Raw genomic sequence first — 57,671 nt, forward strand, 5'->3', positions numbered from 1 at the left:
AATCAACTCAATTCCAAGTAACTGTTTTTCAACAAGTTTCTATCTGCATCACCGCCGATGGATGTGCATTATAGACTATTAAATTCCCTTGGCAAGGGGTATTTCAGCCTTTTTCTTTTGAGTGCCGCTTTTTTCTACTATTTTGTGAAAAAAGTGAGGTATATGCTTTTTTTTAGGCATTTCAGTCAACGTTAGATGAGATATTAAACTTTTTTTACTTTATCAACTTCATGTAGAATAGATTATTCGTGCAATAGTTTGGCATTAACTCACCATGTGGCAGTTCGCTAAGAAAGTATTTGTTTGCATACTTGTAGTGTTTGCTACGAGTGGGCCTTGTTATGCCAATTCAAAACATAACTTCTATGTGCTTACTTTATCTATTCTAAGCTACAGTAAGTGGGAGAATGTAAATACTCCTACTCTTTGTGTTATTGATAATCCCTCCATTACATCTACCTTTCAATCTTATATCCAGCAAATGTCTTATAATTATCGTGTTCAAACTGTAAACGCGAAAGATTTTGCACGGTCACATTGTCAGGCTGTTTATTTTTCTACTACTTCTCCACAGCAACAACAAAATCTTATTCAGAATTATCCTTATCGTTCTTTACTTTCTTTAAGCATCAATAATTCAGACTGTGAAATAGGAAGTATCTTTTGTTTATATAATCAAAATAATTACACTACCTTTAAAGTTAACTTAGATGCTTTAAGTCACTCCAAAGTTCATATTGATCCGAGAGTATTGCTCTTGGCTAAGAATGCGGAGTAAGGATTATGATATCTAAGTTGTATCAGTCCACTTCATTGCATGCTTTATTTAGAAAGTCTCAATTTACGATTTTTGCAATTACTTTCTTTATTTGTTCTTTTACCTTTGTATCGATTTCTGTTTTTACAATGGAAACCTATGCCAAGCAAAATTTACAATTGCTTAGCCACACTCTGCTAGAGCGTATTCAGCCAGCAGTTGTATTTAATGATAAAATTACGATAGAGCAAATTTTGAATGAATATACGAATGATCATTCAATCCGTACTATTCATATTTATGATTCAGAACATCATTTAATTGCACAAAGTTTTAAATTATCAAGTCAGACTTCAATTTTAGAGGGTTGGTTTGATCATTGGTTTTTAAATGACCCGGTTCATCTTACAATTTACCACCACGAACAAAATGTAGGTGAATTAACCCTTTTTGGTAGTTCAGAAAAAATATTGCAGTTCCTGAAAATGATTATGGTCGGACTCGCAATTGCGATGTTGTTTATTGTTTGCGCTTTGTGGTGGTCAGTAAACTTAACTTATCGTCAAATTATGCAGGCTATTTATCCACTTACTAATATTGCTCAAATTGTAAGTGATCAAAAAGCTTATAATCTTCGGTTCCCTTATAATCGAATTAAAGAATTTCAAGATTTAAATACTGTTTTTAATGAGTTACTTGAAGAAATTCAGATATGGGACAATCAATTACAAAAAGAAAATCGTAAATTGTCATTTCAGGCTCATCACGATCAGCTCACCTTATTACCTAATAGACATTATTTTTATCAAATTCTTTTAGATATGTTTGAAGATAAGGGATTTGATAACAAATCTGCTTTATTATTTATAGATAACAATAACTTCAAAGCGATTAACGACCAGTTTGGACATTTGGCTGGAGATGAAGTTTTGAAAGAAATGGCGAATCGCTTGCAAACCCGTTTACGTCATCAAGATTTTATTGCGCGTTTAGGTGGCGACGAATTTGCTGTCATTTTGCATTCCATTAGTCATGCTGATCATTTAATATCTATTGCTGAAAATTTACTCGAAAGCTGTAAAGAACCTTTGCATCTGAATGGTCAAACCATTTACTTCAGTTTTAGTGTGGGTATTGCTTTATCACAATTTGCATCTAGCCCCGAAGATTTCATTATGCAAGCAGATCAGGCAATGTATAAGGCTAAAAATTCGGATGAACGCTGGTTTATCTATAAACCTGAAAATTAAATTTAGGCTAATCTATGAATACAAGATCTTTAAAACTCTCCTTTATTGCATTGCTATGCATTACTCTTGCAGGGTGCCTGAGTTTTGGGCCATTAAAATATCGTCAGGTAAAATTGCTCAAAAAAGAAGGTTTTGTGCTTACAAATGAAGGATGGACTTTAGGTTTACCAGAACGTTTGTTGTTTGACTTTAATAATGCAGAGTTAAAACAGAGCCATGAAGCTGAGTTAGTGCGTCTAGCATCTCAATTGAATAAATATGATCTTAATAAATTGAAAATTGTTGGTCATACTGATGATGTTGGCGATGCTGCTTATAATCAAAAGCTGTCTGAAGAGCGCGCACAAAGTGTGGCAAACCTTTTCTTAGCTCGTGGGTTTAAGCAAGAAAATATCTATGTGATTGGTCGAGGTTCAACACAGCCCTATGTTCCAAATACAACCAATGAAAATCGTGCGATTAACCGACGTGTTGCCATTGTTGTTATTCCATAATTTTCAATTTATAAAAAAGCCAATCCTCTGTGATTGGCTTTTTTATTTTAAACTAACTCAATAATATCAATTGTTGGCGGCACTCTAAAACGTAAAGGGATGCCGACCATTCCTGTGCCAACTGTCACAAAAACATCGGCATGTTCGTGAGAGTAAAATCCACGTTTATGACCTAAAATTGACACTTTTTTCATAATATAGGTGGTAAGCCATGGAAGCTCAACCTGCCCTCCATGTGTATGCCCAGATAACATTAATGATCGATTCGGCAATTTAGGTACCATGTCTACCGTATCTGGATTATGGGAAAGAATTAACCAAGGCTTGTCTTGTGGTAAATCTGGCATCGAACGCATGTCGGTTTTTCCAGCCCAGAGATCACCAATACCAATCAAACGAAATTCTTCAAAATCAACTATTTTGCCTTCAATATCGACAACTTCATTATAAAACAAGGCATCTTTTAATAATTGTTGGATAGGTGGTCCTGGATATTGCTCATCATGGTTTCCAGGAACAGAGTAAACAGGTGCCTGAATTTCTTTTAAAACACTCAATTCTTGAATTAGTCTATTTTCCGGTTCATATGTCCAGTCACCCGCCACAACCACTAAATCAGGTTGCTGTTCATTTAATTTTTTAACTATTGTTTTTAGTTGGCGCTCATGCCCTGAAAATAAACCAATATGTAAATCAGCAATTAACGCTACTTTTACCGGTTTATTAAAACTTCGATCTGGATTTAACCGATATTGATGTGTATCGACACGCACTAGATGAGGTTCAATAAATCGGGCATAAATTAAAATGCCACTTAAGAAAAAGATGAAAATACCTTGATGAATTGAATAGTAACCAATCCAAGCAGCGTATAAATTAAAAAACCAGAGAGGAATAAGTAGATAAGAGAGATAAAATGCGAGTAAATGGACAAAAGCTTTAAATGGATGAATAGTCTCGGTTCGAGATTGATGAATCCAAGCTTCAGAAATCCCCCATAAAGCAAGTATTGAAAATATAAAGTAAAAACAAAAAATAATTGAATTTGGATTCCACATTACGACTCTCGACTTATCTTATATTGATTGCTAGTAATCAAATTCAATATTTATCTTTCAATATGCACGAATTATACTCTAGCTCACGTTATCGTATGTACTGATTATGGCACAATCCTTTCATTCCAAACAGCTTCAAACGAATCAACAAGCTAAAGGCTTTTTGATAAAAGCCTCTATAGTCCTATGTTCTAGTTTTGCTGTAGGTTTGACAGGATGTAGTACTCTGCCAAAACATGGTGTTGAGCCAGTACAATATGCAAAAGATATTGATACTTCTGAGACCTCACTTGCCAAACTGATTACTCCCTTACGTCAGCAAAACCCAAAACTAACGGGTTTTCACGTATTAAATGATCCGTTGGAGGCTCTAGCAGCCCGCCTAAGATTAATTGATAAAGCCGAAAAGACATTAGATTTACAATATTACATTTGGGACAATGACAAGGTTGGTGCTTTAGCGTTACACGCGATTATTCGGGCAGCTGATCGCGGGGTAAAAGTCCGACTTCTTATTGATGACAATAATGCAAAAAAAATAGAAGGGATTTTGCTTGCCCTTTCTCAGCATAAAAATATTGAAGTTAAGCTTTTTAACCCCTACCGTTTTCGTAAATATCGCGCGATGGATATGGTTCTTGATTTAAAACGTATCAATCGTCGTATGCACAATAAAAGTTTTATTGCCGACAATGAGGTTGCTCTTATTGGCGGACGAAACATGACAAATCAATATTACAATGTAAGTGATAGTTATCAATTCTCTGATGTCGATGTGATGTTGGTGGGTGCTGCTGTTGATGATATTGTGAATTCGTTTGATGACTACTGGAATCATGAATATGCATATTCAGTTCAAAGTATCGTAAGTCCAGAGCAACATCGTCTACGTTATGAAGGATTAAAAGAGCAACTCGAAGCTCACTACCAACAGGCGACAGTTCAAAACTTTCTAAACTTAACCGCAAAATCACATGCATTTGATGAATGGTTAAATCGCAATATTCAATTCGACTGGGTCAAAGCCGAAGTCGTAAAAGACTCGCCTGATAAAATCAAATCAAAGGCTAAAAAAGAAGAACACCTTAATTTCCAGTTAATTAACCATCTAGAAAAACCGGAAAGTAATGTTGATTTAATTTCTGCTTATTTTATTCCTGAAAAGCAAGGCGCCAAAATTTTAAGTACTCTTGCCAAAGAAGGTGTTGAGGTTCGAGTCTTAACCAACTCATTTAAAGCAAATGACGTTGCTGTCGTTCATGCCTTTTATGGAAAGTACCGTAAAGAACTGCTTAAAAACGGCGTACAACTTTATGAATTTTTACCGACACCAGATAAAAGAGATTTAAATAAAAATACAGATGAGCTAGCAACTAAAGCAAAAGTGAATATGAAAGGATTAAGCCGCTCAAGCTTGCATACTAAACTTATGGCTTTAGATGAGCAGGTTTTTATTGGTTCATTTAATTTTGATCCACGTTCAGCTTATTTGAATACTGAAATTGGCGTAATTTTGGATAGTCCATCATTGGCTAAAACCATTCACCACACGATGGATGAAAATTTAAACAAATTTGCTTATAAGCTAAAGCTCGACGCTAATAATCATATTTATTGGCAGCAAGAGACTTCACATGGTCCCTTAATTTATAAACAAGAACCCGAGATGAAATGGTGGCAAAAGGCAGGCATGAAGTTTCTTTCATGGCTGCCAATCGAAGGATTCATGTAATTAATTTTTTGGCTTAAGTACTTTTTGATGTAGTTGAGCCAATCCTTCTACCATTTTTTCTTGAACTTCATTTGTTAAACTTTTCACATCATGCCCTTCCACAGAAATTGGTGGCAAAGTTAACAAATGAGCTGTTACTTTCGGCATTTCAAGTACGCGTTGAATATGTTCTGCAAAAGACATCTCACCAATGAATGGAGCAACTGTATCTAATTGTCCATAACGGTTTACATAACAAATTAAACATACCTGTACTGGACGTTGAGCCTCAATAGCCGCCCCAAGTAAACGGCCATGTACTTTCTTAACAGAATGTCCATCGGTGGTAGTCGCTTCAGGGAAAAATAGTACAGGAATATTTTGTTTTAAAAATTCGGTAATTTGCTCACGGATTCTAACGGAGTCCCCAGACCCACGCTTAATAAATAAAGTTCCACCACCTTTAGCTAAATTCCCGAAAATGGGCCAATTTTCAATTTCAGCTTTAGCAAGGAAGAAAACACGAGCCCCTGAACCTAAAACAGCAACATCTAGCCAGGAAATATGATTACTTACCCATAGGGCAGGTTCTCTAGGAATTGTTCCATGTACTTCTACATCTAAGTTAAAAACCTGACATAAACGGCGGCAAAAATATTGGACATAGCGTGTATTAACCGGATTATTAGGATCTTTATAAAGGCCATGTCGATAAACTAAATAAAAACCTTCACTAATTGCAGCCGTGGCAGAAGTGACTTTTTTTCCGTATAAACCTATTTTTGATAATTTCTTTAACGTTGAATTAACTATACTTTGCGTTTGAGCCATAAAATTTCACTAACGATCAATCATTGTTATACCCATCTCGAGCATTCTATACGTTTCAGAATAAACTTGCATTGATGATAGAGAACTGGAAATAAAATAAATTCAGACATCTCTAACTACATTTAACTAATCTAAAGGATAAGAACAAACGCTTTCCCCTTTTGCTTAAGTTTCATCTAGAATAAAGTTTTCCCATTTTCAGGATTTATAGCCACGTGGAATATGTTGATCGGCATCAAGGCGGTGAACGCACAATTTTAGTGAGTGTTTCTGTACAATTATTAGATGATCTGGATGCCGAAGAGTTTGCTCTACTTGCACAGTCTGCTGGTGCAGATATCCTTGAACATATTAAGGTTCAGCGAAATAAACCCAATCCTAAATTTTTTATTGGTTCAGGAAAAGTCGAAGAAATTGCTGAGCGAGTTCAGGAACTAGAAGCAAGTCTGGTGATTTTTGACCATGCTTTATCACCCGCTCAAGAACGAAATTTAGAAAGAATATTAAAATGCCGAGTCATTGACCGTACTGGTTTAATTCTAGATATTTTTGCACTGCGTGCCCGTACGCATGAAGGTAAATTACAAGTCGAGCTTGCACAGTTAAAGCATTTATCTACGCGTCTTATTCGCGGTTGGTCAGCAGACTTTGAGCAACAAAAAGGTGGTATTGGCTTACGTGGTCCTGGTGAAACACAACTAGAAACAGACCGTCGCCTCATTCGTGTTCGGATTGCCCAATTAAAAGATAAATTAGAAAAAGTACATCAAACCCGTATTCAAGGACGTGCTGCAAGACAAAAGGCAGCCATTCCAACTGTGTCGCTAGTTGGTTATACCAATGCGGGCAAATCAACTCTATTTAATATTTTAGCGAAAAGTGATGTCTACGCAGCCGACCAACTATTTGCAACACTCGATCCGACATTACGCCGTTTGGAATGGGATGGTATCGGCACAGTCGTGTTAGCAGATACGGTAGGCTTTGTACGAAACTTACAACATGACTTAGTTGAATCATTCAAAGCAACACTTGAAGAAACACTTGAAGCCACCCTATTACTGCATGTGATAGATAGTAATAGCCATGACATGCTTGATCAAATTGAAGCAGTTGAAAGTGTATTAAAAGAAATTGGTGCAGATGCTCCAGTACTTCGGGTATACAACAAAATTGACCTGAGTGGTGAAGAAGCCAAAATCATTTATGCCGAGCCACATGTACCAGATCGAGTTTATGTTTCGGCTCATGCTGGCCTTGGTCTAGAATTACTTCAACAAGCAGTGCAAGAATGTTTAATGGGTCAAATTCAACATTTTTCACTGATTCTTAAACCTGCTTATGGCAAATTGCGCACCCAACTTTATGCTTTAAATGTGATTCAGTCTGAACACTATGATGATGCTGGCTTATTGCATATTGATGTACGTATTGCCCCACATAAATTAGAAAAGCTTATTCGCCAAGCAAAACTGCCCTTAGAGGAAATCTTGGGAGAACGTGCTAGTCAATTTAGCCGTCCCTTGGAGGAGTTTGAAATCAAGGGTCAGATCAGTTAAAACTTGATAAGTAAACTTTTAGAGATAAAAAATATGGATAAGATCAAAAGTATAGACTGGACAGCATGGGTAGCAACTTTACTACTCATTATTGGTTTTCGTGAAGGCTCTGTCATCGTCATGCGTGCTTTTGGTCATCCAGAATTAGGTAATTTAGTCGGCTTAATCAGCTTACTCACTATTTTGATTATCTGGAGAAAGTTCAAGAAAATCCCTCTCCGGATAGTCGATACAAATAATAAAATTATGAAAGAAAGTGGATTTGCTTTTTTACCCGTTTGTGCTGGCTCCTTAATTATGTTGGTGCATATGGGTAAAGAAATTCCACTATTCCTTTTTGTTTTAGTAGTCAGCACCCTTATACCTTTGTGGGTCTATGCAAAAATGGCAAAACGTTGGTTATAAGGAGAATAAAATGTTTACTATTTTCTATGGTTTTTTAATCACATTAATTGGTTATCTGTGTGCAAAACCTTTAAACCGACGTTTTCCGCAAGTTCCACTTTTAGTTTTCGGCATGTTCATTGTCATTGCCTTACTTTCAGTTTTACAAGTCCCTTATGAACAATATCGTCTTTATGTGAATGAGTTATTTAGCCATTTATTGGGATATGTCACCGTAGCCTTAGCCATTCCTTTAGCTGCAATGCGTTACGATGACCTTCCAATTAAATCGGTTATTGGGATTTTATGTTTTGCAAGTATAAGTGCCGTTGCCCTACCTATGAGCCTCGCTTATTTGTTACATATGTCGGAACCTACTATTCTTGCATTTGCAACCCGTGCAGTAACTACCCCAATTGCCCTAAATATCGCAACGTTATTGCATGCTCCTGAAACGCTGGTGACCCTTATTGTTATTTTATCTGGGGTTATTGGAGCGGCTTTTTCACCATTTTTACTCAAGCATATTCATGATGAAAGAGCATCAGGCTTAGCCTTAGGTTTAGCTGCGCATGCCATAGGAACAGCTCAAGCTTGGCAGCGCGGACCAGTTGCGGGTCGCTACGCTGCATTTGGTATGGCTTTGAATGGCGTATTTACTGCAATTTGGCTACCTACATTAATGCTGTCACTCGGAACACCATAATTAAGAAGCCTATTAAATAAACATTGAACGGTATATAAATTCGCAATAAGATGACCTTTCAATGTTAAAAGGATTTTTAATGATGGGGAAATTTTTTATTGGAGCTTTGCTCTTATTGGGGATCAATACTGCTACATTTGCAGCAGACATTACAGGTCTTTGGCAAACAATTGATGATAAGACTGGTGCGCCCAAAGCACAGGTAGAAATACGAAAAGAAGCAAATGGGACATATGCTGGAAAGATCGTTAAAGTTACACCACGCCCAGGTTATACACCTAAAGAGATTTGTGAGAGCTGCCCTGCACCATATACCAATAAACCAATTTTAGGTTCGGATATTGCAACTGGCTTAAAAAAGACAGATGAGCTTAATTATACAGGCGGGAAAATTCTAGATCCGAATACGGGCAAAGTTTATGGGCTTAAAGCAAAACTTAGTGCAACTGGTAAACGTCTCCATATGCGCGGATATCTTGGGGTTTCAGCATTAGGCCGTAATCAAATTTGGTTACGCGTAGAATAAAAGTTAAAAATAAAAAAAGCCGCTTATGCGGCTTTTTTTATTTTTACTCGGGTACAACCCTCATCTTGCGCTCATGAAAAGCATTGCTTTTCCTATATTCGCTCAGGATTATCGACAGCAAAGATTTCTTTATCTTCAAGGCGATAAGCCATTAATTGTCGTCCCCAAACACAGCCGCCATCAATATTCTGGATTTGCTCATTGATGCTTCTACCTTCTAGCGCAGCCCAATGACCAAAAATAATCTGATGAGTCTGAGAAGCTTTACTTGGAAATTCGAACCAAGGTAAATAGCCTTCTGGCATTGGCGCATCCAGAGCATCTTTAAAACTGAACTCTAAAGCTCCTTCTGCATTGGTTAAACGCATGCGTGTCAGATAATTGGTAATACAACGTAAACGTGCTGAACCTGTTAGATTGTCTTCCCACAAATCGGGTTTTGAACCATACATTTCTGCTAAAAAAGCATCCAATACAGATAAATCTTGATGTGAGAGTACTGCTTCAACCTCTTTTGCTAGCGTTGCAGTTTTTTGTGCATCCCAAATGCAAGGTATGCCCGCATGAGTAAGAATTGTGTGCTCGTTTGGGAATAAACATAAAGGTTGTTTACGCAACCAGTCGATTAATTCATCGCCATCAATTGCGTCAATAACATCCTGCGTACGATCTTTTTCTTTAATCTCTTTTAAACCACGTGCACCCGCAATTAAAGTCAGGTCATGATTTCCAAGTACAGTTGCAGCAGCGCCGCGGTCAGCAAGTTTTTTAACAAAACGTAAAGCCCCCACTGAGTTTTCGCCACGAGCGACCAAATCACCCGCAAACCATAAAAAATCTTGGTCTGGATCAAAACGTATTTCTTTAAGTAAGGCTTTCAGAGCTTCAAAACACCCTTGTACATCGCCAATCACATAATTAAAACGTTTAGTCATTTATCCCACCATTTGATCGGCTAAAGCAACAAATTGAGTCAATGTTAAAGTTTCCGGACGAGCCATCGGATCAACGCCTGCTTTTTCAAAGCCATCTTCAGCGATCATACCTTTAAGACTATTTCTTAGGGTTTTACGACGTTGGGTAAATACATGACCAACCAACCGAGCTAAAGCTTTTTCATCTTTTGCAATAATTGGCTTTTGTTCATAGGGAACAAGGCGGAAAACAGCACTCGTTACTTTAGGTGGTGGATTAAATGCGCCAGCTGGCACTTCAAATAAAAACGTTGGTTGGCAATAATACTGAATCATTACCGACAAGCGACCATATTCTTTTGTGTTTGGTTCAGCCGTAATACGGTCAACCACCTCTTTTTGGAGCATAAAGTGCATGTCTTTCACTTTACTGCCAAATTCCAAGAGATGAAAAAGTAATGGGGTTGAAATGTTATAAGGTAAATTACCAACCACACGTAATGGTCGACCATCTTTTACCAGTTCACTAAAATCATATTTTAATGCATCAGCTTCTATAATCGTTAAACGTTCAGGATGTGGAACGCGTTCTGGTAAGCCTGCTGCTAAATCACGATCTAGCTCAACAACTGTTAATGCATCACATTCCCCAATTAAAGGAGATGTTAATGCGGCCAAACCAGGTCCAATTTCGACAACATTTTCACCCGGACGCGGATTTACCGAGCGCACGATTTTGGCAATGACTCGCTGATCATGTAAGAAGTTTTGACCAAAACGTTTACGAGCTTTATGCCCTTCATCTTTCGGGTTTAGGGCATTAATTTGATACATAGAACATTTCCAACATGAAAAATTTAGCTCGCTGCCAAAGATAAAGCTAAATCGACAGCGACATTTAAACTTGAGCTTTTTGCCAAACCGGTACCGGCCAAAGACAATGCCGTGCCATGATCGACCGAAGTTCGGATGAATGGCAAACCCAATGTAATATTGATGGCCTCACCAAACCCTTGTGATTTTAACACAGGTAAACCTTGATCATGGTACATGGCAAGTACAGCGTCAGCATTTTTAAGATGTTCAGGGGTAAATAAGGTATCCGCAGGCAAGCTTAGACTCATTTTAATCCCTTGTGCCCGATAACTTTCGAGTACTGGATTAATCGTTTCTATTTCTTCACGTCCTAAATACCCATCTTCACCCGCGTGAGGATTTAATCCGCAAACAAGTACGCGCGGATCCATAATCTTAAATTTAGTTTTTAAATCATGTAATAAAATATCAATGACCTGATGCAAACGCTCTTTGGTAATTGCATCTGCAACATCTCTTAAGGGCAAATGTGTAGTAGCTAAAGCAACACGTAAGGTCTTGGTTGCAAGCATCATGACGACACGCTCTACACCTGCAAACTCTTGGTAGTATTCAGTGTGTCCACTAAACAAAATACCTGCATCGTTAATGACCGACTTTTGCACAGGAGCAGTGGCAACCCCAACACTTTTACCAGACATTGCATAATCAGCTGAACGGCGTAATTGTTCTAATACATAAGCTGCATTAGCTGAGTTTAATTGCCCATCAACAACCGCCGTTTCTAAAGGTACATGCTCTATATAAAGTTCACCTGAAGACGACGATTCAGCTTGTCCCGTATATTCTATAAACTGAATATTTATACCGAGTTTCTGGGCACGTTGTTCTAATAAATTCCAGTCACCCAAAATAACAAGTGGGCGTTCATCAACTCGCTTAGCCAAGCTCAAGCAAATATCTGGACCAATACCAGCCGGCTCACCGGAAGTGACATATAAAGGCAGCACAATCACCCCAGACACATAACGAAAATTTGTTTGATTTTAACATATCCCGCATTCATCAGTTTATGGATTAAATTATATGGCTTAAACTGGATTTTTCTTGTGACTTTGAACAAACTCGTTTAGAATGCTCGCTCCTTTTGTTTGGACAGATTCCATAGTCCAAACCAACTATAATAGGTAGTGGTTTAATGAAAACTCTCAGCGCTAAGCCAGCTGAAGTTCAACATGACTGGTATGTTGTTGATGCTTCTGGCAAAACTTTAGGTCGCCTTGCGACTGAAATCGCTCGTCGTTTACGCGGTAAGCACAAAACTTCTTATACTCCTCACGTTGACACTGGCGATTACATCGTTGTGATTAATGCTGAACAAGTTCAAGTGACTGGTAAAAAAGCACTTGATAAGAAATATTATCGCCATACTGGTTTCCCTGGTGGTATCCGTGAGACTAACTTCGAGAAGTTAATTGCTCACAAGCCTGAAGCTGTTCTTGAAAAAGCAGTTAAAGGCATGTTACCAAAAGGTCCTCTTGGTTATGCAATGATCAAAAAAATGAAAGTGTACGCTGGTACTGAGCATCCGCATGCTGCTCAACAGCCACAAGTTTTGGACATCTAAGGGATACAGCACATGGCTACTAATTATGGTACAGGTCGCCGTAAGACCGCAACTGCACGTGTTTTCTTGTCAGCTGGTACAGGCAAACTCGTTATTAACAACCGTACTTTAGAGCAATATTTCGGTCGTGAAACTGCTCGTATGGTTGTTCGTCAACCTTTAGAACTTTTAGAAGTTACTGAAAAGTTTGACCTTTACATCACTGTTAAAGGTGGTGGTATTGGTGGTCAAGCTGGCGCGATCCGTCACGGTATTACTCGTGCGCTTATCGCTGCTGACGAAACTTTAAAACCTGTTCTTCGTCAAGCTGGTTTCGTTACTCGTGATGCTCGTGAAGTTGAACGTAAGAAACTTGGTTTACGTAAAGCTCGTAAACGTCCTCAATTCTCTAAACGTTAATTCGTTTATCGAGTTGGACAAAAAGCCTTGGATTTTTCCAAGGCTTTTTTATTATGAAAATAGAACAATAAAATGCAAACTTATAAATATAAACAAACTATCTCTTTAGAACCGTGATTTCCTAGAGCATTTTTAGTATCCTAATCGATTCACTCAACCACGTCGTCTTGTGATATGTCGGTCGAAAACACCTCTATTCAGGGGATTACCCTTTACAGTCATGCTGATGATTTCCGTTCTCACTGGATTCGTTTCTTATTAGCAGAAAAGCAAATCAAATATCAATTGATCGTAACTGACCATGAAGACGAAGATTTAGCAAGTTTAAATCCTTATAACCAATTGCCGATGTTGGTCGAGCAAAACCTTAAATTATTTTCAGCGCCTATTATTGCTGAATATTTAGATGATCGTTATCGCCAAGGTAAGCTTTACGCAGATGCGCCAATGATGCGTGCAGAGCAGCGTCAATATATATGGAGACTTGAAAACGACTGGTTCAAATTAGCAGATCAGATGTTAAAGCATGCTGATTCTTTAAATGTCGAACAAAAGCAAAAAGCTCAAAAAGAATTACGTGAAACTTTAATTTCACTTACTCCCCTATTTCAGCATTTCCCCTATTTTATGTCTGAAAATTTCACCATCTTGGACTGTATGCTTGCCCCTATTTTCTTAAGGCTAAACAGCATGGGAATCGATTTACCGAAACAGCACTGCCGACCGATACTTTTGTATTGTAAACGTATCTTTGAGAGGCCTTCTTTTGCTAAATCAATGACGGCTCAAGAGAAAAACCGTTACAATGAACTATTAAATATGGAATAGTGTGATATGTCTGAGCAACCTATTGATTTAACCCCTACACGTCCTTATCTTGCTCGTGCAATCTATGAATGGATTTGCGATAACCAGCTTACTCCTTATCTATTAGTGGATGCGACACAGCCATATACCGATGTTCCACAGCAATTTGTTAAAGATGGGCAAATCGTTTTGAATATCGTGCCTCATGCTGTTCATCAACTTCTTATTGCTAATGAAGCCATTACTTTTTCTGCCCGTTTCGGGGGGGCATCGAAAGACATTTATGTACCTATTCAAGCAGTTTTAGGTATTTATGCACGCGAGAATGGACAAGGTTTATTCTTTGATCCTGAAGAATATGCCAATGTAGCGCCTGTAGAAAATACCGTAGAGCCAGAAGTACAAGAAGCTGACACAACATCGACCAAGAAAAAACCAACGTTAAGAATTTTAGATTAAATTTAGAGGAAGAAAGCATGGCATTTGATTTAGTCCAATACTTTGCTGAGCAGATAAAAATTCAAAAGCCTCAGCTTTTAAATCAATATCCAGTTAATGAAAAAAATAAACTGATTGATGAGGTGAATATTCTTACGCTTGGAAAACTGATTAGTTTATGGCGCCAAGATGACAATAAGATTTATCATGAAGTAAAATCGGCAGATCCACTTTATATTCAGGAAGTTGCTCGACATTTAACAACTTCTAAGCATAACCAGTCAACTTTAAAAAATTCAGAATTAGAACAGAGTATTTCTGAAATTTTAACTTTGCAATTGGCTGAACTTAACCAGCTCGATGAAACAGGTGGTTTTGGGCATAATGGCCTAAAAGAATTAATTTTAGGTCAAGTCGAACACTTATCAGGTCAGGCAGAAGATTGGGTTTGGTCAACAAACCACCTAAATGAATTAATTGGTTCTAAACCTATGGAACAAGAAGAGCTATCATTGGATACAACAATGAAGGAGTTCAACCAAATGGTTCACCAAGCCCAACCTCATCATGATGACATGCATATTGAAGAACAAGCTGCCGAGATGTCTGTACCAACATGGTCAAAAATTATTGCCCCTGTCGTTGCTTTAGCAATTTTGGGCTACCTCTATTGTATTTATACACAGCTCGTTTAGTTTGATCATTGTTATAAAAAAGGGGAATTTGTTATTCCCCTTTTTGATTAAAATTAGCATATTTTATGAATCAATATTGTATTAATATTCTATTACAATTATTTTATCTAAGTTTGAAAATATATAATGTAAACCGCAGCACAGTATTAAAAGTATAATGTAAAAGTAATCTTATAATATTTTTTATAATCTGACATTTTCCGTCACTTATTCCCCAAAACTAAAACTTCACACGTTACTTGGTTGATTGACTTCAATTTGTGCAGAAATATAATGAATTTCAACTACTTTTAGGAAAAAGTAGTAAATATAATTTTAGAATCCTGAGAGATAAAAACATGGCTAAACTTTCTTTAGATAGCTTAACTGAAATTGATGGTTTTATTGCTTCTGCACTTGTTGATTCAGAAAGCGGTTTATCACTTGCAACACAAGGTGGTGGGGAAATTGATTTAGAATTGGCTGCTGCAGGAAACACGGAAGTAATTCGCGCAAAGCGAAATATCGCCAATGCATTGAAATTGAATGATAATATTGAAGATATTTTAATTACTTTAGGTAAGGCTTACCACTTAATTCGACCTTTAGAAAGTAATAATAATTTGTTCCTTTACTTAGTGCTTGACCGCAGCAAATCTAATTTAGCTATGGCCCGTCATGAGTTAAAGTCATTTGAAAAAGAGCTAGACTTTAGCTGATTAATCTAAGATGTGCTTTTTATATTTATTATAAAAAGCACATTAAAACTTCTATCTTATTCAATAAAATTTAATGTGATACTATGGATAGGCATTGCATAAATATTGCAACTTCTGGTTTAAACTCAAAAGTTTCAGATGAATTAAAAATACTAATCAGAAATTTTATATCTAATCAATACGGTATTAATTGGGTTAACATTTCAAGTAATCATATTGATCTATTATTAATTAACGAAAATTTTTTTGACTCTGACAATATTCAAAACATTCTTCAAAAGAAAAAGTTTCCTTATTTAAAAATTAGTAAAACTCCTTCAAAAAATGGATATCAAGTTTATGAACATACTCTGTATCTACCCCTAGAAAAAGTAGAACCTTTGTTAGAGTGGCTACAAAAAAATCTATTATCATTTTTAAATCAAAGTAGTGTTGCGATAGTTCCAGATTTATCTACTGAGCTCCTCATTATTGATGAGCAATTTATAAGAAATTTACATAGTCCAGAAAATACTAAATTACATTTATTTGATGATAAAGGCACTCTAGCTATTATTGATAACAGAGCTCAAATTGCTTGGGTAGAACCTTCTCGTCAAAAAGCACATACCAATATGAGCTTTAACTTTGCTTTTGCTAAAACATCTGATTTTACTAAGGTTTCTCGTAAAAAAAGTTATTGCTTACAAGACTGGTTATGGAACCTAGTTTGGTGTTCAAAAGACTTTGAAAATTTAGCTTCAGTTGATGGTTACTTCAAAATCGATCATTGGCCACAGCCTTACCAAAAAGAATATAGAAAAGTGAGCCTACAACTCTCCGCATGTTTTATACAGGGTGCAAAAATTACCGATGTTGCTAAACAACTCAACTTATCAATCGACGATGTCTTACGCTTCATTACGGCTTGTGTAATGGCAAATAACGGAAGATTTGTTTCTGCGAATAAATGCTCTTACGCACCAAACCCTCATTTAGAAACTTCAAATATAGACAATCATTTTTTTAAAAATTTTATAGGGAAGATTAGACGCCGCTTTGGTCTTTAGGAAACATTATGATTATACAGCAATATAAAATTGTCTTTGCAGGCAGCATGGGGGCTGGAAAAACAGAAGCGATTAAATCGTTATCTGAGATTCCAATTCTGGAAACAGAAGCATTCAATACCGATGTACAAAGTCACCAGAAAACCCAGACCACTGTAGGTATTGATTATGGTGAAATTACTCTAGATGATGGAATCAAAATTGGACTCTATGGCACCCCAGGACAAAGCCGTTTTGATTTTATATGGTCGGTTATTTGTGAAGGTGCGATCGGTATTATTTTATTATTAGATCATAATAGTCCGAATTCAATTGACGAACTAAATGACTACTTAAAAACCTTTAAAAATTATAATGATAATATTGCGATTGGTATTACTCATATTGATGAAAATAAAGAATCCTCTCTTCAGCAATATCGTAATTGGATAAAAGCAAATGAACTGACTTATCCCTTATTCTTCATTGATGCACGAGAGCAAGAACATATTTTAATGATGGTTGAGTCATTAATTGCATCAATTGAAGTTAAGGTCGGGTCAGTACCACAGGGGAATAATCATGCTTAGTATTCCATCTCAAAAACGAACAGCACCAACGCAATTGCTACAACTCGCAAAAAGTGAAGCTCATACTATTTTGATGAATACACGCGGTGTAGATTTCGTGATGATTTGCTCTTCTGATGGTTTTGAATTAGCAACAGTGAGCCATAAAAACTACCACAACACCACTAAATTAGCGGCTGTCAGCAGTTCAATTTTGGCAATGGTGACTGCATTTTTAAAAGAAATTCAACTCACAGGCTGTAATAACATCACGCTAGACGCAGATAATGGCAAAGCCATTTTGACAGCTATTCCTGCTGTTCATCACCCGATGGTCATGGTCACCTTAAGTAATAAAGAGGTTCTTTTGGGACAACTGCTGTATAGCCTGAAAAAAGCGAGCCAGATCATTGCCGAGGCTGATGGAGAATAAATCATGATTCTCCACTAAAAAATACCGCTCATATAGAGCGGTATTTTTATTAAATTTGAATACTAAATAGCATTTGCCGTTTTTTTACTTGTTGCCCTTGCTGTCCTAAAATATCTTCGACTACACCATCGACATCAGATCTAATCTGTTGCTGGATCTTCATAGCTTCAAGTACCAGTAAGGTTTGCCCTTTCACGACTTGATCGCCTTTATTGACCAAGATATTGATCACAGCACCATCCATAGGTGCACGAATTTTACCATCTCCCGCAACATCAGCCGTTTCTGGAGCAGCGTAAGTCACATTGCGAATCGCAACATTGCCATTATCTCGATCTAAATACAGCTGATCGCCGTCTAAAACATATTGAACACGGCGGCGTATACCATCAACAACATAAGTCAGTTGCTCATCTGTTTTCTCAATGACTTCAATACAAACAGTTTGATCACAGAGCTGTACCGTAAATGTGTTATTTACAGATGAAAGCTGTAACTGGATTTGCTGATCGTCATATTTTAGTTTTAAGGGTAATGGAACACCAAGCCCGGTTTGCCATACCGCAGTACCTTTATTTTGGCTAAATAATGCCGCGGCAATAGCCAAGATTTCTAAAGATAAAACCTGAGAGTGTAAGCTGCTGTCATCTTGAAAGTGCTGTTGAATGAATGCGGTATTCGTATCACCGGCCACAACAACTGGATGACGTAATAAATTAACCAAGAACTGTTTATTGCTGTTCACGCCCAGCAAAACACAATCATCTACAGCACGAGCCAGCAGACGAATCGCATCCTCTCGAGTTTTACCGTATGCAATCACTTTAGCCACCATCGGGTCGTAGAAAGGGCTAACTTCATCTGTTGCTAACATGCCATGATCAATTCGTACATTTGGCAAAATTGTGGGTTTCCAACGTAAAACTTGACCTGTTTGCGGCAAGAAATCTTGACGTGGATCTTCAGCATACAAACGGACTTCAATTGCATGGCCCTTGATAGACAATTCATGTTGTTGCAATGGTAAATGCTCGCCATTAGCGACACGCAATTGCCATTCAACCAAATCTAATCCTGTAATAAGTTCAGTAACCGGATGCTCAACCTGCAAGCGTGTATTCATTTCTAGAAAATAGAATTCACCCGATGCATCAAGCAAAAACTCAACAGTTCCCGCGCCTACATAAACACATGCTTTGGCAGCTGCAACAGCAGCCTCTCCCATTTGCTGACGCAGTTCGGGTGTCATGACTGGACAGGGTGCTTCTTCTACAACCTTTTGGTGACGGCGTTGAATCGAACAATCACGCTCGAACAAATACACATAATTGCCATGCGTATCGCCAAAAACTTGAATTTCAACATGGCGCGGCGCAATCACTGCTTTTTCTAAAATAAGCTCACCTGAACCAAATGCATTTTCAGCTTCTGAACGTGCAGTTTGTAAAGCCTCTACAAGCTGGGATGACTGCTGAACCAAACGCATACCACGACCACCACCGCCAGCAGAAGCTTTCACCATTAGCGGGTAACCAATCTGCTCTGCTTGTGTAGCCAAATATTCAAGGTCTTGACGATCTCCCTCGTAGCCCGGCACACAAGGTACACCCGCTTCAATCATAGCAATTTTTGAAAGTCGTTTACTCCCCATCAACTCAATTGCCGAAGCTGTTGGACCGATAAAAGTAATTTGGTTATCTATACAGGCCTGAGCAAAATCGGTATTTTCTGATAAAAAGCCATAACCAGGATGCACAGCATCCGCGCCTGTTTTTTTGCAAGCTTCTATAATTTTGGTAATTGAAAGATAAGATTCAGATACTTTAGAAGCTCCAATATAAACTGCTTCATCAGCTTCTTGCACATGGCGAGCATTACGGTCTGCATCGGAATAGACCGCCACAGTTTGATAACCCATTGCCCTTGCTGTCTGCATCACCCGAACTGCTATTTCACCACGATTGGCAACCAGTACTTTTGAAAATTTCATTGTTTTTATCCTTATCTTTTATTGTTCATCGGCCCAATTCGGCAACCGTTTTTGAATAAAAGCCATCGTTCCCTCTTGCCCTTCAACACCACCAACCGCTTGAGCAAATTGTTGCGCAGCATCATCAAGCAAATGATTCAATGGTTCATTGAGTGTTCGCTGTAATAGTGCTTTCGTCATACGTGAAGCTTGTGGTGCAGCGCGTTTAATTTGCTGAATAGTTTCCTGTAATTCCTGCTCTAGCTCTAATTCATTATGAGCAATCTGATGGATTACTCCGACATTGAGCGCCGTAGGTCCTTCAAAACGCATCCCCAACAAAGCAAGTCGTCTAGCCTGAGTTAGACCAATACGCTTCACTACAAAAGGAGCAATCTGCGCAGGAATTATTCCTAGCCCAGTTTCAGGCAATCCAAACTGGGCATTGTCACGGCTAATCGCAATATCGGAAACACATACCAGACCAAAACCTCCGCCTAGAACAGCCCCTTCTAAAATCACTACAACTGTCTGCGGGGCGGTTTCAACTTGCTCAAGCATGGCACCAAAATGGCGGTTAAAATCAGCATAAGGTTGTAGGCTACCGACATTGCTCGCTTCAACTCTCAAAGCTACCATATCTTTAATATCACCACCTGCGCAAAAAGTTCCTCCTTCACCACGGATGATGACCGCACGAATCGAAAGATCATCTTGAATAGCAGCAAAGACCTGTTGAATCGCATTAACCATATTCAAATTCATGGCATTACGGCTCTCTGGTCGGTTTAACCAGAGGTATAAAATACTACCGTCCTGTTCTAATTGAATGCTGTCATCAATATCTAAAGCTTGTAGAGATTTGGAAAGTGTCATGGCTTATTCCTTATTTTTGTTTTTTTGGCAAGATATCCATAAGTTTGCAGATAATCCCCAACATAATCTCATCGGCTCCACCACCAATAGAACCTAAGCGGCCGTCACGGTAAAGCTGAGATGCAGGGTTATCCCACATAAAGCCATTGCCACCCCAATATTGCAAACAGCTATCTGCAACTTCACGGGTTAAACGTCCTGATTTCAGCTTTGCCATTGAAGCCAGCATGCTGACATCTTCACCTGCAATGTGTTTTTCACATGCTTGGTAGGTTAATGCTTTTAGCGCTTCCACTTCAGTCATGAGTTCAGCAAAGCGGAAATGGATATACTGATTATTGATGAGTGGCTGACCGAAAGTGGTACGCTCTTTGGTATAGGCAATGGTTTTTTGAATTAATGTTTCCAATCCTCCAATCGAATTGGCACATGCCCACAGGCGCTCTTCCTGAAATTGCATCATCTGCATCATAAAGCCCATGCCTTCTGCACCGACTAAATTACGCTGTGGCACACGCACGTTATCTAAATAAACTTGTGCTGTGGTGGTTGAACGCATTCCTAATTTATTGAGCGGTTCTGAAAAACTAATGCCTTTAGTTTTTGCCGGTACAATAATCATCGATTTATTGACGTGCGGTTTATCGTCAGAAGTGTTAGCTAGAAGGCAGAAAAAGTCGGCTTGTAATGAGTTGGTAATCCACATTTTGCTGCCGTTAATCACATAATCATCACCATCTTTTTTGGCTGTAGTTTTAATTGCCGCCACATCAGAACCAGCATGAACTTCAGATACAGCAATCGATGCCACATATTCCCCAGCAATGGCTGGTGTTAAAAACTCATCACGTAATTCTTTACGACCAAAATGTGCGAGAGCTGGTGTTGCCATATCGGTTTGTACACCAATTGCTAAGGGCACGCCCCCACAAGCTGCACGGCCAATTTCCTCGGCAACAACAAGGTTATAAGAATAATCTAAAGCTAAACCACCATTTTCTTCAGGCTTACAAATCCCTAATAAACCAAGGTCACCCATCTTTTTAAATACATCATGAATCGGGAAACGACCCGCCTCTTCCCATTCTGGAATATTCGGATTTAGCTCATTTTCAACAAATTGACGAGCTGTACGGCGTAATGCTTCATGTTCGGCAGTAAATTTCATTACATTCTTCCTGATAATTTTTTTAATTGCGGTAAAAGTTGCTTAAAAGCGAGACACCCCAAAACGGCTTGGATTCAATGTCCGCTGCTGTGCTTCATAAATGGTTTGTAAAAGGAAAATCAGTAATTTTCTGGTATCGCGAGGGTCAATAATGCCGTCGTCATGCAACATGGCAGTGTTGAAAAGTGCGGTAGACTGTTGCTCCAATTTCATGGCTGTACTTTGCTCAAGAAAATCGAGCATTTGAGGATTAGGCTCCTGACCTGAAGCTTTTTGCTTGCCTTCCGCCACAATACGTAAGACTTTTCCAGCCTGAGCGGCGCCCATTACAGCAACATGTGAGTTCGGCCAAGCAAAAATAAAATCGGGTGATAAACTACGTCCACACATCGCATAGTTGCCAGCTCCATACGACCCAGCTACCACAATCGAAATTTTTGGCACAGTACAACTGGCAACAGCCTGAATTAATTTTGAACCATGTTTGATAATACCGTTTTGCTCTGCATCTGTTCCCACCATAAAACCCGTGGTGTTATGCAAGAACAATAGCGGACGCTGTGTCTGTTCACACAGGTGAATAAACTGAGCTGTTTTCGCCGCACCTTGAGGGGTAATCGGACCATTATTAGTGATAATACCGATATGCAAGCCACCAATTTTTGCCCAGCCACATACTGTTAAATCATCATATTCCTGCTTAAATTCAAGAAAATCTGAATCATCAACAATTCGGGCTACCACTTCTTTCATATCGAATGGTTGTTTAGGATCACTTGGAATCACACCCAATAATTCATCGGCATCGTAACGAGGTTCTTTATAGACTGCATCAACTTGTTTGATCTGTTCTTTCCAGTTCAGATGCTCAAAAATTTCACGTGCAAGTCGAATACCATCGGCATCATTTTCTGCCAAATATTCGGCGGTTCCAGCAATTTGAGAGTGCATTTCCGCTCCACCCAATTCCTCCGCTGTAGCAACTTCACCCGTGGCAGCCAGAAGTAACGGTGGACCTGCAAGAAGCATTTCGGTTTGTTTACGTACCGCAATGACATAATCAGAAAGCCCAGGTTGATAAGCACCACCTGCTGTCGCATTACCATGTACAACAGCCAGTTGTGGAATACCTTCTGCAGAAAGGCGTGCCTGATTGGCAAAGGTCATACCACCGTAGGTAAATACTTCTGCTGCATAATTTAAGTTAGCGCCACCACTTTCGGTTAGGGTAATCAGCGGAAGTTTTTGTTCTAAGGCAATTTTTTGCAAGCGTAAGGTTTTCTGTACACCCATGGGCGACATGGTTCCACCCTTAATTGCACTATTACTTGCAGAGACTAGGCAACGCACACCACTAACAAAACCAATGCCAGCAATCACGCCACCACCAGCTTCCGAGCCATCTTTATCATCATGCATGTTGTAGCCAACCAAGCCACATAACTCGATGAAAGGAGAATCAGCATCTAGCATTAACCGCACGCGTTCATGGGGCAAAATTTTGCCTTTTTTATCGAACTTTGGTTTAGCAGCGTATGATTTATCAATGCTTTTTTTCTGAATTGCACGGACCTCACTCAACTGAGCAAGTAGAGCATCTTTATTCTTTTGATACTGTTCACTACCAACAGCAATTTCAGACTGGAGAATGGTCATTCTTTATTCCTCACTCCAAGCCTAAATTATTGTTTTGCTCGGCTTTTTCAGTCTTATCTTTTTTAAAAATTTCAGGGATAAACGCACGATGGAAACCATTATAAGATTCGCTATTTATCGCGTCGCCTAGCGGATACATTCGTGTTCCCTGCGATGCAGCCCCATCAATACGCAAAGTCACACCAGAGACAAAAGCCGCAGCATCAGATAACAAATAGCAAATTGCGGATGAAACTTCTGACTCGGTTCCCATACGCTTTAAAGGCACATTGCCAGCAAGACTTGGAATAATCACCTTGGCAAAATCACCGCTATAATTGTCCATTCCAGATGAAACAATCCAACCCGGCGCTACAGCATTCACTCGAACGCTAGATTTCCCCCACTCGACCGATGCTGTTTTGGTTAAGTTATCAACCCCCGAACGTGCAGCACCTGAATGTCCCATTCCTGGCATGCCGCCCCACATATCGGCAGTCATGTTGACAATACTGCCACCATGTTTTGCCATCCATTGGTTATAAGCTTCACGCATTAAATAGAAAGTTGAATGCAGATTATTACGCACGACTGCATCAAAGCCGTTCGCAGAGATATTATCTAATGCGGAAGGAAACTGACCGCCCGCGTTATTAACCAAACCATCAAGCTTGCCGAACCTCTCAATCACTTCAGCAATCATATTCTTAACTTGTTCTTCTTCTCGGTTATCACACACAACAAAATGAATGAGTCCGCCATCTTCTGTAATTTCTTGGCTTACTTTCTCTAATTTTTCAATTTTTCGTCCTGTAATCACCACTTGAGCGCCAAGGGCTGCAAGCTCATGTGCCGTACAACGGCCAATTCCTGAGCCCCCACCTGTCACAATAATGACTTTATTAGCAAAAGCATCTGGTCTAAAAATTGATTGATAACTCATCTTTGTTTCATCCATTCATTTTATTTTTCTAAAAGATTTGCCGGAACTTTTACAGGCATATCCAATAATTGTTGAGCAAATGCTTTGCCTTGTGGGTCAATACGCAGGCTTGCAACACCGCCACCACCCAAGGCATTTTCCAACATAAAATTCAACGCATTTAAACCTGGCAATTCATAACGAATTACTCGTCCTTTTTCAGCATCCAAAACATGTTTCATATAACTTGCAACAGCTTGCTCTGTGAGTGCTGCACGAATCCAAGGTAAATATTCTGCTTTACGCGCAATCACGCCAATATTGCTATGATTGCCTTTATCACCACTACGAGCATGCGCAATTTCAATCAAAGGAATTTCTACTTCATCTCCTTGATAAACTGCTGTCTCACCTGCTGCAAAAGTATTTAATTGCTGAGTAGAAGACCCTTCAGGAATTTCAACAGGATAGCGTTTCCCATCAAAATCAACTTCCACATTGACCTGATTTTTATCAATTAAAAATGAAAATAACTTAATCACTGGAGATGCCTTAGGCCGTCCTCCAACGATTCCCGCTAAGGCTGGAGCCATTCCTGTTGAAGCCTGTGCAATTTCAGATGCAAAGAACATACACGCTTCTTTAAACATGTGTTTTACAGCAATTTTGACGACTACTTCGCGGCTATTTAATGCTTGGGCATGTGCGCCATAAGTACTTTCGATGCCTAAAATTTCAACAGATTTTTCACTAAAAGGGGGTACTGAACGCATGGCCAGTACACGCTCACATTTAGTTAAAATGGCATCGGCAATGACTTGCGCTTTTTGTTGTGCTTCACGCCCTGCGATTAGAAAGCTGACTAAAACTCGATAACCATCAGGATAAGTTGCACTCACTTTATATTGTGCTGTAGGTGCTTGCCCTATTGCACCAGTCACACGCACTCGATGCTCACCAACTTGTTCTAGGTGCACCTGACTAAAATCAGCAATCACATCTGGTAATAAATAGGCTTGTGGATTGCCAATTTCATAAACAATTTGCTCAGCAACCGTTGCGGTAGAAACCAATCCACCTGTACCTTGCGGTTTAGTGACTACAAATGAGCCGTCCTCACTGACTTCAACCACTGGAAATCCCATATTGTCGAAGCCTTGAACCAAACGCCAATCAGTAAAATTCCCGCCCGTACATTGAGCGCCACATTCAATCACGTGTCCTGCCAATGAACCTTGCGCCAATTTGTCATAGTCCTCTAAAGACCACTGATATTCATGAAGCAATGGAGCAAGAACCACAGCCGAATCTACAACACGGCCCGTAATCACAATATCTGCACCTAAATTTAGGGCATCACGAATGCCCACTGCACCTAAATAAGCATTACTGCTCGCCACCTGTTCTGGCAAAGCCTCCCCGCTAAACATTTCTTGAATATTTTGTTGTTTTAACTGTTCTTGCTTTGCTAAAAGATCATCACCTAAGACCACGGCCACTTTCAGGTTTAAACCATATTCACTAATTATTTTTTGCAAAGCATCCCGGCAAGCAAGCGGATTTACCCCACCTGCATTACTAATCACCTTAATCTTTTTTTCTGCAATTTTTTTAAGTAGAGGTGCCATTACTCGACTAACAAAATCTAAGGCATAACCATGTTTCGGCTCTACCATTTTCGCTTTTGCCATAATCGACATCGTAATTTCTGACAAATAATCAAAAACCAAATAATCAATATCGGTTAAATGCACCAATTGAAAAGCAGCAGTATTGGTATCTCCCCAAAATCCGGAGGCGCAACCTATCTTTACGACACGCTCATCATCCTGTTGATTACTTGCCATCTTATTTCTCGTTGTTCTGTTTAAAAATTAGTCCCAACGTTACCAAGCAAGCGCTTGGTTTGTAAAGAGCAAAATGTTATTGTGATGTTGACCAAATCTTCCAAAATCGATAATCATTCTGAAATATGGTGAGATTTAGCAAAAAATTTCAGTATTCATTTTTATTTAAAGGGTCAAACCGCACGTATGATTGCTACTTCAATTGAACAGATTCCAAATATCTCTTGCTTTGATGACAGCCCACGTGGTCGTTTATTACAAGGTGCCGCGTACCTATTCCACAAGCAAGGCTATGACAAAACTACTGTCCGTGAACTAGCTCAATTTATTGGAATTCAATCAGGAAGTTTGTTCCATCACTTCAAAAGTAAAGATGACATTCTTGCCCATGTGATGGAGCAAACCATCATTTATAACCTAGCTCGTTTAGAAGATGCAGCAACTCAATCTACAGATCCAGAGCAACAATTACGTGCCCTAATTAAAGCAGAACTCATCTCGATTACTGGAGATACAGGTGCTGCCATGGCTGTGTTGGTTTATGAATGGTTTGCTCTTTCAAAAGAAAAACAAGATTATCTATTGAAAATGCGTAATGAATATGAGCTAATTTGGTTAGATGTTATTGAAAAGTTACGCACAAAGGGCAAGATAAAGCATGATGCCTTTATTTGGCGACGTTTAGTTGGTGGAGCGATTTCATGGACCGTAACTTGGTATAAACCTGAAGGAAAGGTCAAAATTGATGAAGTGACCGAAATGGTTTGGGAGATGGCTTTGAAATGAGTTCAGTCTATTTACGTAAACCTCAAATAAATGACTTGGCTGAAATTAAAGAAGCTTATGAACGCAGTGTTCAATTGCATCAACCTTGGACTTATCCACCCTCTGACTTTAAACAATATTTAACACAAGAACATCGTTATTTTGTTTGCTTAACCGAAAGCCATACAATTGTCGGAACTTTTAATATCTCTAACATTATCAGAGGTTATTTTCACTCGGCTTACTTAGGTTATGAAGTATTTCATCCCTATCAAGGCCGTGGATATATGAAAGCAGGCCTGAAATTATTACTTAGTGAAGCATTCGAAAAACTAAACTTACATAGATTAGAAGCAAATATACAACCTGAAAATATTGCTTCAATTCATCTGGTTGCAAATGCAGGTTTTATCAAAGAGGGCTTTTCTCGACAATATCTTCGAGTAGGTGGAAAAGACTGGAAAGATCATGAACGTTGGGCGATTTTAAATGAAATGTGGAATAAAACCTCAGGATAGATAGATCAAGAATGAGATAAGGCAGCTTAAAAGCCGCCTTATAAATAGACTTAATAACCCAACTGCTTACTAATCAAATCTTTCATAATTTCTTCAGCGCCCCCACCAATCATATTGACCTTCACCTCACGATAAATACGCTCAGATTTAGTTCCACGCATGAACCCCATGCCTCCCAATGTTTGTACAGCTGCATCAGCACAAAATTGCATAGTACGTGTAGCAACATTTTTAAGCATTGAAATTTGAGCTACGAGCTCTGGCCCCTGCAACTTTGGTTGAGTCATTTTCCATGCGGTTTCTTCAAGTAATGCCCGTGTTGAGGTCAATTGTGTCGCCATATCCACCAACTTATGACGAACTACTTGATGATCAATTAATCGCTTACCAAAAGTCTTACGTTGCTGAGCCCAATCTAAAGCTTCTTCATAACACACCAGTGCATAACCATAAGCCACTACACCTAAGAAAAAACGCTCCATATTAAAGTTATTCATAATTACTTTAAAACCAGCATTTTCTTTACCTAAAAGATTTGATGCAGGCACTTTAACTTGGTCAAAATGCAAATGTGCTGTATCTGAAGCCCACCACCCCATTTTCTTTAAAGGTGTTTTAGTGATTCCTTCACTCTGGGCATCAATCAGCAACATCGAAATACCTTCAGCACCCGATTTAGTCGGGTCTGTACGCACCGCAACTGTATAGTAATCAGCGCGAATTCCTGAAGTGATAAAGGTTTTCTCACCAGAAACAATATAATAATCACCCTCTCGAATGGCCTTAGTCTGAAGTGCAGCAACATCTGACCCACCACTTGGTTCAGTAATGGCTAAGGCAGAAATTTTTTCACCAGAAATAATACTAGGGAGAACTCTAGCCTTTAATTCTTCACTACCAAAATGCTGAATCGGTGGTGCACCAATGGTATGTACCATCAATGAGATATGTACTCCACCAGAGCCAGCCTTCGCCATTTCTACACCAGCCAGCAATGAATAGAATGGATCAGCATCTGGAATACCACCATATTCTTCAGAAAACCCTAATCCTAATAAACCAATCTCAGCAGCTTTCTTGTATAGTTCTCTTGGAAATGTCTCGGCTTCATCCCACTCATTGACAAAAGGTGCCATTTCTTTTTGTACAAATCGACGAACATTATCAGCAAAAGCAATGTGTTGTTCATTATAGTAAATTGGGTTGGATTGCATTTTTAGAGATATCCTAATGTTTTTATTTAATTCCAAGGCATATCTTGGCATGTTTGGCATCAATCAAAAGTTGCAAGAATCTCCAATTTCTTGGCATAAAACATCAAACCTAATTATTCTTATTAAAATGCAAAGTCTATACTCTTAAACAGCAACGAAATCCACGAACTGCGTAATACGATTGTGCACCATTATGGTAAACAAAAACACGGCCATAACGACGGTCAGCAAAAATTGCTCCATCTAATTGGCGAATCTCATCTGGAGTTGCAAGCCAACTTGATGTTTTAAGATCAAACTCGCCTAACTTTTGTAATTGATGATATTGCTCTTCTGTTAGAAGTTCGACTCCCATTTCTATAGCAATATCGATTGCACTATTTTTAGGTGGGTGATCTTTTCTAGACTCTAAAGCTTCACGATCATAACAAAGACTTCTACGGCCTTTTGGTGTCTCAGGAGAGCAATCCATAAACAAATATTCATCACTATGTTGATCATAAGCCACCACGTCAGGCTCTCCTCCCGTATTTTCCATTTCTTGCAATGACCATAGTTTGTCAGGAGATTTAATTAGTTTAGTCTGCACACTCGGCCATTCTATTTCTCTATGACGATGTGAATTCTTTTCAAATCTATCTTTTAGTAGCTCAACAAGTGTTTCTATTTGCTTTGGAGCTAATTGCTTTTTAATTACCATTTGATAAATCCTTATATTTATTAAGCTGAACGTCCATCAAAATAATTTATTTTTATTTTTTCTAAATCCATGTCATCTATGCATCGAACATTAATAGCAAAGATAGCATTACCCTTTGCATCTGTACCTTGAGCATAAGGATGAATACCACACATTTTACAGAAATGATGATTAATCACATGTTTGTTAAAAGTGTAATTCGCCAAATTTTCAGGGGTTTCTAAAGAAATCTTAACTTGCTTACTTGGTAAGAACCAAAGCAAAGAACCTTTCTTCTGACATATTGAACAATTGCAAGATAAAACCTCTGATAACTCTCCTTCCGCTACAAATTTAATCGAACCACAATGACAACTTCCTTGATATTCCATACCTATTTTTCCTTTTTCCTGTTCTAATTTTTTATAATATTCTTCTTAATAGTTTAATTTTTTATCATTTTGTAGAATTTATTTTCTCTACATCACTCAAACATATAAATTAAAATAATGCTTAATTCCAAAAATATTGACACCTCTTACATCTACTACCATTTTTAAAAGAGAATAAAGGTAGACCAAAGAACATGAAGGCTAAAAAAGTTGATTTTTTCCCTTTTGTATAAGCTTGTATATCTCGACTTCCACAATGAGGGCAACATTCTTTATTCTTTCCAAATTTTTGCTCTAACTCATCACTAAAATCCCTCTCAAGAAGAGCCTTTGATTCCTCAACATAGTTTTCTGGAACTAATAGACGAACTCCACCTAAAGCATTGGAATAAAACCAATCCATATTAATAGTGTGTTCATTTTCAATATATACAGGAATACCAAAAGCTTCTAACTGAGTTTTTGCAATTTGAGCTTCATAAGGAAAAGAGAACGTTTTAACTAATATCCATTGCATAGGTATATTTCAAATAATAGCAGGGAGTTAAGGGCTAAAAATATCATTTTTAACCAGTTAAAGCATTAATCCCCTTTTTCAGGCATAAAAAAACACCCTCAACTGTTAAGTTGAGGGTGTTTGAATAATGAGCTGGCGATGACTTACTCTCACATGGGAAACCCCACACTACCATCAGCGCTAAGAGGTTTCACTTCTGAGTTCGGGAAGGGATCAGGTGGTTCACTCTTGCTATGGTCGCCAGCACAACTGGTATGGATACTTGCATTGGTCTTATTGGTTGCCGATGCGTTTTCCAAATCTTTACAGATGGGCTGATTGAGTCTTACTATATTTTGTTCATTTTAGCTAAGCGTATAACTAAATCAAGTTGCTTTGCATATTAATGAATCGATTGATGCTTTATATACAACTGCTTGGGTGTTGTATAGTCAAGCCTCACGAGCAATTAGTATTGGTCAGCTTCACATATCACTATGCTTCCACATCCAACCTATCAACGTCCTAGTCTCGAACGGCTCTTTAGAGGACATAAAGTCCTAGGGAAATCTTATCTTGAGGTAGGCTTCCCGCTTAGATGCTTTCAGCGGTTATCCCTTCCGAACATAGCTACCCGGCGATGCGACTGGCGTCACAACCGGTACACCAGAGGTTCGTCCACTCTGGTCCTCTCGTACTAGGAGCAGATCCTCTCAAATTTCCAGCGCCCACGGTAGATAGGGACCGAACTGTCTCACGACGTTCTAAACCCAGCTCGCGTACCTCTTTAAATGGCGAACAGCCATACCCTTGGGACCTGCTTCAGCCCCAGGATGAGATGAGCCGACATCGAGGTGCCAAACACCGCCGTCGATATGAACTCTTGGGCGGTATCAGCCTGTTATCCCCAGAGTACCTTTTATCCGTTGAGCGATGGCCCTTCCATACAGAACCACCGGATCACTAAGACCTACTTTCGTACCTGCTCGACTTGTGGGTCTCGCAGTTAAGCGCGCTTTTGCCTTTATACTCTACGCGTGATTTCCGACCACGCTGAGCGCACCTTCGTACTCCTCCGTTACTCTTTAGGAGGAGACCGCCCCAGTCAAACTACCCACCAGACATGGTCCTCGCCCCGGATTACGGGGCAGAGTTAGAACCTCAACATTACCAGGGTGGTATTTCAAGGACGGCTCCATTGGAACTAGCGTTCCAACTTCAAAGCCTCCCACCTATCCTACACAAGTAAGGTCAAAGTTCAATGTCAAGCTGCAGTAAAGGTTCACGGGGTCTTTCCGTCTAGCCGCGGGTACACTGCATCTTCACAGCGATTTCGATTTCACTGAGCCTCTGCTGGAGACAGCGCCGCCATCATTATGCCATTCGTGCAGGTCGGAACTTACCCGACAAGGAATTTCGCTACCTTAGGACCGTTATAGTTACGGCCGCCGTTTACTGGGGCTTCGATCAAGAGCTTCGCTTACGCTAACCCCATCAATTAACCTTCCAGCACCGGGCAGGCATCACACCCTATACGTCCACTTTCGTGTTTGCAGAGTGCTATGTTTTTAATAAACAGTTGCAGCGGCCTGGTTTCTGTGGCTGTCATCAGCTCAGGAAGCAAGTTCCATCACCAACAACAGCGTACCTTCTCCCGAAGTTACGGTACCATTTTGCCTAGTTCCTTCAGCAGAGTTCTCTCAAGCGCCTTGGTCTACTCGACCTGACCACCTGTGTCGGTTTAGGGTACGATTCCTGTGTAACTGAAGCTTAGAGACTTTTCCTGGAAGCATGGTATCAGCCACTTCGCTGTACAAGTACAGCTTGCTATCAGATCTCAGCATAGAGCACCCCGGATTTGCCTAAGATGCATGCCTACTTCCTTTCACCTGGACAACCAACGCCAGGCTGACTTAACCTTCTCCGTCCTCTCATCGCATTACACAGAAGTATTGGAATATTAACCAATTTCCCATCGACTACGCCTTTCGGCCTCGCCTTAGGGGTCGACTCACCCAGCCCCGATTAACGTTGGACTGGAACCCTTGGTCTTTCGGCGAACGGGTTTTTCACCCGTTTTGTCGTTACTCACGTCAGCATTCGCACTTCTGATACCTCCAGCATACTTCTCAATACACCTTCATCGGCTTACAGAACGCTCCCCTACCACTTGACTTAAAAGTCAAATCCGCAGCTTCGGCACATAGTTTTAGCCCCGTTACATCTTCCGCGCAGGCCGACTCGACTAGTGAGCTATTACGCTTTCTTTAAAGGGTGGCTGCTTCTAAGCCAACCTCCTAGCTGTCTATGCCTTCCCACATCGTTTCCCACTTAACTATGATTTTGGGGCCTTAGCTGGCGGTCTGGATTGTTTTCCTCTTGACTACGGACGTTAGCACCCGCAGTCTGTCTCCCGGATAGTACTCATAGGTATTCGGAGTTTGCATCGGTTTGGTAAGTCGGGATGACCCCCTAGCCGAAACAGTGCTCTACCCCCTATGGTATTCGTCCGAGGCGCTACCTAAATAGCTTTCGGGGAGAACCAGCTATCACCAGGCTTGATTAGCCTTTCACCCCTATCCACAAGTCATCCCCTGGCTTTTCAACGACAGTGGGTTCGGTCCTCCAGTTAGTGTTACCCAACCTTCAACCTGCTCATGGATAGATCGCCTGGTTTCGGGTCTATACCCAGCAACTAAACGCCCTATTAAGACTCGATTTCTCTACGGCTCCCCTATACGGTTAACCTCGCTACTGAATATAAGTCGCTGACCCATTATACAAAAGGTACGCAGTCACCGAACAAGTCGGCTCCCACTGCTTGTATGCATGCGGTTTCAGGATCTATTTCACTCCCCTCACAGGGGTTCTTTTCGCCTTTCCCTCACGGTACTGGTTCACTATCGGTCAGTCAGGAGTATTTAGCCTTGGAGGATGGTCCCCCCATATTCAGACAAGGTTTCACGTGCCTCGCCCTACTCGTCATCATTATGTGTGCCCTTTCGTGTACGGGAATATCACCCTCTACGTTCGCACTTCCCAGAGCGTTCCACTAAAACACACATAACTTAATGGGCTGATCCCCGTTCGCTCGCCGCTACTAAGGGAATCTCAATTGATTTCTTTTCCTAAGGGTACTGAGATGTTTCACTTCCCCTCGTTCGCCTTGCAACACTATGTATTCATGTTGCAATACCTACCTTAAAGTAGGTGGGTTCCCCCATTCAGAAATCTCCGGATCAAAGGATATTTGCCGCCTCCCCGGAGCTTATCGCAGGCTATTACGTCTTTCATCGCCTCTGACTGCCAAGGCATCCACCACATGCACTTAATTACTTGACTATACAACCCCAAACAGTCGTTATTACCTACAAGGAGTAATAAGACATGATCAATGATTTCTCATCAATCTCTTACAGTTTGAAGTACTGTGTATTTAAACACTGTACAGCTTCAATCTAATTCATATACCAAAACGCTTGATTCAGTTAATTTGCTAGTTCTCAATTAATTCCAAGATCAGAATTACTTCCTCTCTCTTCATTATTGAGTGAACAATTTATTTCAGACTCAATTTTGCCAATCTGTTAATGAATAAACATGCCTTCGTCAGGTCATGCTTAATACCGTGATACTTAAATCACAGAAGTTAATAAACCAAGATTTAAATCTTTATTTACTAATTTCTGTAATCCGAACTTCTCTTAAGTTCTGGTGGAGACTAGGAGAGTCGAACTCCTGACCTCCTGCGTGCAAAGCAGGCGCTCTACCAACTAAGCTAAGTCCCCAGCTTACATCATCAGTTATGTATCTTCTTTTCTATAACTTCAACCAGTCAAAGTCATGGTGGGTCTGACAAGACTTGAACTTGTGACCCCACGCTTATCAAGCGTGTGCTCTAACCAACTGAGCTACAGACCCTCAGATACATCTATGAAGAACAACTTGTTGTGGATTCTTACCAATCGTCAATCTTTCGTTAAGGAGGTGATCCAGCCGCAGGTTCCCCTACGGCTACCTTGTTACGACTTCACCCCAGTCATCGGCCACACCGTGGTAAGCGTCCTCCTTGCGGTTAGACTACCTACTTCTGGTGCAACAAACTCCCATGGTGTGACGGGCGGTGTGTACAAGGCCCGGGAACGTATTCACCGCGGCATTCTGATCCGCGATTACTAGCGATTCCGACTTCATGGAGTCGAGTTGCAGACTCCAATCCGGACTACGATCGGCTTTTTGAGATTAGCATCCTATCGCTAGGTAGCAACCCTTTGTACCGACCATTGTAGCACGTGTGTAGCCCTGGCCGTAAGGGCCATGATGACTTGACGTCGTCCCCGCCTTCCTCCAGTTTGTCACTGGCAGTATCCTTAAAGTTCCCGACATTACTCGCTGGCAAATAAGGAAAAGGGTTGCGCTCGTTGCGGGACTTAACCCAACATCTCACGACACGAGCTGACGACAGCCATGCAGCACCTGTATGTAAGTTCCCGAAGGCACCAATCCATCTCTGGAAAGTTCTTACTATGTCAAGGCCAGGTAAGGTTCTTCGCGTTGCATCGAATTAAACCACATGCTCCACCGCTTGTGCGGGCCCCCGTCAATTCATTTGAGTTTTAGTCTTGCGACCGTACTCCCCAGGCGGTCTACTTATCGCGTTAGCTGCGCCACTAAAGCCTCAAAGGCCCCAACGGCTAGTAGACATCGTTTACGGCATGGACTACCAGGGTATCTAATCCTGTTTGCTCCCCATGCTTTCGCACCTCAGCGTCAGTGTTAGGCCAGATGGCTGCCTTCGCCATCGGTATTCCTCCAGATCTCTACGCATTTCACCGCTACACCTGGAATTCTACCATCCTCTCCCACACTCTAGCTAACCAGTATCGAATGCAATTCCCAAGTTAAGCTCGGGGATTTCACATTTGACTTAATTAGCCGCCTACGCGCGCTTTACGCCCAGTAAATCCGATTAACGCTTGCACCCTCTGTATTACCGCGGCTGCTGGCACAGAGTTAGCCGGTGCTTATTCTGCGAGTAACGTCCACTATCTGAAGGTATTAACTTCAGTAGCCTCCTCCTCGCTTAAAGTGCTTTACAACCATAAGGCCTTCTTCACACACGCGGCATGGCTGGATCAGGCTTGCGCCCATTGTCCAATATTCCCCACTGCTGCCTCCCGTAGGAGTCTGGGCCGTGTCTCAGTCCCAGTGTGGCGGATCATCCTCTCAGACCCGCTACAGATCGTCGCCTTGGTAGGCCTTTACCCCACCAACTAGCTAATCCGACTTAGGCTCATCTATTAGCGCAAGGTCCGAAGATCCCCTGCTTTCTCCCGTAGGACGTATGCGGTATTAGCATTCCTTTCGAAATGTTGTCCCCCACTAATAGGCAGATTCCTAAGCATTACTCACCCGTCCGCCGCTAAGTGATAGTGCAAGCACCATCACTCCGCTCGACTTGCATGTGTTAAGCCTGCCGCCAGCGTTCAATCTGAGCCATGATCAAACTCTTCAGTTAAAAATCATTTTGCACCTTATTAAAGACAAGGTGCCAATTCTGGCTCATCAATTTTCTGACTTAAATTTCGCTCAAATAAACTTCGAGTAATTTAAACCAATCAATCAATGATAATATTTCGATCAATCAATCAGTAAAAATCCACACAAGTTGTTCTTCATAATCTCTTAATGATCTTCTTACTGGTTCGTCACCAGCAAGCTAGGTCGGCTATATTACTCTTAATCTCTTAAAAGTCAACAGGTAATTTCGATATTTTTAAAACTTATTCTCAAAACCAACTTCTCATCAAATCCACTGCCTAAAGCAATCAACTCAATTCCAAGTAACTGTTTTTCAACAAGTTTCTATCTGCATCACCGCCGATGGATGTGCATTATAGACTATTAAATTCCCTTGGCAATACCTTTTTTAAATTAATATGATCGTATGATTATTTTTTAGCCTTTTTAGCATATTATCTATATTATTTGATCAATTTTACATTGATAATAGGTCATCGATTTTGTATTAAAACATATCTCCACCCAACTGCACATTAAGTATTAGCCTGGCTGGTGGTTAAGGAATTATATGAATTATTCTAATTTAATTTTATTAAGCGTGTTATCTGTAGGTGTTTGTACCTCTATATATGCTAAAGAAAACACGATAAGTGAATCTCCTAATGCTAACTCATCAGCAGAAGTTGGATCTCATCACCCTCGATCACAAATTATTAATGATTTAAAAAATATTAAAGTTAAAGATTTAAAAATTAATGCAAATGCAGCACAACCAGATTTAGTTAAAGATCCTTTGCAGTCATTGAACCGTCCAATTTATTCTTTTAATGACATGTTGGACCGAAACTTTTTGCGTCCTGTTGCTGTTCAATATAGAGAAAAGACCCCAGAAGATGTACGTGGCTCTTATCGCCAGTTCCGTAAAAATCTTGGTGAACCATGGAATGCTGTTAATCAGCTTATTCAAGGTCGCCCAAGTCGTGCAGCAAAAACTTTAGGTCGATTTACAATTAATACCTTAACTACTCTTGGTTTGGCAGACCCAGCCAGCCGCTTAGGTTTACCAACTGAGGAAGAGAATTTTGGTGTAACCCTTGGTTATTATGGTGTGCCTTCTGGTCCATTCCTTATGCTACCTTTCTTTGGGCCGAGTACTTTACGTGATGGTTTTGGTTTGGCAGTAGATGCCCAAGCTCGTCCACAAAAATATGTTATGGATGATCAAGACGGTATTTATTGGTCGAGTAACTTATTACAAGCTGTTGATACCCGTGCTCAATATTTGGACTTGGATCAAACCTTACAGGGTGATCAATACGCTATGATTCGAGACTTATACCTCCAACGTAAAGCATTCCAGATTGCAGAGAAAAAGGGCGACTCGGCTGATGTATCTTTTATTGATGATGACTCAGAAGATACACCGGATGAGAATCAAAACCCTTAAAAGATGAAATCAAGGTATTGCTTGGATTGAGAGTTCGGCAATACCTTGATTTTGATGATACATACTCTATGATGAATAAAGTGATCATATAAAAGGACTACCATATCTTCTATGTATTTTATTAAACCGACACGCTCTATCCCTTATTTAGAGCAAGCTTTGGATAAACTACCAGGCTTACAAGTCATTAACATAGATGATTTAGACTTATATGATCCAACCATCATTGCAATTGCAGATGTACAAGATTTCCTGACTTTTAAGTGGAATTTACCGACTATTGTAATTGCCTTTGAAAATGAAGGTGGCGCTTTAGCTCATGCATGGGAAGCAGGTGCTCTTGCAGGTTGGGTATGGAATCAACTACCTAACGATTTAAACAAAGCCTTATCAAGAATTGATGCTCAATATAAGCGTAATCAAGATAGCCGTGACTTACCTTCGGCTGCTGAATTGCAAAAACGATTATTACCAAACCCCATCGATTTATTAAATTATGAAGTCGAAACTTTCTTTCAGCCTTCGGCTTATCTTTCCGGTGATTGGTATGACTATTGGAAATTAAATGATAAAGAAGTTTTATTTTATCTTGCCGATGTTTCAGGTCATGGTGTAACGAGTAGTTTGTTAACATCATGGATGGCAGCTTTCCATGGTCGATCTAAAACCCCAAGACAATTAATTAAAAAATTAAACGGGATGTTAGTTCAAGAAAATATTGAAAAGCACATTACGATTGTTGTGGGTATTTTAAATCTTGAAACACACACTCTTCGTTGGTCAAGTGCCGGGCATTACCCCCCTCCTATCATTTTTGAGCCCAATCAAGCACCTAAAATTCTAACAACGAGCAGTTTTCCGCTAGGTTTAACGGATGAGTTGGAAGTTGAAGAGCATATTTGTACACTAAATCGCCATGCACGCTTCATTGTTTGCTCAGATGGAGCCCTCGAACCCTTTGATGGTGGTTTGAATGATCAGTTCCAACAATTGGTCCATCATTTGCAAAATCAATCATTTCAAGCACCCGATCATGTGGCCGATGATATTGCCATCTTCAGTCTTTGCCGAATGAATTAATTTACGAATCAATTAATTACATAATATACGACCTAAGGACTCTTGAGTCTGAGATGGCACTATGTGATAATTTTTCTATCCTTCTCTGAAAATGGCATTTATATGTCAACAGGTCATGTTGAATATGCAAGCTTAAATGGAACGCATATTTTCAAACTTATTGGTGAAGTGCGAGCCCATTCTTGTATAAGTCTAGACAAACTTTTAAACAGAATTGAACAGCAAGAGAATGTTGTTGGTGCAATCGTTGATTTAACCCAAACAACATTTATTGATAGTACTGTATTAGGTATCTTAGCTAAGCTAGGTTTAAAGCTGAAACAGACTCATCATATTCAAGCTGTGATGCTATCTACCAATCCAGATATCACAACCTTAGCCAACAGTATGGGGCTAGGGCAGGTTTTTGTCATTTTGAATTATTGTGGTGATCCTAATGTTTGTACGTTAACGTTAACAGATGAACAAATCACTCATAATGCAATGCTAAGAACTGTTCTGGATGCACATAAGACATTGATGAAACTCAATGCAAACAATCAGAATATGTTTGAGCCACTAGTGAAGCAGTTACAGAAAGAACAAGATACGCTTGAACAGGTATCGGATAAGCAAAATGCCTGATTTTCACGATTAAGCCGGATTAGAATATGACTCTTGTTTCTGTTGCTCAAATGAACTCTCAAGATGATATTGAAAATAACTTTCAAGTCATTGAGTCTTTGATTCAACAAAGCAAGGCGCAAAATGCTAGCCTGATTGTTTTCCCTGAAAACTTTGTATGTTTTGCTGCTGGAAAACAACGTGAAACTGCTGAGCAATTTGAATCTATTCAACAAAGGCTTGAGCAACTAGCACATCAATATCAAATCTGGATTGTGGCTGGAACCTTACCATGTCCATTCCGTCCAGATGGATCTACGATTCAAGATGGTCGCGTCCGAACCGTTAGTCTCTGTATCAGCCCTGAGCGTACAGAAGCACGTTATGACAAGATCCATTTATTTGATGTACAAGTTGGTGATGCGGTCGGTGGTTATCAAGAGTCTCGTTTCTTTGAACCGGGAACAGACGTAGTAGTCACATCTACCCCTTTTGGCAATATTGGCTTAATGGTATGTTATGACTTACGTTTTCCAGAGCTTGCTCTAACGCTAAGACAACAAGGCGCTCATCTTCTTACTGCTCCTGCTGCATTTACCTATACAACTGGGCAAATGCATTGGCAACTTCTGCTACAGGCTCGGGCAATGGATAGCCAATGTTATGTTTTAGGTGCAGCACAACAGGGCTGGCATGGTGAAAAACGACAAACCTGGGGACACTCGGGGGCAACAGATAGTCGTGGTCAAATTTTAAGTATGATTGGATATGAAGGGAATGGTTTAATCACTGTACCTTTTGATTTAACAGCACAAGATCTCGTCCGCTCTTCAATGCCTCTAATGACACACCGTAAATTGATTCACTATTAAAAGTTTAATTATTCATGTGGAAATACTTATTTAGCTTTTTTTGCTTGGGGGCAAATATTCATTGTTATGCAGAGTTTGGCACAACGAATCATTTCGTTTTACCAACCGCACAACTCAAATCAGATATTCTTCCCTCTACTCCTAAAGATATTCCTTTGCCTGCATTTGGCCAAAGAATAATTGGATGGGGAACTGGCGCAGAAGGCGCAAGACAACGTTTAGAAAATATTCAACCAGCAGATGTTTCTATGATTAAAAAACAAGGAACAACACTTGAAATGATTACTGCTTGGCAAAATTTTTATGAACAAGAGCAACAACGTAGTGTAAATAATCCTACTGCTAAATATCGTGCACGTTTAATGAAAAAAATTGCAGATCTATGGTAGACAATTTTATCTAAAAGATTTTTATCTTATGGAATAATTGATTTAATTATTCCATTTTTTATGCGCCTTAATTTACTTTATTCATAACCTATTCTTATGAACATTTAAGAAACTGAATAGAACGCGATATACTACAAAAGCAATATTAGTTTCTTTGAGGAATATATGGACCAAGACTGTAAAAATTTAAAGCTTGAGAATCAACTATGTTTCCTCGTCTATTCAACAAATTTAGCTCTTAATCAGCTCTACCGAAAACTCCTAACGCCTTTGGGTATTACTTATCCTCAATATTTGGTGATGTTAGTTTTATGGGAACAGGATGAGGTTACTGTTTCAGAAATTGGTGCCAAGCTTTTTTTAGAATCATCAACTCTCACCCCTATTCTGAAAAAATTAGAAGCCCTACATTTTCTTCACCGCACTCGCTCAACGCAAGATGAACGCCAAGTTATTATTACGCTAAGCGGTGAAGGAAAAAAGTTAAAAGATCAGGCAATGAATATTCCAGCCGAAGTATTAGATGCAAGTTCATGTGATATGACAACGCTACTAGACCTAAAAGATCAACTTACTAAACTCCGTACAAACCTAGTCAAATAAACAGCAATTTTTTCAAAAAATATACTTGTCAAAATAATTAAGTCGTGTACGATATATTTGTGTTCAATTTATTTTAGGAATAAAAACGATGTCATTAGAAAAAGTTGTTTATCGCGCAAAAGCTAAAGCAACCGGTGGTCGTGATGGCCGCGCAACCTCATCAGACGGTGTATTAGATGTACAACTTGGCGTACCTAAAGAAATGGGTGGTGCTGGTGGTGCTGTAACAAATCCTGAGCAATTATTTGCAGCTGGTTATTCAGCATGCTTTTTAGGCGCTTTAAAATTTGTTGCAAACCGCGATAAATTTAATATTAGCAAAGATGCGTATGTAGAAGGCGAAGTAGGTATTGGTCCAATTCCTACAGGTTTTAGTATTGAAGTAACTTTAAATGTTTACTTGGTTGGCATGGATCGTGAAGAAGCTGAAAAGTTAGTTGCAGCAGCTCATATCGTTTGCCCATATTCAAATGCAACTCGCAATAATATTGATGTGAACTTTAATATTGTGACTGAGTAATTTTTCAAGTTTTAAAAATGCCCGAATCATATCGGGCATTTTTATTGCACGTTACAAATTATACTTCACTTGCTTCATTGGTTACTCGAAGCACTTCTTCGAGTGTAGTTTTACCTGTAAGTACTTTGCGTAAACCATCATCACGAATAGAGCCAGAGTACTGACGAGCATGATTTTCTAATTCATATTCAGCCGCATTTCCGTGAATCTGACGGCGCATAGAATCATCAACAGGCACGATTTCATAAATAGCCGTACGCCCATTAAAACCTAAATGTGAACAATGATCACACCCTTGAGCCTGTGGTAACTTCAACATAGACTCACTATGAATATGCTGAAATACCTGTCTTTCGAAAGTATCTGCTTCACGCCATGTCATACAATGTTGACATAGGGTACGAACCAAACGTTGAGCAATCACTCCAATTAAAGAGCTCGATAATAAGAATGGCTCAATCCCCATATCTTTAAGTCGGGTGACGGCACCAATAGCTGTATTGGTGTGCAGTGTAGATAAAACCAAATGACCTGTTAATGATGCCTGTACTGCAATTTCAGCAGTTTCTAAATCACGAATCTCACCAACCATGACCACATCTGGATCTTGACGTAGCATTGCTTTTAGAGCGCGGGCAAAAGTCATATCCACTTTAGTATTGACCTGTGTCTGCCCAATACCTTCAAGTTGATATTCAATCGGATCTTCAGCTGTCAAAATGTTACGTGTATTGTCGTTTAGATCCGATAAGGCTGCATACAAGGTCGTCGTTTTCCCCGAGCCTGTAGGACCTGTTACTAAAATAATGCCATGGGGACGATGTACGAGTTGAGTTAAACGCTCATAGTCATTTGCCATCAGACCCAAATGGATCATATTAAGACGACCAGCTTGTTTATCAAGCAAACGCATTACTACCCTTTCACCATGTGATGAAGGTAAAGTCGAAACACGGACATCCACTTCACGTCCTGCAAGACGTAAAGAAATACGACCATCTTGCGGTACACGCTTTTCTGCAATATCGAGTTTTGCCATGACTTTAATACGTGAAACCAGCAAAGGCGCCAACTCACGGCGTGGTTGTACAATTTCACGTAATTGACCATCTACACGTAATCGTACAGATAATTTCTTTTCAAAAGCTTCAATATGAATATCAGAAGCTCCTACCCGTATTGCTTCTGAAAGTAGCGCATTAATAAGACGAACAATTGGGGCATCATCTTCTTGGTCCATCAGATCTTCTGTTTCTGGAACCTGATCAGCCAAGCTTAATAAATCAGGATGATCTTCTAAACCTGCTGCAACTTCTTGTGACTCCCCTGTATCTCGCGCATAACTTGTACTAAGCAGTGCATTAAATTCTTGTTCAGTGCATAACTGATAGTGTGCTGGTTTTCCTAAAATTCGTCTTGCTTCCTGCAATGCAATTTTTTCAGTATTTTGACGTCTAATAATAAATACTTGATCACCGTCATAACGAAATAAAACACCATGACGCTTGGCAAAACTATATGGAACTTGTATTTGTTTCAATATTTGCATCACAATTTATAATGATGAGTAAGATGATTTTGAGTGTACTCTAAGCAGATTACAGCGTGAAGTCTGTTTAACAACTCGGTAGAGGAATTTTACGTCTTGTTTGAAAATAATGAATATCAGCCTCGCCCCCAGAATTCTTTAAAATGGTGGGGAGAACAGCGCTTTGAAATCAATCAGTCGAAAGCATGGCAATTTGGTTCAATGCTTTTTCGTCTAACTCGCGGTATAAAAGAATGGCGTATCGAATATTATCGTCCATCTCTTCAAGACGATAATGAGCAAGATTGGCACCCAATCGCAGATCCGAATTTTGCCTTTCCGCATACTGTTCAAGTAGAACGCTACATGTTTCGGAAAACTAATCCAGAATTTCTACTGATGCCACGTCTGGCAGATCGTTCCGTAGTAATTAAACCCGTTGACCCTATCTACATTCCAGCGGGACAACGCGGAACTCTTTATATTAGTACACCGCTATGGATTGCAGGTTTAGTCGAAAGTCAGCACGAGCCTTTGTTTGAAATTCCTCTAATTCAGCCCAAAGATACATGGTTTGGTCCAAATGCCCAGCAAGGCGAAATCTGTTATGCCACTTCAGTAGATGGGCGTACCGATTTGAACCTGTTAACACCCCGTGCGTTTCGTGCTGTTACTCCAATTGATTTTCACAATACCAGTAATCATCAATTGCGTTTTGACCGCATGAATGTACCAGTTACCGCCCTACCTCTTTTTTATAGTGAAAGTACAGGGCGTTTATGGACATCTCAAATTAAAGTTTTCTATGAAGGCTCTGACCGTCCTGCACGCATTCGTATTGAAAACCGAACTCCCCCTCTAGCTGGCGAAGTGACTTATGTTCACCCACCGCGTTCACCTGGTGGAGCACTATTTAATATGTTTGATTCATTCTTTTAAGAGGTTTATATGGCTGATTCAAATATTCCTAAAGATATCGCTGATAGCCTCAAAAGTATATTTACCAATATCAATACCGAGCGTATTAGTGAAATTTTAGTCGCTGTTGTGCTTTGCTTTATTGGTTTTGTTCTTGCACGTATTATTTCAAATACGTTTATTAGAACTATTGGCTCACGTTTTAATGCCCATCAACGCCTTGTGTGGCGTCGTGGTATTTTTTATTTTATTTTCTTACTCTTCATTATGACGAGTTTAAAAGAAGCTGGTTTTAAACTGAGCGTATTCCTTGGTGCCGCAGGGATACTAACCGTAGCACTTGGTTTCGCATCGCAAACGTCTGCCAGTAACTTAATCAGTGGTTTATTTTTGATTGGCGAAGGTTCGTTTGAAGTCGGTGATACGATCCAGATTACCCTCATTCGTGGAAATACGATTGAAGGTGAAGTGATCTCAATCGACTTACTCTCTGTAAAATTACTTACACTCGACAATGTTTATATTCGTCTGCCAAACGAACAGCTTATTCGCGCGCCTGTACACAACTTATCTAAATACCCAATACGACGTATTCCAATTACACTCGCAATTAACTTCCATGAAGACATCATAAAAGTTCGCGAAGTTCTACTTAATGTAGCAGCTCATTATCCGCTTGTGCTAGATGACCCAAAGCCTGCTGTTACGGTTACGGCCTTTCGTGAATCATCAATTGAACTTTTATTTGCAATGTGGTGTAGACAAGAAAACTCTTTAAAAGTCCGAGATGAGATGCAAGAAAGAATTCGAAATGGATTTTTAGATAATCAGATTGAAATTCCTGTTCCTAAAATGGGTTTGATTGATCGACCACCTACTGTTTTTAGTGAAGATGATATCGATCAATATAGTAATCAAAATGAATTAAAACGAGAGCCTAAAGCTTAGGCTCTTCATTTTTTTGTACAGAGGATGACGGTGGTAATGGTGCAAGATAAGCAATAATTAGCATTACCCCACCCGCCCCAATAAATGAAATGACTCGAGTTAATGTCGCACTTTGCGATAGATCAAGCAAAATTAGTTTTAATACTACAATTCCTAAAAGCGCAGCACCCACAAACCACAATTGACGAATCATTTTTCGACTCGAGAATGTGGTTAAAACGAATGCCAAGATGACCCAAAGCAATGTCAAACTTAACTGCACTAGACCATTTGTCCAAATTGCAGCGCTCCAGAGTGGCGTCGCCCAATAATGGTGCAAACCTCTAACCACCACACTACTGAATACTAATAATCCCACTAGAATTGTTGTAATTTTAAAAGTCCATTCAAGCGATTTATCTTGATCAAAAGCATGTTGATAGATCATAAAGAGAAGACCTGCAAATACTGCAATTGAAAGGAAATCAGTTAAGTTAAACAAAGGAACAAAATAAAGGTACTCGGCAGAATGGATATCGACACTCACCACAAGCAACCAAAGTAGGCTTAAACACCACACCGGAATTTGATGTAACAAAGCAGTTTTATGGGACTTATATGCCCAGAGTGAATAAACTACGGGTACAAAAGCCAAAGCCACAATTGGCATTTGTGGAAAGATCGCCAGCCCCACCATTGCTAATGCTAACCAGCCTAAACCAGCCCATACTTTTAGATATCCAGACTGACCTGACTGCGGTTGAGCCATAATAAATAAGACACTAAGAGCAATTGCAGCAACAAGGAAAGTGCCCAGTTGCAATATACTCGGCCATTTAAACATGGTGAATACTTGGCTGGAAAAGACCTCACCAAAAATTAACAACAGTAACAGGCTAACTAAAATTAACTGCAAACTTTGCCATTGCACACGCAATTTATAGTGCACGACTAAACTAAATATTGCTATTAGAGCTATAGCAATCATCAAGTATGGACTCAAACCATGATGGTGCCATGCCATTATTTCTACACCCGCTACAGCACCTGCATACATCCCTAAACATAAGAAAATACCGCTAAACATGCTGGCACTAAAATAGTGTTGCTCTTTGCTGTTGTACTGCAACAAATAGAAGGCTGAAATAAATTGAGCAATTGCATAAATGCTTGTGCTTAGAGTCGGGAACTCTGCATTCGCCCAAATCTGATAAAACAGTGCAAGAGAGCTGAGTAAGACTAAAACTACACCAATATATCGGCTTAAACGGTAGCGCTCAGTTACTCCCCATACAATGAGGGCCGTACCTTGAGCTACCCAACCAATCGCAGTCCAATGTGCCCCTTTCGCAAGTGGAAAGATTAAAGCAAAGAATGCAACGGCAAGAATGAAAAAGCTTTTTGCAAGTACGGAAAGTTGAGGATGACTCTTTTTGATCCAGAAAGTTAATACGGCATACGTACCAGCCAAAACAGCAGCACCAATCGTCAACGCTTGTGTAGACTCATGTACTAAATAGGCATGTAGTGTAAAACCTAATACTGGAACACTAAAAATAAGACCAACATCCAACAAAGGGGGCAAGCGAATCCCTTCTTGTTTTTCATGCTCTGAAACCCGGGCTATATTTTGGCTATAACGTACACTTAACCAAATAAACAACGCAAGATGCAGCCATAAAATCCAGTCCAATGTGTCAAATTTTGCTGGCTCTGCATAAAATGCGATTGCAGTACCACCAATAAACATCGTGGCAAAGAAAGCAATCTGATTTAAGATTTTCCAAGGCTGAATAAAATTAACGGCGGCAATCGCAAGATTAATAACAAGGTAATAACTAAATAGAAAAACTACATCAGGGCGATATTGCGGAATAACTAAAGGGGCAGCATAAGCCATACCCAATGCTAAAATCGCTAAATAAATCGCCTGTTGATTTAAACTTAAAAATACAGTGATTGCTAATAAAATAGTAAATAAGATGCTAGCTGTAGTTAAGTTGGCAATCACACCAAAATGATGCGAGAACACAAGTGTTAGGAACACAACTGCTAGCCCTACACCTTGCAATGCCACAGCAAAAAGTTGATTTTTCTTTTGTAAGGTATATCCAAATACCGTTAATACACTTCCAGCAATAGCGATAAATCCAAGTTTCACACCTAAACTCAGCTGCCAGTGTTCACTTGCAAAACGCAGTAATAACACTACCCCAACCATGAGCACAGCAACAGCAACTCTTAAAATTGGATTGCCATGTACCATCCAATCTATTGCAGGTTGCCACCATGCAGTTTGTACAGGAGCTAGATTTTCTTTTTGATCTAAAGTGTTCGTTTCAGGTAGAGCTGGCTTGATCATATTGCTTGGATCAATTGGCTCTAGTACGGGTGTTACAGCATCTGTATTTACAACTTCATTTACATAAACGGTTTGTTTTGCTGACTCGAGATACAACAGTCGAGTATGAAATGCACTAATCGTTTGGACCAAACATAACAATAAAACTAGTAATGCACCGCCAGCAATCCACATCCAATGATTCATATAAGCAACTAATGCAACCAAGGCAGCCGTATAAATCACTGTTGTTTGCATACGAATAGAATAAAGAGAAGTTGCTTGATGAGAAAACTGTTGTTCTAAATGTGTCAAACGCTGATGCAGATTTGACAATAACTGAACTAGTACTACCACGAGTGCAATAGATAAAGCAGCAACAGCACTCTGGAATTTAAAACCAATTGATATGGCTAAAAACAAAGTCAAAGCGATCAAAACAATGATCATTCCCTGTTTGTCTTTTTTATACATGGGCTTAGCAATATCACACCTTCATTACATGTCATCTTACTTTAAGCAAATACAAGCGTATATTTATACATACAAAATACTGCAAAAATCATAAATCTGCATTCATATCCGTTTTCACGTAAAATACCCGTAATTCAGATTAAGGAATTGTTCAATGCCACCATTTGTCTTGGTTGATGGGTCCTATTTTTTATTTCGTGCATATCATGCATTACCACCATTGACGACCTCTACAGGGTTACATACCAATGCAATACGTGGAGCAATTTCTGCGATTCAAAAATTGATGCGTCGTATGCAACCTACGCATATGGCTGTAATTTTTGATACCCCCGAACCAACCTTCCGTCATAAGCTTTCACCGATCTATAAAGGTGACCGCCCGAGCATGCCCGAAGAGTTGTCTCAACAAATTCCATATTTACATGCATTGATTAAAGCTCAAGGTATTCCTTTATATAGTCTCCCTGGCGCGGAAGCAGATGACATTATCGGTACACTTGCTAAACGTGCCGTACTCGAAGGCCATCATGTTCTCATCTCGACTGGAGATAAAGACATGGCTCAATTAGTTAATGATCATGTAAAGTTAGAAGATAGCTTTAAAGATCGCGTAATGGACACCGACGGTGTATTTGAGAAGTTTGGAGTTTGGCCAAATCAGATTATCGACTACTTGACTCTGATGGGTGATGCATCTGACGGTATTATGGGTGTACCGGGTGTAGGCGCAAAGACAGCAGCCAAGTTACTGACTGAATATGGCACTCTGGACAATATCATTGCCAATGCAGATCAACTTAAAGGCAAGATTAGCCAGAATATCAAAGATAATTTAGACAATATTAAGCTTGATCATCAGTTAGCAAGCATTGTGTGCGATCTTCCTTTAGAACTCGATTGGCATGAATTAAAGCTTATCGACCCAAATGTTGATGCTTTACGCAACCTATATACTGAGCTTGAATTTAGAAATCAGTTACAGTCGCTTGATCATCCAAATAATCCGAACAGCTCAAGTTATAAACAACAAGTTTCACAGGTCGTAGTTCAAGATGAAGTTAAACCGGCTGACTCTATAGAAACTGAAGATCAGGCAAGCTTAACCAGTCAAGATGACCAACTTGGAACCGCCAATTACCACACCGTTTTAACTCAAGAAGCATGGGATCAACTCTGGCAACGGATGCAAAATGCCGATCATTTTGCCATTGATACAGAAACCACGAGTCTTGACTATCGTATTGCTGAAATGGTCGGTTTTTCAATCGCATTTGATGCACAAGATGCTTATTATGTTCCTTTAGCACATACCTATGAAAATGCTCCACAGCAACTGAACCGTGAGCAAATTCTGGCTCAAATTAAGCCTGTATTAGAAAATAAAGCGGTTAAAAAAATTGGTCATCATCTTAAATATGATGCACACATTTTTGCAAACCACGGAATTGAGTTAAAAGGCTGGTATTTCGATACCATGTTGGCATCTTACGTATTGAATGCGGCAGCGACTCGTCATGGAATGGATGATGTTGCTCGTGTCTACTTAAGTCACTTAACAACAACTTTTGAGCAAATTGCCGGCAAAGGTGCAAAGCAGAAAACATTTAATCAAATTGAGATTGAAGTCGCTGCCCACTATGCAGCAGAAGATGCGCATGTCACCTATCGTTTGTATGAAGTACTTTCAAATAAACTTAAGCCATTCCCTGAGTTAGAAAATATTTTATATAACATCGAAATGCCAGTTGCCCGAATTTTATCAGGCATGGAAGAAGATGGCATTCGTTTAGATCATGCATTCCTAGATAACTTAAGTGTTGAATTTGCAAAAACTATGGAAGGTCTTGAAAATCAGGCCATGGAAATTGCGGATGAAACTTTTAATATTGCTTCACCTAAACAAGTAGGCGAAATACTATTTGATAAATTAGGAATCAAAGGTGGTAAAAAAACCGCAACTGGGCAATACAGTACAAGCGAAAGTGTTTTAGAAAAAATTGAGCATCCTTTAGCAGAAATTATTTTAGAACATCGCGGATTGGCAAAGCTAAAGAGTACTTATACGGACCGTTTAGTTGAGCAGTCTCATAACGATACGCATCGTGTACATACGAGCTATCATCAAGCTTTAACAGCAACAGGCCGCCTATCCTCTTCTGACCCTAACTTACAAAATATTCCAATTCGTAGACAAATTGGTCGTCAGATTCGTAAAGCATTCATTGCACCAGAAGGCCGAGTTCTATTGGCTGCCGATTACTCGCAAATTGAATTACGTTTAATGGCACATTTTTCTCAAGATGATGCGTTAGTACATGCGTTCCAGCACGGACAAGATGTTCACCGTCGTACTGCTGCCGAAGTATTGGGTATTGCAATTGAAGATGTGACTAATGACCAACGTCGTCAAGCCAAAGCAGTAAACTTTGGTCTACTTTATGGTATGTCTGAGTTTGGTTTAATTCGTCAATTAGGCTTCACACGTCAAGAGTCGCAAAATTATATTAAGCAATATTTCCAACGTTATCCAGGCATCTATGAATATATGCAACGCACACGTCAAGTTGCATCAGAGCAAGGATTTGTTGAAACCATTTTAGGTCGTCGTCTTTATACGCCTGATATTGATGCACGAAATGTGATGGTGCGTAAAGCTGCCGAACGTGCCGCGATCAATGCACCTTTACAAGGTAGTGCAGCTGATATCATTAAACTTGCGATGATTGAAGTAGATAAAATTCTGCCAAAAGATCAAGCAAAGTTACTTCTTCAAGTACACGATGAATTAGTTTTTGAAGCCGATCAAAACATTGCTGAAGAACTTTCCAAACAAATCGCAAAAGTCATGGAATCAGTTGTAGAAATTTCTGTGCCTTTAGTGGTTGAGGTAGGACAAGGTCTAAACTGGGATGATGCTCATTAATTAACAGAAATAAAAAAGGGCTGTGAAATACAGCCCTTTTTTATTGAATCAGCTTAAAGACCAGTTAAAAGAACTTTAGCAACTTCATTCATTAAAATTTCGGCAATATAGAGTGCCAAAAAAGCCAAAATTGGCGACAAGTCAATCATTCCCATATTAGGCAATAAACGACGGAATGGCGCGAGTAATGGTTCAGCCAAATCTTGAATCACCTCAATATAAGGTGAACGCGATTGAGTGAACATAACAACCCAACTCAAAATGATTGTTGCGAAAATTAAATAACGGCAGAAACGAATCAAGTCCTGAATCATGGTTACAAATGTCAGAATCAGTAAATGAATCGGACTATTTGGCATAGAGCCAGAAAGATACATCACACCGAAAATTTTCAGTAAATACAATGTAATTAAAAGAACCAACGCAGCCAAATTAAATCGGCCTTTTGCGACCGTCGGAAAAATTCGGCCAAAAATATCAACAATCTTAGTCGCTTTTACGGTCGATAAAACCACAGGATTATAAGGACTTACTGCCGCTAATTGCATTAAAAAACGGAAAAAGACCAATAAAATCGCGACATTAATTAAAATTCCAAAAATTAGCGCAGAATTTGCACCCATAGTTGTCTTATCCTATTTAAGCTATTTCGCACTGTCACTCAATTCTTGAGCCAATTCTTGGCTACGCTTCTGAGCAGCAGCCAATGCAGATTGAATATTTTGGGAGATTTGTGCACGGTCAAAAACTTCAAGTGCAGCTTGTGTTGTACCATTTGGCGATGTCACATTCTTACGAAGTTCAGATGGAGTATTTGAACTGGTAATTGCCATTTGAGCTGCACCTAACGCCGTTTGAAGAGTCAAAGCGGTTGCAACTTTTTCATCTAGTCCTAAATTTTTACCCGCACGGATCATACTTTCCATGAGATAGAAAAAATATGCAGGACCTGAGCCAGAAACTGCCGTTACCGCATCAATTTGAGCTTCGGAGTTTACCCAAATTGTTAAGCCTGTGGCTGCTAAAATCTGACTTGTTAATTCACGATCCGAAGTACCCACTACATCATTTGCATAGATACCATGCGCGCCAGTTTGAACCAGAGCTGGTGTATTTGGCATAACTCGCACAATTCGATCGCTATCAATTAAATTTGATATTGTTTGAATTTCAGCACCAGCAATAATTGAAATGACCAACTTATCTGATAACAGACCTTTCAAAGGACGTAAAACAGTCGCCAGAACTTGGGGTTTTACCGCCAGTACAACAACATCAGCATTTTGAATTGCAGCCACGTTATCTTGTGTTACGTGGACTTCTTTCTCTTGTAATAATTGACGGATCTGTTCAACAGGATCTGAAACTGTAATACGTGTCGGTGGTAAACCTCTTGAAACCAGCCCGCCAATTAAAGCTTGGGCCATATTACCGCCACCAATAAAACAGATATTACAATTTACTGCACTTGCCATAACCATATTCGCCATTTACCAGATTACAAGAATGAGAAATTAAATCTGGTTGCCATCCTCCTTGCTCACAATACGGAGACTGAGCCAACCAAAATCCTTTCGGTGTAAAAACCCCAAGCATAACATTATCTATGACTAATATTTGAATTGTATGACGAAGCCAAGGCAAAATATGTGCTTCTTGAATTGCTTTTTTTAATGGCCATTGACCAATACGGCCATATAAATGGACTTTTTCCCCACCTTGACGTCGAATTATTCTCAATTTTTCATTTAATAAAGATGAAGCCAAACCGATTTTTTTTTGTTTAATCTGAAAATTTCCTGAAGCGTAATGCACTATTTCTCCCATTTGGAAATGATGCTCCGATTCAGCTTCAACTGGACTTAATGTTTCAGCAAGAAAAGCCTGCTTACTCAATCTATAAAGATGGTGTTGATAACGGACATAGTAAAACTGATTCCAGTGTAATGCCGCTTGTGCATCAGACTTTGAATCAATCACTTCATTTTTTAAGCGCTCGACCATTTCAAAAGCAGGTCGATATTGCCCATTACCTTTCATCCAAACCGAAAGCAACTGGCGCTGACGGGCAGCCGATAAATCTAACAATTTAGTTAAGTCCAAACACTCAGCGGTACCACAATGCTTTAAATCGACTATCAAAACTTCTTCTAAAATTTCAGAAGCATCTTGCATCAAATAACTGGTTCGACTAAGTGCTTGCTGCATTTTAGGAAAGCGGTTTTGTAAAAAAGGCCAAAGTTCCTCACGCGACCATGCTCGATCATAGTGAATATCATAATTTGTAGGGTCATTTACATACTCAATTTCAAGTTGAGTAGTCCAATCGGCAATTTGCTCACGAGTTAAATCTAAAAAAGGACGCCAAATTGTCATGTCTACACGGTAATCAATAGATTGCATTGCAGCTAATCCATCAACACCTGCACCCGACAACAACCTCAACATTACTGTTTCAGCCTGATCTTGTTGATGATGAGCAAGTAATAAAATTTCGTTGGGTTGTAAATGCTGTCGATAAGCTTGATAACGTACTTGACGTGCTTGAGCTTCCAAATTACCTTCGGTAACTTGAACTTTTTGAATAATATAAGGAATATCTAAGCGAGTAGCTTGTTTAGTAACGAGTTTCCCCCATTCTGCACTTTGTGATTGCAGTTGGTGATCGATATAAATCGCTCGGATCTTTTGAGGGAAAATTTGAGACATCAAATGTAGTAGCAGCATTGAATCCATGCCGCCACTACATCCAATAAGAAAAGAACTATTTTCTGAAAACAGTTGAGCCTGCTTTAAGACATTATGCCTAAATTTGCGCTGCCAAACTTCATTAAACGTTGATAACGTGCTTCGCATCGTTCATTTGCATCCAGTGGTAGCAATTCATCCAAAGCTTGCTTCAAAACTACTTTTAGGTTTTGCATGACTTGCTCAGGGTCTAAATGTGCCCCTTCGCCTTCATCTACTACATATTCAACAATACCTAGAGATTGTAATTTGTCTGCTGTCAAACCTAAAGCTTCACTCGCTTGAGCCGCTTTTTCAGCAGTTTTCCATAAAATAGATGCGCAGCCTTCTGGTGAAATCACAGAATAAATACTGTGGGATAACATAATTACTCTGTCAGCCACACCAATACCTAAAGCACCACCAGAACCACCTTCACCCAGTACTGTTGCAACAACAGGAACTTTCAAACGTGAAAGTTGAGCAAGGCTAGTTGCAATTGCTTCGGCTTGTCCACGCTCTTCAGCACCAACACCCGGGTAAGCACCCATAGTATCAATAAACGTGAAAACCGGAAGATTAAAACGCTCAGCCATATCTAATAGGCGTTGAGATTTGCGGTAACCTTCAGGGTTAGCCATACCGAAGTTATGCTTTAATTTTTCACGGGTACTACGACCACGGTGTTGTCCAATGACCATCACAGGTTGACCGTCAAAACGAGCAAGACCACCTACCATCGCACCATCGTCACCAAACAAACGATCACCATGCAAGGCGTCAAACTCTGTAAAGATTTCACCGACATAATCTAGAAACTGCGGACGTTCAGGATGACGTGCAATTTGAACCGTTGTCCAAGCTTTGGACTGAGTAGATTTTTTCATAGGTCGAATATTATCCCTTTAATCGATAAATTTTTCCGACTGAATATTCAATTCAATGTCCCAATGCTTAAACTGCTCTTGCTCATCATGCAAGTCGGCAACTAACAATGGCCATTGTTTGGCATCACCAGAAACACTAAGCTGCCATTGTTGATCATTTATGATGGTCAGTTCAATGGCAGGAAGCATCTGATCACTTCGGCTATGGTTGAGTAAAACTGCTAGGCGAAGCAATAAACTTAAGTAAAGTAATTTATGACCACCAGCCTTCAAAATTTCGTTTTTTACATCATTTCGTAATTTACGACGATGATGAGCAACTAAATGTGAAAGATGATTTTGATCAATTTGCGAGAAACCCGGAATATCAGAATGCTGTAATAAATAAGCACCATGGCGATGATAACCACCATGACTAATTGCTAAACCAATTTCATGTAAATAAGCTGACCGACGCAGTAAGTCACTGTCTTCACTCGTTAAATTAAGAGATTTAGCAACACCATCAAATAATTGTTGTGCTGTCTTAACAACACGTTCTGCTTGTTTAGGGTCAGCATTATAACGGCCCATTAGAGCTTGTACACTGCGGTCGCGAATATCTTCATGTTTAAATCGACCTAATAGGTCATACATAACACCTTCGCGTAATGCACCATCAGAATATGCCAAACGATCAATTTCTAGAACTTCAAAAACTGCGTACAAAATTGCCAATCCGGCTGGCAAAACTGCTCGTCGATCCTCTCTTAATCCTTCAAAATCAATTTCAGAAACATTTTTAAACTTAAGTAATTTATCTTTGAGTTTGTATAACCCTTCTCGAGTGACATTTTCTTGTTCATCACTTAAGCCCATATTAACCATAATTTGGCGACAGGCTTTAATCGTTCCACTCGAACCAACGACAGTATCCCACCCTTCCATTTTATAAGTCGTTGCTATAGCAGAAAGTTCTTTACGGGCAGCAACTACGGCCTTATCAAATGATTTTTGGGTAATTTCCCCATCAGAAAAGTAAGCTGTTGTATAGGCCACACAGCCCATTTGTAATGACTCGGTATAAATCGGTTCAAACTCTTCACCGATAATAAATTCGGTAGAACCACCACCAATATCAACAACTAAGCGACGTCCACCATTGGCCATGGTATGCGATACGCCCAAATAGATCAGACGAGCTTCTTCTCGCCCTGCAATAATTTCAATAGGTTTAGGTAAAATTTCTGCAGCTTTTTGAATAAATTCATGACCATTTTTTGCCTGACGCAAGGCATTAGTAGCCACAATTCGTAAACGATTAGGTTGAACAGAACTCAATCTTCCAACAAAACGCGCTAGACATGCCAAACCACGTTGCTGAGCGGCTTCTGTTAAATTTTTATTCTCATCTAAACCAGCTGCAAGCTGTACTTTTTCTGACATCGAAGCAACTTTTTTAACTTCACCGTGATCTACCCGTGCAATTGCAAGGTGAAAGCTGTTCGACCCCATATCTATGGCGGCAAGTAATTCTTCATCAATCAGAAAGTCAGACATTATTGAACTAAACCCATAACAATTCACGCCTAGAGTAATTCACAAGAATGCAATTGAAAAGCCATTTTCATCAACAATTAACTGTCATTTATATTTTTCTATTTATGAGTTGATTGTACAAGTCGATGATGAATATCGTGAGCATCCATTAGACAAATTTAGTTAAGCCTTGAATAATAGCATCAAACCCTTACATTGAACTAAGTAGCTATGTAATACTGATAGAGATAATTTTCTCCTGTAGTAATAGCACTTTTTTCTAAAAATTGGAGCCGTACCATGTCTGCGACTATTGTAAATACAACTGATGATAACTTCCAAGCAGATGTTCTAGACGCTGAAACACCTGTACTTGTTGACTTCTGGGCAGGTTGGTGTGCACCTTGTAAAGCAATTGCACCTGTTCTTGAAGACTTATCAAGTGAATATGCTGGTAAAGTAAAAATTGTTAAAGTTGATGTGACTTCTTGCGAAGATATTGCGGTGAAATACAATATCCGAAATATTCCTGCTTTATTACTTTTCAAAAATGGTGAAGTCGTAGCTCAACAAATTGGCGCTGTACCTCGCTCTAAACTTGTTAGCTTTATTGATGAAAATGTTTAAGTCAAAATGCTAAGAATGAAAATACGCTATACTTTTTTATAGCGTATTTTTTTCGGCTATAAATTGACAAATTAACTCAGCTGGCTTATATTACATGCTCAAGAGGCACTGAAGGGAATCATCTTCGTCCGGCTTCTTACAAGACACAAACATAAAGATCGCCACTCGGCAACAGAAATTGTTTTTTCACATTTTTCTTCGAAACAATCAATCAGACTTCTGAATTGTTATTGTGTAAATACAATTGCGATAATCTTTTTTGTATGCGAGCGATTTTTCTTCTTTTTAAACCACACTCTACTCTTTCCTAATTCTGACCCTTATGAATTTAACTGAACTCAAGAAAAAACCAATTGGTGAATTAATTAAAATTGCTGAATTTATGGGCCTGGAAGGTATGGCTCGTAACCGAAAGCAAGATATTATCTTTGCCATTTTGAAACGCCATGCAATGAATGGCGAAGAAATTTTTGGTGATGGCGTTCTTGAAATTCTCTCTGATGGTTTTGGTTTTTTGCGCTCTGCCGCAGGTTCGTATTTAGCAGGTCCGGATGATATTTATGTGAGTCCCTCACAAATCCGACGCTTTAACTTGCGTACAGGCGATACCATCACAGGTACTATTCGCCCTCCAAAAGAAGGTGAGCGTTATTTTGCGTTGCTCAAAGTTAACCAGATTAACTATGACACGCCAGAAAATTCTCGAAATAAAATTCTATTTGAAAATTTAACCCCCCTTTTCCCAACCGAACAATTGGTTATGGAACTAGGTAATGGTACGACAGAAGACTTAACTTCTCGTGTGGTTGACTTAGTTGCGCCAATTGGTAAAGGTCAACGTTCTATTATTGTTGCACCGCCAAAAGCGGGTAAAACAATGTTACTTCAAAATATTGCTCAATCTATTGTTAGAAACAATCCTGAAGTATTCCTGATTGTTCTATTAATTGACGAGCGTCCAGAAGAAGTAACTGAAATGGAACGTACTGTTCGCGGTGAAGTCATTGCTTCAACCTTCGATGAAGCTCCTGCTCGCCACGTACAAGTTGCAGAAATGGTGATTGAAAAAGCAAAACGTCTTGTTGAACATAAAAAAGACGTTGTGATTCTGCTTGACTCTATTACCCGTTTAGCACGTGCATATAACACTGTCATTCCTTCATCAGGTAAAGTATTAACTGGTGGTGTAGATGCTCACGCATTAGAGCGCCCTAAACGCTTCTTCGGTGCTGCACGTAATATTGAAGAAGGTGGATCTCTTACGATCATCTCAACTGCTTTGATTGAAACAGGCAGTAAAATGGATGACGTAATTTATGAAGAATTCAAAGGTACAGGTAACCAAGAGATTACTCTTGATCGCCGTATTGCTGAAAAACGCGTCTTCCCTGCCATGAATATTAAGAAATCTGGCACCCGTCGTGAAGAACGCTTAATGGATGATGATAACTTACGTAAAGTATGGATCCTCCGTAAGCTTCTTCATCCTATGGATGAGTTAGCGGCAATGGAATTCTTACTTGATCGCATGAAAGAAACTAAAACAAATGATGATTTCTTCGATCAAATGAAACGTAAAG

53 protein-coding genes, 2 tRNA genes and 3 rRNA genes (1 of these 58 running past the window's edge) are annotated in these 57,671 nt (G+C 39.6%); 31 read left to right on the forward strand and 27 right to left on the reverse strand.

Going from position 1 to position 57,671, the window contains the following annotated elements; translation table 11 throughout:
- Positions 1-274: 274 nt before the first annotated feature.
- The 3 genes from F936_RS02380 to F936_RS02390 are packed head-to-tail and all read left to right on the forward strand — an operon-like array spanning position 275 to position 2,501.
- Positions 275-778: a regulatory sequestration protein YfiR gene (locus tag F936_RS02380; protein ID WP_004638726.1), complete on the forward strand. Its 504-nt coding sequence runs from the start codon at positions 275-277 to the stop codon at positions 776-778.
- 5 nt (positions 779-783) lie between these two features.
- On the forward strand, positions 784-2,007 hold the full coding sequence (locus F936_RS02385) for a diguanylate cyclase DgcN/YfiN (RefSeq protein ID WP_005044654.1): 1,224 nt from the start codon (positions 784-786) through the stop codon (positions 2,005-2,007).
- 14 nt (positions 2,008-2,021) lie between these two features.
- The gene (locus F936_RS02390; RefSeq protein WP_004638723.1) at positions 2,022-2,501 is read left to right on the forward strand and encodes an outer membrane lipoprotein YfiB; all 480 of its coding nucleotides are present in this window, start codon (positions 2,022-2,024) and stop codon (positions 2,499-2,501) included.
- A gap of 47 nt (positions 2,502-2,548) precedes the next feature.
- Here the strand turns inward: F936_RS02390 and F936_RS02395 are convergent, their stop codons facing one another.
- Entirely contained in the window at positions 2,549-3,559 is a 1,011-nt protein-coding gene (locus F936_RS02395; RefSeq protein WP_005044658.1) for a metallophosphoesterase, read from the reverse strand.
- Positions 3,560-3,665: 106 nt separating this feature from the next.
- Here F936_RS02395 and F936_RS02400 point away from each other — a divergent pair, with 106 nt between their 5' ends.
- A complete protein-coding gene (locus F936_RS02400) occupies positions 3,666-5,291 on the forward strand; it encodes a phospholipase D-like domain-containing protein (RefSeq protein WP_004638719.1) in 1,626 nt (541 codons plus the stop codon).
- Here the strand turns inward: F936_RS02400 and F936_RS02405 are convergent, their stop codons facing one another.
- Positions 5,292-6,101: a lysophospholipid acyltransferase family protein gene (locus F936_RS02405; RefSeq protein ID WP_005043363.1), complete on the reverse strand. Its 810-nt coding sequence runs from the start codon at positions 6,099-6,101 to the stop codon at positions 5,292-5,294.
- 215 nt (positions 6,102-6,316) lie between these two features.
- Between F936_RS02405 and hflX the strand changes: the two genes are divergently transcribed.
- The 4 genes from hflX (at position 6,317) to F936_RS02425 (ending at position 9,276) form a co-directional block, all read left to right on the forward strand.
- A complete protein-coding gene (gene hflX / locus F936_RS02410; protein ID WP_005044660.1) occupies positions 6,317-7,660 on the forward strand; it encodes a ribosome rescue GTPase HflX in 1,344 nt (447 codons plus the stop codon).
- Between the two features lie 33 nt (positions 7,661-7,693).
- Positions 7,694-8,065 carry a hypothetical protein gene (locus F936_RS02415; protein WP_004638713.1) on the forward strand — a complete coding sequence of 124 codons (372 nt, stop codon included), beginning with the start codon at positions 7,694-7,696 and terminating at the stop codon, positions 8,063-8,065.
- A 10-nt stretch (positions 8,066-8,075) separates the two neighbouring features.
- Positions 8,076-8,750, forward strand: a complete 675-nt coding sequence (locus F936_RS02420) for an LrgB family protein (RefSeq protein ID WP_003656086.1) — start codon at positions 8,076-8,078, stop codon at positions 8,748-8,750.
- An 82-nt stretch (positions 8,751-8,832) separates the two neighbouring features.
- Positions 8,833-9,276, forward strand: a complete 444-nt coding sequence (locus F936_RS02425) for a DUF2147 domain-containing protein (RefSeq protein ID WP_026055648.1) — start codon at positions 8,833-8,835, stop codon at positions 9,274-9,276.
- 92 nt (positions 9,277-9,368) lie between these two features.
- On the opposite strand, the gene F936_RS02430 is transcribed toward F936_RS02425, so the two are convergent.
- Genes F936_RS02430 through pdxA form a run of 3 tightly spaced genes read right to left on the reverse strand, consistent with a single transcriptional unit; the run spans position 9,369 to position 12,031 of the window.
- Complete coding sequence (locus F936_RS02430; protein WP_005044665.1) at positions 9,369-10,211, reverse strand: symmetrical bis(5'-nucleosyl)-tetraphosphatase; 843 nt, start codon at positions 10,209-10,211, stop codon at positions 9,369-9,371.
- A complete protein-coding gene (gene rsmA, locus F936_RS02435; protein WP_005044667.1) occupies positions 10,212-11,024 on the reverse strand; it encodes a 16S rRNA (adenine(1518)-N(6)/adenine(1519)-N(6))-dimethyltransferase RsmA in 813 nt (270 codons plus the stop codon).
- Between the two features lie 23 nt (positions 11,025-11,047).
- A complete protein-coding gene (gene pdxA / locus F936_RS02440) occupies positions 11,048-12,031 on the reverse strand; it encodes a 4-hydroxythreonine-4-phosphate dehydrogenase PdxA (protein WP_005044670.1) in 984 nt (327 codons plus the stop codon).
- A gap of 173 nt (positions 12,032-12,204) precedes the next feature.
- On the opposite strand from pdxA, the gene rplM reads away from it, so the two are divergent.
- The 9 genes from rplM to F936_RS02485 all read left to right on the forward strand — a co-directional run bounded on the left by rplM (position 12,205) and on the right by F936_RS02485 (position 17,700).
- Entirely contained in the window at positions 12,205-12,633 is a 429-nt protein-coding gene (rplM, locus tag F936_RS02445) for a 50S ribosomal protein L13 (protein WP_003656097.1), read from the forward strand.
- A gap of 12 nt (positions 12,634-12,645) precedes the next feature.
- A complete protein-coding gene (gene rpsI, locus F936_RS02450) occupies positions 12,646-13,032 on the forward strand; it encodes a 30S ribosomal protein S9 (protein WP_002048725.1) in 387 nt (128 codons plus the stop codon).
- A 174-nt stretch (positions 13,033-13,206) separates the two neighbouring features.
- Positions 13,207-13,860: a glutathione S-transferase N-terminal domain-containing protein gene (locus tag F936_RS02455; RefSeq protein WP_004638694.1), complete on the forward strand. Its 654-nt coding sequence runs from the start codon at positions 13,207-13,209 to the stop codon at positions 13,858-13,860.
- Between the two features lie 6 nt (positions 13,861-13,866).
- On the forward strand, positions 13,867-14,298 hold the full coding sequence (locus F936_RS02460) for a ClpXP protease specificity-enhancing factor (RefSeq protein ID WP_005043349.1): 432 nt from the start codon (positions 13,867-13,869) through the stop codon (positions 14,296-14,298).
- 17 nt (positions 14,299-14,315) lie between these two features.
- Positions 14,316-14,972, forward strand: coding sequence for a hypothetical protein (locus F936_RS02465; RefSeq protein WP_005044672.1), 657 nt, complete (start codon positions 14,316-14,318; stop codon positions 14,970-14,972).
- Positions 14,973-15,310: 338 nt separating this feature from the next.
- On the forward strand, positions 15,311-15,670 hold the full coding sequence (locus F936_RS02470; RefSeq protein WP_003656109.1) for a roadblock/LC7 domain-containing protein: 360 nt from the start codon (positions 15,311-15,313) through the stop codon (positions 15,668-15,670).
- A gap of 83 nt (positions 15,671-15,753) precedes the next feature.
- On the forward strand, positions 15,754-16,719 hold the full coding sequence (locus tag F936_RS02475) for a hypothetical protein (protein ID WP_005044674.1): 966 nt from the start codon (positions 15,754-15,756) through the stop codon (positions 16,717-16,719).
- An 8-nt stretch (positions 16,720-16,727) separates the two neighbouring features.
- Positions 16,728-17,288: a GTP-binding protein gene (locus F936_RS02480; RefSeq protein ID WP_005044677.1), complete on the forward strand. Its 561-nt coding sequence runs from the start codon at positions 16,728-16,730 to the stop codon at positions 17,286-17,288.
- On the forward strand, positions 17,281-17,700 hold the full coding sequence (locus F936_RS02485; protein WP_005044679.1) for a roadblock/LC7 domain-containing protein: 420 nt from the start codon (positions 17,281-17,283) through the stop codon (positions 17,698-17,700). The genes F936_RS02480 and F936_RS02485 overlap by 8 nt, the downstream gene beginning before the upstream one ends.
- Positions 17,701-17,749: 49 nt before the next feature.
- Here F936_RS02485 and F936_RS02490 read toward each other — a convergent pair whose 3' ends face one another.
- Genes F936_RS02490 through F936_RS02515 form a run of 6 tightly spaced genes read right to left on the reverse strand, consistent with a single transcriptional unit; the run spans position 17,750 to position 26,117 of the window.
- Positions 17,750-19,690 (reverse strand): acetyl/propionyl/methylcrotonyl-CoA carboxylase subunit alpha, encoded by a 1,941-nt coding sequence (locus tag F936_RS02490; RefSeq protein ID WP_005044681.1) that lies wholly within the window; start codon positions 19,688-19,690, stop codon positions 17,750-17,752.
- Positions 19,691-19,708: 18 nt separating this feature from the next.
- The gene (locus tag F936_RS02495; protein ID WP_004638686.1) at positions 19,709-20,545 is read right to left on the reverse strand and encodes an enoyl-CoA hydratase/isomerase family protein; all 837 of its coding nucleotides are present in this window, start codon (positions 20,543-20,545) and stop codon (positions 19,709-19,711) included.
- Between the two features lie 10 nt (positions 20,546-20,555).
- Positions 20,556-21,713 carry an acyl-CoA dehydrogenase family protein gene (locus F936_RS02500; RefSeq protein ID WP_005044684.1) on the reverse strand — a complete coding sequence of 386 codons (1,158 nt, stop codon included), beginning with the start codon at positions 21,711-21,713 and terminating at the stop codon, positions 20,556-20,558.
- Positions 21,714-21,755: 42 nt separating this feature from the next.
- Complete coding sequence (locus F936_RS02505; RefSeq protein WP_005044686.1) at positions 21,756-23,369, reverse strand: acyl-CoA carboxylase subunit beta; 1,614 nt, start codon at positions 23,367-23,369, stop codon at positions 21,756-21,758.
- 10 nt (positions 23,370-23,379) lie between these two features.
- Positions 23,380-24,291, reverse strand: coding sequence for an SDR family oxidoreductase (locus F936_RS02510; protein WP_005044688.1), 912 nt, complete (start codon positions 24,289-24,291; stop codon positions 23,380-23,382).
- A gap of 20 nt (positions 24,292-24,311) precedes the next feature.
- Positions 24,312-26,117: an acyclic terpene utilization AtuA family protein gene (locus F936_RS02515; protein WP_005044690.1), complete on the reverse strand. Its 1,806-nt coding sequence runs from the start codon at positions 26,115-26,117 to the stop codon at positions 24,312-24,314.
- Between the two features lie 186 nt (positions 26,118-26,303).
- Here F936_RS02515 and F936_RS02520 point away from each other — a divergent pair, with 186 nt between their 5' ends.
- On the forward strand, positions 26,304-26,903 hold the full coding sequence (locus F936_RS02520) for a TetR/AcrR family transcriptional regulator (RefSeq protein WP_005044693.1): 600 nt from the start codon (positions 26,304-26,306) through the stop codon (positions 26,901-26,903).
- Positions 26,900-27,400, forward strand: coding sequence for a GNAT family N-acetyltransferase (locus F936_RS02525; protein ID WP_004638673.1), 501 nt, complete (start codon positions 26,900-26,902; stop codon positions 27,398-27,400). Before F936_RS02520 ends, F936_RS02525 begins: the two co-directional genes overlap by 4 nt.
- Positions 27,401-27,450: 50 nt before the next feature.
- Here F936_RS02525 and F936_RS02530 read toward each other — a convergent pair whose 3' ends face one another.
- The 9 genes from F936_RS02530 to F936_RS02570 form a co-directional block, all read right to left on the reverse strand.
- Positions 27,451-28,614, reverse strand: a complete 1,164-nt coding sequence (locus F936_RS02530) for an acyl-CoA dehydrogenase family protein (RefSeq protein ID WP_004638672.1) — start codon at positions 28,612-28,614, stop codon at positions 27,451-27,453.
- 136 nt (positions 28,615-28,750) lie between these two features.
- Positions 28,751-29,314 (reverse strand): DUF4256 domain-containing protein, encoded by a 564-nt coding sequence (locus F936_RS02535; protein ID WP_003656138.1) that lies wholly within the window; start codon positions 29,312-29,314, stop codon positions 28,751-28,753.
- Between the two features lie 20 nt (positions 29,315-29,334).
- Positions 29,335-29,685: a GFA family protein gene (locus F936_RS02540; protein WP_005044695.1), complete on the reverse strand. Its 351-nt coding sequence runs from the start codon at positions 29,683-29,685 to the stop codon at positions 29,335-29,337.
- Between the two features lie 121 nt (positions 29,686-29,806).
- Positions 29,807-30,202, reverse strand: a complete 396-nt coding sequence (locus tag F936_RS02545; RefSeq protein ID WP_005044697.1) for a putative signal transducing protein — start codon at positions 30,200-30,202, stop codon at positions 29,807-29,809.
- A gap of 130 nt (positions 30,203-30,332) precedes the next feature.
- Positions 30,333-30,447: ribosomal RNA gene (rrf, locus tag F936_RS02550) — 5S ribosomal RNA — on the reverse strand.
- Positions 30,448-30,629: 182 nt separating this feature from the next.
- Positions 30,630-33,523: ribosomal RNA gene (locus F936_RS02555) — 23S ribosomal RNA — on the reverse strand.
- A gap of 370 nt (positions 33,524-33,893) precedes the next feature.
- Positions 33,894-33,969, reverse strand: a tRNA-Ala gene (locus F936_RS02560).
- 56 nt (positions 33,970-34,025) lie between these two features.
- Positions 34,026-34,102, reverse strand: a tRNA-Ile gene (locus F936_RS02565).
- A 59-nt stretch (positions 34,103-34,161) separates the two neighbouring features.
- Positions 34,162-35,699, reverse strand: a 16S ribosomal RNA gene (locus F936_RS02570).
- The 16S, 23S and 5S rRNA genes sit together here with 2 tRNA genes alongside, the layout of an rRNA operon.
- A 573-nt stretch (positions 35,700-36,272) precedes the next feature.
- On the opposite strand from F936_RS02570, the gene F936_RS02575 reads away from it, so the two are divergent.
- The 7 genes from F936_RS02575 (at position 36,273) to F936_RS02605 (ending at position 41,218) form a co-directional block, all read left to right on the forward strand.
- Positions 36,273-37,151, forward strand: a complete 879-nt coding sequence (locus F936_RS02575; RefSeq protein ID WP_003655084.1) for an MlaA family lipoprotein — start codon at positions 36,273-36,275, stop codon at positions 37,149-37,151.
- Positions 37,152-37,262: 111 nt separating this feature from the next.
- Positions 37,263-38,231 carry an RsbU family protein phosphatase GigA gene (gene gigA / locus F936_RS02580; protein WP_005044699.1) on the forward strand — a complete coding sequence of 323 codons (969 nt, stop codon included), beginning with the start codon at positions 37,263-37,265 and terminating at the stop codon, positions 38,229-38,231.
- A gap of 102 nt (positions 38,232-38,333) precedes the next feature.
- Entirely contained in the window at positions 38,334-38,855 is a 522-nt protein-coding gene (gigB, locus tag F936_RS02585; protein ID WP_002117273.1) for an anti-anti-sigma factor GigB, read from the forward strand.
- A gap of 26 nt (positions 38,856-38,881) precedes the next feature.
- Entirely contained in the window at positions 38,882-39,706 is an 825-nt protein-coding gene (locus F936_RS02590; RefSeq protein ID WP_005036753.1) for a carbon-nitrogen hydrolase family protein, read from the forward strand.
- A gap of 14 nt (positions 39,707-39,720) precedes the next feature.
- Entirely contained in the window at positions 39,721-40,095 is a 375-nt protein-coding gene (locus tag F936_RS02595) for a DUF4951 domain-containing protein (protein WP_005044702.1), read from the forward strand.
- Positions 40,096-40,260: 165 nt separating this feature from the next.
- The gene (locus F936_RS02600) at positions 40,261-40,698 is read left to right on the forward strand and encodes a MarR family winged helix-turn-helix transcriptional regulator (RefSeq protein WP_005044704.1); all 438 of its coding nucleotides are present in this window, start codon (positions 40,261-40,263) and stop codon (positions 40,696-40,698) included.
- Between the two features lie 88 nt (positions 40,699-40,786).
- Positions 40,787-41,218 carry an organic hydroperoxide resistance protein gene (locus tag F936_RS02605; protein ID WP_003655074.1) on the forward strand — a complete coding sequence of 144 codons (432 nt, stop codon included), beginning with the start codon at positions 40,787-40,789 and terminating at the stop codon, positions 41,216-41,218.
- A gap of 58 nt (positions 41,219-41,276) precedes the next feature.
- On the opposite strand, the gene gspE is transcribed toward F936_RS02605, so the two are convergent.
- The gene (gspE, locus tag F936_RS02610; RefSeq protein WP_005044706.1) at positions 41,277-42,767 is read right to left on the reverse strand and encodes a type II secretion system ATPase GspE; all 1,491 of its coding nucleotides are present in this window, start codon (positions 42,765-42,767) and stop codon (positions 41,277-41,279) included.
- Between the two features lie 96 nt (positions 42,768-42,863).
- On the opposite strand from gspE, the gene F936_RS02615 reads away from it, so the two are divergent.
- The gene (locus tag F936_RS02615) at positions 42,864-43,685 is read left to right on the forward strand and encodes a hypothetical protein (protein WP_003655070.1); all 822 of its coding nucleotides are present in this window, start codon (positions 42,864-42,866) and stop codon (positions 43,683-43,685) included.
- A 9-nt stretch (positions 43,686-43,694) separates the two neighbouring features.
- Complete coding sequence (locus F936_RS02620) at positions 43,695-44,612, forward strand: mechanosensitive ion channel family protein (RefSeq protein WP_004641276.1); 918 nt, start codon at positions 43,695-43,697, stop codon at positions 44,610-44,612.
- Here the strand turns inward: F936_RS02620 and F936_RS02625 are convergent.
- Positions 44,602-47,406 (reverse strand): DUF2339 domain-containing protein, encoded by a 2,805-nt coding sequence (locus F936_RS02625; protein WP_005044707.1) that lies wholly within the window; start codon positions 47,404-47,406, stop codon positions 44,602-44,604. The genes F936_RS02620 and F936_RS02625 overlap by 11 nt on opposite strands.
- 154 nt (positions 47,407-47,560) lie before the next feature.
- Here F936_RS02625 and polA point away from each other — a divergent pair, with 154 nt between their 5' ends.
- Positions 47,561-50,332, forward strand: a complete 2,772-nt coding sequence (gene polA / locus F936_RS02630; RefSeq protein ID WP_005044708.1) for a DNA polymerase I — start codon at positions 47,561-47,563, stop codon at positions 50,330-50,332.
- 53 nt (positions 50,333-50,385) lie between these two features.
- Here polA and F936_RS02635 read toward each other — a convergent pair whose 3' ends face one another.
- From F936_RS02635 to ppx, 5 genes are read right to left on the reverse strand one after another with little or no spacing between them, the layout of a single operon-like run.
- On the reverse strand, positions 50,386-50,955 hold the full coding sequence (locus F936_RS02635; RefSeq protein WP_003655065.1) for a YggT family protein: 570 nt from the start codon (positions 50,953-50,955) through the stop codon (positions 50,386-50,388).
- Positions 50,956-50,976: 21 nt separating this feature from the next.
- Complete coding sequence (proC, locus tag F936_RS02640; protein WP_080026326.1) at positions 50,977-51,813, reverse strand: pyrroline-5-carboxylate reductase; 837 nt, start codon at positions 51,811-51,813, stop codon at positions 50,977-50,979.
- Positions 51,785-53,188, reverse strand: a complete 1,404-nt coding sequence (tilS, locus tag F936_RS02645; RefSeq protein WP_080595451.1) for a tRNA lysidine(34) synthetase TilS — start codon at positions 53,186-53,188, stop codon at positions 51,785-51,787. The genes proC and tilS overlap by 29 nt, the downstream gene beginning before the upstream one ends.
- Positions 53,125-53,946 (reverse strand): acetyl-CoA carboxylase carboxyltransferase subunit alpha, encoded by an 822-nt coding sequence (locus F936_RS02650; RefSeq protein WP_003655062.1) that lies wholly within the window; start codon positions 53,944-53,946, stop codon positions 53,125-53,127. The genes tilS and F936_RS02650 overlap by 64 nt, the downstream gene beginning before the upstream one ends.
- Before the next feature lie 18 nt (positions 53,947-53,964).
- Positions 53,965-55,485 carry an exopolyphosphatase gene (gene ppx, locus F936_RS02655; RefSeq protein ID WP_003655061.1) on the reverse strand — a complete coding sequence of 507 codons (1,521 nt, stop codon included), beginning with the start codon at positions 55,483-55,485 and terminating at the stop codon, positions 53,965-53,967.
- A gap of 279 nt (positions 55,486-55,764) precedes the next feature.
- Between ppx and trxA the strand changes: the two genes are divergently transcribed.
- Both trxA and rho read left to right on the forward strand, forming a co-directional pair.
- Positions 55,765-56,091, forward strand: a complete 327-nt coding sequence (gene trxA, locus F936_RS02660) for a thioredoxin (protein ID WP_003655060.1) — start codon at positions 55,765-55,767, stop codon at positions 56,089-56,091.
- Positions 56,092-56,413: 322 nt separating this feature from the next.
- On the forward strand, positions 56,414-57,671 hold the 5' portion of the coding sequence (gene rho, locus F936_RS02665; RefSeq protein WP_003655059.1) for a transcription termination factor Rho. Its footprint extends 11 nt past the window's final position; the window shows 1,258 of its 1,269 coding nt (coding positions 1-1,258); the start codon lies at positions 56,414-56,416; its stop codon lies beyond the right edge, outside the window.

The sequence above is a fragment of the Acinetobacter calcoaceticus DSM 30006 = CIP 81.8 genome (assembly GCF_000368965.1).
In the GTDB taxonomy this organism is placed as follows: Bacteria; Pseudomonadota; Gammaproteobacteria; order Pseudomonadales; family Moraxellaceae; genus Acinetobacter; species Acinetobacter calcoaceticus.

Coding starts and splice junctions, on each gene's coding strand:
- F936_RS02380 (WP_004638726.1), top strand. CDS start 275: ATGTGGCAGTTCGCTAAGAAAGTATTTGTTTGCATACTTGTAGTGTTT.
- F936_RS02385 (WP_005044654.1), top strand. CDS start 784: ATGATATCTAAGTTGTATCAGTCCACTTCATTGCATGCTTTATTTAGA.
- F936_RS02390 (WP_004638723.1), top strand. CDS start 2,022: ATGAATACAAGATCTTTAAAACTCTCCTTTATTGCATTGCTATGCATT.
- F936_RS02395 (WP_005044658.1), bottom strand. CDS start 3,559: ATGTGGAATCCAAATTCAATTATTTTTTGTTTTTACTTTATATTTTCA.
- F936_RS02400 (WP_004638719.1), top strand. CDS start 3,666: ATGGCACAATCCTTTCATTCCAAACAGCTTCAAACGAATCAACAAGCT.
- F936_RS02405 (WP_005043363.1), bottom strand. CDS start 6,101: ATGGCTCAAACGCAAAGTATAGTTAATTCAACGTTAAAGAAATTATCA.
- F936_RS02415 (WP_004638713.1), top strand. CDS start 7,694: ATGGATAAGATCAAAAGTATAGACTGGACAGCATGGGTAGCAACTTTA.
- F936_RS02420 (WP_003656086.1), top strand. CDS start 8,076: ATGTTTACTATTTTCTATGGTTTTTTAATCACATTAATTGGTTATCTG.
- F936_RS02425 (WP_026055648.1), top strand. CDS start 8,833: ATGGGGAAATTTTTTATTGGAGCTTTGCTCTTATTGGGGATCAATACT.
- F936_RS02430 (WP_005044665.1), bottom strand. CDS start 10,211: ATGACTAAACGTTTTAATTATGTGATTGGCGATGTACAAGGGTGTTTT.
- rsmA (WP_005044667.1), bottom strand. CDS start 11,024: ATGTATCAAATTAATGCCCTAAACCCGAAAGATGAAGGGCATAAAGCT.
- rplM (WP_003656097.1), top strand. CDS start 12,205: ATGAAAACTCTCAGCGCTAAGCCAGCTGAAGTTCAACATGACTGGTAT.
- rpsI (WP_002048725.1), top strand. CDS start 12,646: ATGGCTACTAATTATGGTACAGGTCGCCGTAAGACCGCAACTGCACGT.
- F936_RS02455 (WP_004638694.1), top strand. CDS start 13,207: ATGTCGGTCGAAAACACCTCTATTCAGGGGATTACCCTTTACAGTCAT.
- F936_RS02460 (WP_005043349.1), top strand. CDS start 13,867: ATGTCTGAGCAACCTATTGATTTAACCCCTACACGTCCTTATCTTGCT.
- F936_RS02465 (WP_005044672.1), top strand. CDS start 14,316: ATGGCATTTGATTTAGTCCAATACTTTGCTGAGCAGATAAAAATTCAA.
- F936_RS02470 (WP_003656109.1), top strand. CDS start 15,311: ATGGCTAAACTTTCTTTAGATAGCTTAACTGAAATTGATGGTTTTATT.
- F936_RS02475 (WP_005044674.1), top strand. CDS start 15,754: ATGGATAGGCATTGCATAAATATTGCAACTTCTGGTTTAAACTCAAAA.
- F936_RS02480 (WP_005044677.1), top strand. CDS start 16,728: ATGATTATACAGCAATATAAAATTGTCTTTGCAGGCAGCATGGGGGCT.
- F936_RS02485 (WP_005044679.1), top strand. CDS start 17,281: ATGCTTAGTATTCCATCTCAAAAACGAACAGCACCAACGCAATTGCTA.
- F936_RS02490 (WP_005044681.1), bottom strand. CDS start 19,690: ATGAAATTTTCAAAAGTACTGGTTGCCAATCGTGGTGAAATAGCAGTT.
- F936_RS02495 (WP_004638686.1), bottom strand. CDS start 20,545: ATGACACTTTCCAAATCTCTACAAGCTTTAGATATTGATGACAGCATT.
- F936_RS02500 (WP_005044684.1), bottom strand. CDS start 21,713: ATGAAATTTACTGCCGAACATGAAGCATTACGCCGTACAGCTCGTCAA.
- F936_RS02505 (WP_005044686.1), bottom strand. CDS start 23,369: ATGACCATTCTCCAGTCTGAAATTGCTGTTGGTAGTGAACAGTATCAA.
- F936_RS02510 (WP_005044688.1), bottom strand. CDS start 24,291: ATGAGTTATCAATCAATTTTTAGACCAGATGCTTTTGCTAATAAAGTC.
- F936_RS02515 (WP_005044690.1), bottom strand. CDS start 26,117: ATGGCAAGTAATCAACAGGATGATGAGCGTGTCGTAAAGATAGGTTGC.
- F936_RS02520 (WP_005044693.1), top strand. CDS start 26,304: ATGATTGCTACTTCAATTGAACAGATTCCAAATATCTCTTGCTTTGAT.
- F936_RS02525 (WP_004638673.1), top strand. CDS start 26,900: ATGAGTTCAGTCTATTTACGTAAACCTCAAATAAATGACTTGGCTGAA.
- F936_RS02530 (WP_004638672.1), bottom strand. CDS start 28,614: ATGCAATCCAACCCAATTTACTATAATGAACAACACATTGCTTTTGCT.
- F936_RS02535 (WP_003656138.1), bottom strand. CDS start 29,314: ATGGTAATTAAAAAGCAATTAGCTCCAAAGCAAATAGAAACACTTGTT.
- F936_RS02540 (WP_005044695.1), bottom strand. CDS start 29,685: ATGGAATATCAAGGAAGTTGTCATTGTGGTTCGATTAAATTTGTAGCG.
- F936_RS02545 (WP_005044697.1), bottom strand. CDS start 30,202: ATGCAATGGATATTAGTTAAAACGTTCTCTTTTCCTTATGAAGCTCAA.
- F936_RS02575 (WP_003655084.1), top strand. CDS start 36,273: ATGAATTATTCTAATTTAATTTTATTAAGCGTGTTATCTGTAGGTGTT.
- gigA (WP_005044699.1), top strand. CDS start 37,263: ATGTATTTTATTAAACCGACACGCTCTATCCCTTATTTAGAGCAAGCT.
- gigB (WP_002117273.1), top strand. CDS start 38,334: ATGTCAACAGGTCATGTTGAATATGCAAGCTTAAATGGAACGCATATT.
- F936_RS02590 (WP_005036753.1), top strand. CDS start 38,882: ATGACTCTTGTTTCTGTTGCTCAAATGAACTCTCAAGATGATATTGAA.
- F936_RS02595 (WP_005044702.1), top strand. CDS start 39,721: ATGTGGAAATACTTATTTAGCTTTTTTTGCTTGGGGGCAAATATTCAT.
- F936_RS02600 (WP_005044704.1), top strand. CDS start 40,261: ATGGACCAAGACTGTAAAAATTTAAAGCTTGAGAATCAACTATGTTTC.
- F936_RS02605 (WP_003655074.1), top strand. CDS start 40,787: ATGTCATTAGAAAAAGTTGTTTATCGCGCAAAAGCTAAAGCAACCGGT.
- gspE (WP_005044706.1), bottom strand. CDS start 42,767: ATGCAAATATTGAAACAAATACAAGTTCCATATAGTTTTGCCAAGCGT.
- F936_RS02620 (WP_004641276.1), top strand. CDS start 43,695: ATGGCTGATTCAAATATTCCTAAAGATATCGCTGATAGCCTCAAAAGT.
- F936_RS02625 (WP_005044707.1), bottom strand. CDS start 47,406: ATGTATAAAAAAGACAAACAGGGAATGATCATTGTTTTGATCGCTTTG.
- polA (WP_005044708.1), top strand. CDS start 47,561: ATGCCACCATTTGTCTTGGTTGATGGGTCCTATTTTTTATTTCGTGCA.
- F936_RS02635 (WP_003655065.1), bottom strand. CDS start 50,955: ATGGGTGCAAATTCTGCGCTAATTTTTGGAATTTTAATTAATGTCGCG.
- proC (WP_080026326.1), bottom strand. CDS start 51,813: ATGGTTATGGCAAGTGCAGTAAATTGTAATATCTGTTTTATTGGTGGC.
- tilS (WP_080595451.1), bottom strand. CDS start 53,188: ATGCGAAGCACGTTATCAACGTTTAATGAAGTTTGGCAGCGCAAATTT.
- F936_RS02650 (WP_003655062.1), bottom strand. CDS start 53,946: ATGAAAAAATCTACTCAGTCCAAAGCTTGGACAACGGTTCAAATTGCA.
- ppx (WP_003655061.1), bottom strand. CDS start 55,485: ATGTCTGACTTTCTGATTGATGAAGAATTACTTGCCGCCATAGATATG.
- trxA (WP_003655060.1), top strand. CDS start 55,765: ATGTCTGCGACTATTGTAAATACAACTGATGATAACTTCCAAGCAGAT.